The organism is Dongia sp., assembly GCF_041910485.1.
Lineage (GTDB): Bacteria > Pseudomonadota > Alphaproteobacteria > Dongiales > Dongiaceae > Dongia.
Genome location: NZ_JAYRQR010000054.1, coordinates 56,475 through 111,878 on the forward strand (window position 1 = coordinate 56,475; position 55,404 = coordinate 111,878).

Below are 55,404 nucleotides of genomic sequence, written 5' to 3' on the forward strand. Positions count from 1 at the left end.
GCCCCAACCCGATTTGGTGCCATGCCCCATGAGGGCGAGCGGCGCGCCTTCTTTCACGATATCGATGAGGTCGGATTCAGTCGCGGGCAGGAGCATCAGAATCGCGGCAGATCGGGATGTGGGAGGTTGCCGCCCTTCACATGCATGGCGCCGAGTTCGGCGCAGCGATGGAGGGTCGGAAATACCTTGCCCGGGTTGAGCAGATTGTTTTCATCAAAGGCGCATTTGACGCGGAGCTGCTGAGCAAGATCCGCTTCGTTGAACATCGTCGGCATGAGGTCGCGTTTCTCGACGCCCACGCCATGTTCGCCGGTCAACACACCGCCCACATCGACACACAGCCGCAAGATGTCGGCGCCGAAGGCCTCGGCCGCCTCAAGCTCGCCGGGTTTGTTGGCATCGTAGAGGATGAGCGGATGGAGATTGCCGTCGCCGGCATGAAAGACATTGGCGACGCGCAGCCCGTGCTCGGCGGAAAGCTGCGTCATGCGCTGCAGGACTTCGGGCAGGCGGCTGCGCGGGATGGTGCCGTCCATGCAGTAATAATCGGGCGAGATGCGCCCCACCGCCGGGAATGCTGCTTTACGACCGGCCCAGATGAGCAGGCGCTCGGCCTCACTCGCACTCACACGGAGACCGGTTGCACCGTGCGTTGTGGCGATGGCGCTGACGCGCGCGATGAGATCGTCGACCTCAACCTCGGGCCCATCAAGCTCGACGATGAGCAGCGCCTCGGCATCGAGCGGATAGCCGGCATGGACGAAATCCTCGGCGGCATGAATGGCGGGCTTGTCCATCATCTCCATGCCTGCCGGAATGATGCCGGCGCCGATGATGGCGGCAACAGCCGCACCGGCACTTTCGGAGGTGGTGAAACCGGCCAGCAAGGCGCGCGCCTTCTCCGGTTTCTTCAGGAGCTTCACCGTGACCTCGGTCACGACACCCAGCAACCCTTCCGAGCCCGTGAAGAGACCCATGAGATCGTAGAGGCCGGAATCAAGATGCTTGCCGCCGAGGCGAATGATCTCGCCATCCATCAGCACCACTTCGAGCCCCAGGAGATTGTTGGTGGTGAGACCGTATTTGAGACAATGCACGCCACCGGAATTCTCGGCAACATTGCCGCCGATCGAACAGGCGATCTGGCTCGAAGGATCGGGCGCGTAATAGAAACCGTCGGCGGCGACGGCATGCGAGATCGCCAGATTGGGAACGCCCGGCTGCACGACGGCACAGCGATTGTCGAGATCGACCTCGAGAATCTTGTTGAGCTTGCCGAGGCCCAGCAGCAATCCGTCGGCCAGGGGCAGCGCGCCACCCGAGAGCGAGGTGCCGGCGCCACGCGGCACCACCTTGATGTTGAAACGGTGCGCGATCTTGAGGGCCGCCGAGACTTCCGCCGTCGAACGCGGCAGCGCCACGGCGAGCGGCACCTGCCGGTAAGCCGTTAGCCCATCGCTTTCATAGGGACGCATCGCGCGCGGATCGGCGATGACATTGTCGTCACCCAGGGCCGCGCGCAGGGCAGCGACGAAATCCGGGGCAGCTTCCAGGGCTGCTTTGTCTGGCGGCGGCATCAGCATGGAGCGAATCTATAGCGCAAAAAGAAACCGCGCGGGGGAAAGTCCCACGCGCGGTTTCAATTCAGTCAGTCGGATCCAGCTCGATCAACGCGCTGGCCCGAAAAAATTCAGCCTGCGCAGCCCAATCCCACGGTGAGCGAGCTCAACCCTGGCGCGCCTTGAAGCGCGGATTGGTCTTGTTGATCACGTAGACCCGGCCCTTGCGACGCACGATACGGCAGTCCTTGTGCCGTGCCTTGGCCGACTTCAGCGAGTTAATCACCTTCATGGTCCGGTTCCTTAGGTCAACGAGTCTTGAAATGGTGGCGCAACATAGTGACCGGGCTGTCCCCTGTCAACCACGGCAGAGACACCCTCAAGTCCCTGAAATACCTGAGTTAACGGTCGATTACCAGTTCGACATGAGCTTGGTGCCACCCAGTTTGATGGCATAGTAGCGCATGACCTTGATATGACCGGCATCCATTGCCGCCACGCGCCTTGTCCACAACTGGACTTCTTTAACCACTTGATCCGGCAGGGCTTTTGCGTGCGCCGCCTTCTCGCCGCCAGCCTGTGTAAAATCGACCCAGCCTTCCATGACCATCTTGCGGTAGCGTTCGGTGATGTCTTCGTTGACCCGGAGGTCGAAATTGAGTTCGCGGAACCAGCGGACATATTCTTCCCCCGAGGCGAAGAAGGTTTGGTCCTCAGGGTGCAGGCCGAGCCCCTGCAGCTTCTGGTCGTTGACGTCGACATCCTCGTTGCGGACGAAATCGGTGATCGAAATCTGACCGCGGGGCTTCAGGGCCCGCTCGAAGTTCTTGAGGAGCTTCAACTTATCCTCAACCAGGTACATCGATTCCGACGAGAGAATGCAATCGACCGAGCCGACCTTCGGCTCAAAGCCTTCCGGCGCATAGCGGATGATATCCGCCTTTTTCTCAAGACCCGCCTTGACCGACAGTTCGCGCCCGGCCTTCGCCAAGTCGGCAGTCGGTTCAAGGCCGTTCACCCAGACGCCAAATTCATTGACCAGGGCGCGCGTGCCACCACCAAGGCCGGAGCCAAACTCCATCACGGTCAGAGAGGGGTTGAGGCCGAAGGGTTTGGCGAGCCCCAAGACGTGATCCTCGCCGCCGGGTTTGTAATAGCCTTCGCCCCAGACCTGTTCTTGAATCCGCGTTTCTTCGGTTTCCCAAGGCATCAACGGCGGAATGATGAGAGGCGGCGGTTCGAGTTTCGGTTCGGACACACCGCCAACGCCCTTGAAGCTGGGCATCGGGACGGAGACATCCTCACCCTCCCACCAGGCTTTCAGGCGCAGGCGCCAGGGTGCTTTGGTACCGGGTCCGGACGTCATTTCCCCCACAGCCCCATTGCCGATTCTCGGCAAATCAACTACTTAAGTCTACCGGTTGCATTCCTAATACGCAAGTTAAGGGCTTTTCCCCATCATGACACCCCAGGTTGAGCCGGTCGGCGACAACCCGGCGCCACCCCTCGCCGCCTCGCTTGCGCATCACATTAAACGGACAATATCCCTATCTATTCCCGTGATGCTGGCCCGGGCGGGCCTGGTCATCATGTTCACAATCAACGCCATTTTCTGTGGCTGGCAGGGGACGGGGGCGCTGGCCGACCTGGGCGCGGCAGCAATTCCTCAGGTCACGGCGACCGTCGTCGGCGTCGGTTTGCTGATCGGCACGATCATTTTGACCGCCCAGGCCAATGGGGCCGGCCGCCATGCCGATTGCGGGCGGGCGCTGCGCTGTGGGCTGACGATCGCCCTTGGTGCCGGACTTCTGTTCATGACGGTCCTGATGCCCGCCGAGAGCCTGCTCCGCTTTTTCGGGCAGCCACCTGAGACCTATGCCGGGGGCGGCCGGGCCCTGTTCATCTTCGGCCTGTCCCTGCCCGGCATCCTGATGTTCAGCGCCTGCTCGTTCTTCCTGGAAGGGATCAACCGGCCGCTTCCCGGAATGGTCATCACCCTCAGCGGCAACCTCATCAACCTGGCGCTCAACTGGGTTTTCGTCCCGGGCAATCTCGGCGCGCCGGAAATGGGGGCCGCCGGTTCGGCGCTGGCAACGACCATCACCCGCTGGTGCATGTTCGCAGCGATCGCGCTCTATATCCTGGCGATGCGCGACCGCAAGCGTTACGGCGCCTTGCCCTGGTTCGGCTTCGACCCGGCAACGTTGAAGCGCATGTTGATACTGGGACTGCCACTCGCCTTCGCCATCGGCACCGAGACCGCCTGCTTCAACATGATGATCTACATGGCGGGCTGGCTCGGCCGCACCGAGCTTGCAACCATGTATGCGACGATCAACGTCACCAGCTTCGTCTACATGCTGACGATGGGGCTTTCGACCGCCGCTTCGGTCCGGGTCGGCAATGCCATCGGCCGCGCCAATGCGGGGGATTTGAAACGCGCGGGCTGGACCGCCGTGGGGCTCGAGGCCACGATCATGTGCATCGTCGCGACCGCCACATATTTTCTGGCCCCCACCATCGCGCGGGCCTACAGCCAGGACCCGCTGGTCCTCGACATGCTGGGCGCCGCTCTTGCGCTTACCGCTTTGCTCTTCATCCTCGATGGCCTACAAGGCGTGCTGATGGGTGCCTTGCGTGGCGCGGCGGATACCTTGATCCCCACCATCGTCTATATCGTCAGTTTCGTGGTGGTGGGTCTGCCTATGGGTTACTTGATCGGATTCAAAGCGGGCGCCGGTGTACCGGCCCTGATCTGGTCGCTGATTGCCGCGCTGGTCGTGGCGGTGAGCGGCCTTGGCTGGCGTTTCCATCGCCTGAGCAGCCGCCCGGAAGGATTGTGGCGATGAGCAACAGCAGCGATTTCCTGGTCATCGGTGCCGGTGTTTCGGGTGCCGCGGTCGGTGCCGAACTGGCGGAGATCGGCAGCGTCACCTTGCTGGAGATGGAAGAACGGCCCGGCTATCACAGCTCCGGCCGGTCGGCGGCGCTCTACACACCCAATTACGGGCCTGCCGTGGTACGGGCTATCATCGGTGCCAGCGCCGAATTCTATCGCCAGCCGATGGAAGGCTTCACCGATCACGCGCTACTGACGCCGCGCCAGGCCATGTCCTTTGTGCCGGCGGGATCCGAAGCCAAGATCGACGAGTTCATCGCCGCCGCGACACCGGCGACACCCTTGCAGGAAATCTCGGTCGACCAGGCCTGCAAGCTGGCGCCCTTGCTGAAGCGCGAAGCAGTGGCGCGCGCGGTCCTTGACCCGCATGTCATGGATATGGACGCAGGTGCCATCCATCAAGGCTTCCTGAAACTGTTCAAGCATCGTGGCGGCCGCACCTTCACCGATCGCCGTGTGACGGCACTGGAACGCACCGCCGGCCGCTGGCATGCCGAGAGCAGCAGCGGTGAGCGGTTCGACGCGCGCATTGTCATCAATGCCGGCGGTGCCTGGGCCGATGAGATCGGGCAACTGGCCGGTCTGAAGCCGATCAACCTGACGCCGATGCGCCGCACAGCGATCATCATCGCCGGCGACCCGACATTGGCGCCGCCCAGCCTGCCGGCCGTCGATGACGGCGCCACCGAAGCCTATGTGAAGCCGGATGCGGGCCGCCTGATGGCCTCGCTCGGCGATGCGACACCGAGCGCGCCCTGCGACGCGCAGCCCGAAGACCTCGACATGGCGATGATCGTCGACTGGCTGGAACGCAACACGCATCTCACCGTGCGGCGCATCGAGCACAGCTGGGCTGGCCTCAGGAGCTTCGTCCCCGATCATTGCCCGGTGGTCGGATTCGACCGCGACGCCGAAGGCTTTTTCTGGCTGGCGGGACAAGGTGGCTATGGGATCATGCTGTCGGCCGCGCTGGGTCGCCTCAGCCGTGGCCTGATCGCCGACGGTTCGATGCCACCCGACCTGATTGCGCGCGGTGTCGACCTGGCGGCCCTGGCGCCGGAGCGCTGCCGGACCTGACGTTCCCGGGTAGGATCAAGGGCGTGGAATCCAGGCCGGGGCGCAAAAGTTGCAACGGCGTATACGATTTCTTCACCATATTGCCGCTTCAATGGCGTGGAGAGGCTTGGCGCCCTCGGGTTCTCGTGGCAGATTGCCCCCTCGAAACGAAGGGGCAGATTTCTGGCGCCTGGGCTTGTGGATCGGGGACATCCGGGGGGATGATACCGGTCAGGCAGCAAACCGGCTGAAGCGCGGCGCCAAACCAGCCCGAATTGGGCAGGAGCGAAGGGGATTGGAACGCATGATGAGCAACCTGCAGAACGACATGGATGAGCATGGCGATCGCCGCCGGTCACAGCGCTATGTCGTCAACCTGCCGACCGATGTCCTGATCAAGGGCGCCCGGGTGACGTGCCGCTTGGTCGATATCAGCGAGAACGGCGCCTTGATCGAAACCAGCGGCCCCGTTGCCGTCGGTGACAAGGTGTCGCTCGATCTGCCGAAGGTCGGTCCCACCATCGCCACCGTGGTCCGCGTGAGCCCGTCGCATATCGCGATGGCCTTTCCCGGCGCCATCATCATTTCCAGCATCGTCCGATAGATTTCCCGATTATCTGAGTTGGCCAAGGCCGCGCGTCCAGGACGGCGGCCTTTTTGCCGTCGATCATTGTGCCGGTCAGAACGGGTTATGCCTTGCGGTCGGCTTGGGCCAGCTTTTCGAGTATCTCGGCGACTTCGAATTCGCTGAGTTCCTGGCTCTTCGGGATTTCCAGATGGAGGCGGCCGGTGCCCAGATTGACCACCACGGCCTCACGCTTGCGGCGATAGCGTTCGGGCATCAGATACATGCGGTCGCCGGCCGAAAAGCCCTGCACATCCGGCGTCAGGATACAGGCGCCGCCCTGCGAGATGTTGCGGTAGTTGGTGATGGCGAGCGTGCGCCGCTGATTGGTGTCGTCGAAAACGACCAAGGCCGTCCCACCGAATTGATAGCGCGGATGCTTGCGGTGCTCGAGCGTGTCGTCCGTCATGGCGGCCACCTTGTCCCCTCAACCCGCGTTCAAGAATACGAAGGGGCGTGTGCCGCCGCAAACGATATTGCGCCCGCGCGCGGCGTGGTCGCCGGGTTTGTGCCCGCCTTTCCAGCGACCGCGCGCGTTATGCTTAACCAGGATTAAAAGCACCGTCAGCCGGCAAAGGCCGCACTGCGATGCACCTCCTTGCCGCCGAGCATGGTGAGATCGACTTCGGTGTCGCCAATCTCGTAAGGATCGACGCTGAAGACGTCGCGGTCGAGAAGGATGAAGTCGGCGAACTTGCCCGGCGTCAGCGAGCCTGTCTCGTCGCTGCGCCAGGCCGCGGCGGCGGCGAAGGTCGTATAGCCGCGCACCACCTGTTCGACCGTCATGCGCTCCTGCGCTTCGAAGATCGGGAAGTCCTTTGCCACATGGGCGGGCTGGCGCGTCACCGCCGTTTGCATGATGGGGAACGGGTTCAGGGTCGAGACGCCCCAATCGCTACTGACGGCATAAGGCGCGCCGCTGTCGACGATGGTGCGCCACGGATACATCCAGCGCCCGCGCTCCTTGCCCACGAAGGGCAGCGCCATCTCCGTCACCGACGGTTCGCAACGCGCCCAAAGCGGCTGCATGTTGGTGACGACCTTCAGGTCCCTGAGGCGCGGAATGTCATTGGGATGGATGAGCTGGACATGGGCCAGCTGGTGAAGGCTGGGCCATGCGCCGTTGGCATCGCGCGCCGCCTCGATGCAGTCGAGCGCCACGCGCGTCGCGCGGTCGCCGATGACATGGACATGCAGCTGGAAGCGCGCCGCGTCGAAGGCGATGAAGAGATCGCGCAGCAGCTCCTCGTCGAACATGATCGGCGCATTGCCGCCGGTGGCGTCGGAATAATCCTCGATCATCGCCGCGGTGCGATTTTCGACCACGCCGTCGAGGAAGAACTTGCCGGAATGAACGCTGACATTGTCGGTCTTGAAGTCGCGCCGCAGCGCCTCGACGCGGCCCAGCGCATCCTTGACGGTCTCGGTCGGGAAGACCTTGGCGGTCGCCTTGAGGCGCACGGTAAGCTCGCCCGCTTCGTCAAGCGCCTTGTAGACCTTCATGTGGCGCTCCCACACCATCGCGTCGAGCACGCCAGTGATGCCGTGGGTGTTGCAGAGCTTCTGCCCGTATTGAACGCCCTTGGTGTAGGTGTCGAGATTGGTTTTGGGCATGCGGGCGCGGATCCAGTCGATCGCATCCTCGTAGATGAGGCCGGTCGGCGTGCCGTCGGCTTCGCGCACGAAGGCGCCGCCCGACGGGTCGGCCACGGATTTATCAAGGCCCATGATCTCGCAAGCCTTGGTATTGACGGCGGCGTTGTGACCGTCGGCAGCGAAGATGAAGACCGGCCGATCGGGAACGGCCGCATCGAGCACCTGGCGATTGAGGTTCTGCGCGCCGAAGATGCCGGTATACCAGCCGGTGCCCTTGACCCAGAGATCGTTGGTCTTTTGCGAGAAGTCGCGCAGGCGCCGCTGCAATTCCTCAATCGTGCTGGCGCCTTCGAGATTGACACTGCTGGAGAAGCCGGTGCCGCTATCCTGCAGATGGATATGCGTATCCTGGAAGCCGGGCAGAACCAGGCGCCCACCGGCATCGACCGTGCGGGTGATACCGTTGGCCAGCGCCTTGATCTCGTCCGTGCGCCCCAGGGCCACGATACGGCCGTTCTTCACCGCCAGCGCCTCGACGCGTGGGATGAGGGGATCCATCGTCCGGATATTGCCGTTGACGAGGATGAGATCGGGTGCGGTCGCCATCGCCTGCCTGCCTTTTATGCATTTGTGAAACAGGCGCTGATGAAATCAGGTCGGCGGCGCAAAGGCAATCCGCTTCAGCGCGCCACCATCAGCGGCGAAACGACGCCAAGCCCGGCACAAACATCGCGCACCAGATCGGCCTGGTTGAGCGCATAGAAGTGGAAATGCCGGACACCGGCCTTGGCAAGGGCCTGGCATTGTTCGAGCGCCAAGTGCCGGGCGAGGTCGAGGCGTCCTGCCGCATCGTCGGCCAGCGCCGCGAACCGTTCGCGCATCGTTTGCGGGATCGACGTCCCGCACGCGGCCGCCATCGCCGCCACCTTCTCGAAATTGCGGATGGGGAGGATGCCGGGCACGATCGGCACGTTGATGCCGGCGCGCGCGGCGCGATCGACGAAGCGCTTGAAACAGTCGACGTCGAAGAAGAATTGCGTGATGGCACGCGTGGCGCCGGCATCGATCTTCCGCTTCAGATGATCGAGATCGGCGGCGGCACTCAAAGCCTGCGGATGCGTCTCAGGATAAGCGGCAACGCTGATATCGAAGGGATGGCGCGCGGCAAGGCCCGCCACCAGCGCGTCGGCATAAGCGTAGCCACCCGGATGCGGCTGATAGGCGCCGCCGATCCCTCCCGGCGGGTCGCCGCGCAGCGCCACCAGGCGGTGAATGCCGGCCTGCCAATAGGCATCGGCGATGGCGTCGATCTCGGCCCGGCTGGTACCGACGCAAGTGAGATGGGCGGCGGCAGGAACTTGGCAACGCGCCTGAATTTCGACCACCAGCTCACGGGTCTGGTCGCGGGTCGAGCCGCCGGCGCCGTAGGTCACGGAAACGAAGCGGGGAGCAAGGCTCGCCAGATCCTCGACCGACTGCCAGAAGCCCGGCAACAGGTCCGGCTGGCGCGGCGGGAAGAATTCGAAGCTGACGGCAAGGTCGGGCGCGCGGCCGCCACCCTCGCTGCCCAGCCAATCGGGTCCGCTTCGCAACGGCGGCACATGGCTCTCCATCATGTTCATCGCGTCCTCCCTGCCGGGTACGGCTCCTTCCCTGGGGCCGAATGACGCATAGGATAACAGATAAGAGATATAAGTATATCTTTATATCATTTGAACAAACGTATTATTCCGCAATCATTTCTACGTTACTTCAATGGGTTGGCTTATAGGCGACGAAAATCGTGACCGGCAGGGCCGCCCGCCAGGCGTCGAATCCGCCCAGCGGTTTCGCCTGGGAGACGGCAAGCCGGGTGAGCTCGCCGCCGATCTTTTCCTGCCAGGCGATGAGGTGCACCTCACTCTGGACGGTGACGGCATTGGCAACCAGACGCCCGCCGGGCTTCAAGGCCGCCCAGCAGGCCTCGATCTGGCCGGGCTCGGTCACACCGCCGCCGATGAAGATCGCATCCGGCGCCGGCAGGCCGGCGAGCGCTGCCGGTGCGGCCCCGGCGACGAGGTCGAGGCCCGGCACGCCCAGCGCCTCGGCATTGGCGCGGATGAGTTGCTGACGCCCGGCATCGGCCTCGATGGCGATGGCGCGGCAGGCGGGATGCGCCCGCATCCATTCGATCGAAATCGAGCCGCAACCGGCGCCGACATCCCACAGCAATTCGCCGGGGAGAGGGGCGAGACGCGCCAGCGTCACCGCGCGCACGTCGCGCTTGGTCAATTGGCCGTCATTCTGAAAGGCATCGTCAGGAAGGCCCGCAAGCGTCGAGAAGGCCCGCGCGCCCTCACCCGCAACACAGGTGATGCCGAGGAGATTGAGCGCCGCCGTTTCGCCTGCGTTCCAGCCTTCCGCGATACCGTCGATGCGCCGTTCCTTGGCACCGCCGAGATGTTCGAAGACAGTGATGCGGCTCGGCCCGAAGCCGCGCGCCTTTAGAAGCTGCGCCACATGGCCAGCGGAAAAGCCATCCTCGGAGAGGATGAGCAGGCGCGCACCCGGCCGCAACGCACGATGGAGCAGCGAGATCGGACGACCGTGTATGGTGATCACCTCGACATCGGCCAAGGCCCAGCCGAGACGCGCCGCCGCCAGCGACACGGACGAAGGCGCCGGCAGAACCAGCATCTCATCCGGCCCCAATTCGCGGCTGAGGCTCGCCCCCATCCCGTAGAACATCGGATCGCCGCTGGCGAGGATGACGGTCGGCGATCCGCGCAGGGCGCGGAGTTCATCGAAGGCGAGCGCAAAGGGCTGCGGCCAGGGGCGCCGCTCGGCCGAGACGTCCCCCTCCAGCATGGCGAGGTGCCGCTTGCCGCCGAAGATGATGCGGGCGCCGGCAAGGGCCGCACGCGCGGCCTCGCCAAGGCCGGTCACCCCATCCTCGCCGATCCCGATCACGGTGAGCCAAGCGGTCATGACGCCTCTATCCCGTTGGAAAAACATGTCCTTGGCCGCATCCAATAGGCCATCCCAGCCCGCCCATCAAGCGTGGGCGCGACCACAAAGCGCGGCAGAATCCGCTTTCGCGGGCCGGGTCGCTCCTATAGAACGGGCCCGTCATCGGTGCCCCTTTGGGGCCTAAAAGGGAACACGACGGGTCCTCTAAAGGGACCCTGGCGTGGCTGCCCCCGCAACTGTTGAGCGGCGAGCCGGTCGCAACGAGCCACTGGACCAGAAATCAGGTCCGGGAAGGCGGCGACAAGGCGAAGACCCGCCAAGCCAGGAGACCTGCCGGTGACGCAGGGTCGTGGTTGGATGCATCGATCGGGGCGTATCGGTGCTGTGGCGGTCGCAGGACCGACCGCCCATTCGCCGCGTCGGGTTTTGCCGGTGCCATCGTGAGCCAGAGTGATCGCCGTTTCGCCTGCCCGGGCCTCTACCGCATCGTGCCCTCGCTCGATGGCGGCATCTGCCGCATCAAACTGTCGCGCGGGCGCGTTGCCGCCGCCCAGATGCGGGCGCTTGCGGCCTTGGCAGAGGAATACGGGCACCCCGAGATCGAAGCCACCAACCGCGCCAACATCCAGATCCGCGGCGTGAAGCCGGGTGCCGAGGATGCTGTCATCGCCGGTCTCAAGGCCGCCGGCTTGGCACCCGAGAACAGCGGCGCCGACGATGTGCGCAACGTGATGGTGAGCCCCTATTGCGGCCTCGACGGCGACGCGCTCATCGATGTGAGCTCGCTGGCCGACAAGGTACTGGAGCGCCTCATGCGCGAGACCAGATACCACGCGCTGTCGCCCAAATTTTCGATTCAGATCGACGGTGGCGAAGCGGTCGCCATGACGGAACATCCCAACGATATCTGGCTGTCGGCGATGGACGGCGACCATTTCGCGTTCGGCTTCGCGAGCGTCCCGGGCGAACGACCAGCGGGCGCCGTCGCCGCCAGCGATGCTGAAACAGCCCTCTTTGCCTTGCTCGATACCTTCATCGCGGAAATCGGCCGCAGAAATGCCAAGGGCGACAAGATCGCGCGCATGCGGCATCTGCTGGTTGATCGCGACGGAAGTACCCTTGCCGCCGCCCTCCCCGTCACGGTCCATGCTGTCGGCGATTGGCAGCGCGAAGCGCCGATGCCGCTCGGCCATATCGGTGCGCGGGCACAAAAGGATGGGCGCGTCGCGATCGGCGCGGTGCCGCCACTGGGGCGGATTGGGCAAAAGATGATGCTGGGCCTTGCCGATCTCGCTGACCGCGTCTCCGGGGCTGAGATCCGCATGACGCCGTGGCAGAGTGTGCTGCTGCCGGGCATCGCCGAAGATGAAGCGGCGGAAGCCGCCGAAACGTTGGAAGAGCTTGGCTTCATCACCCGGCCCGACCGGACCTTGGCCGCCACCATCACCTGCGCCGGCAGCACGGGCTGCAAATCGGGCCTCGCCGATACCAAGGGCGATGCGTTGGCGCTCGCCCAGGAACTCGATGGCTGGGCGCATCCCGTGTTCGGAATCCATTTGACCGGCTGCGCCAAATCCTGCGCCGCCCCCCGCCCCGCCCCCTTCACCCTGGTGGCCCTCACGCCCGGTCATTACGACCTCTTTGCGGCGGGCGACAGGGAAAGGGCGGGTTTTGGCAAGCGGATCGGCGCGGACCTCACTATCGAACAGGCAGCCCAATTGTTGAGGCAAAGAGAACAGGCATGATCAATTACGAGCGCGATGGGCAGGAAATCTATCGCCAGTCCTTTTCCATCATCCGCCGGGAAGCGGATCTTTCCGGGATTCCCACCGATCTTGAGAAGCTCGCGGTGCGCGTGGCCCATGCCTCCGGCATGGTCGATACGGTGCGCGATTTGCGCTTTTCAATGGGTGCCGGCGATGCGGGGCGGAAGGCGCTGGCTCAAGGCGCGCCGATCCTCGCCGATTGCCGTATGGTGGCCGACGGCGTCACCCGTTCGCGCCTTCCCGCCAATAACGAGGTGATCTGCACGCTCAACGATCCGCGCGTGCCGCAATTGGCGCAGGAGCTCGGCAACACGCGTTCGGCCGCCGCCCTCGAATTCTGGCGCGACCGGATGGCGGGGGCCGTGGTGGCGATCGGCAATGCGCCGACCGTGCTGTTCCGCCTGCTGGAGATGCTGGATGAAGGCGCACCGAAGCCGGCGCTGATCCTGGGCTTTCCGGTCGGGTTCGTCGGCGCTGCTGAATCGAAGGACATGCTGGCGCAAGATAGCCGCGGCGTTCCCTTCGTCATCATCCGCGGTCGCCGCGGCGGCAGCGCCATGGCCGCCGCCGCCGTCAACGCCCTCGCTACGGAGAAAGAATAATGGCCAAAGGTCGGCTATTCGGTCTGGGCGTCGGTCCGGGCGATCCCGAACTCATGACGGTGAAGGCGGTGCGCCTCCTGCAGAGCGTGCCCATCGTCGCCTATCTCGCCGCCAAAGGTAAGAAGGGCAACGCGCTCACCATCGTCGAGACCTACCTCAAGCCCACGCAGCAAACTCTGCCGCTCATCTATCCGGTGACGACGGAAAAGCTCCCCGCCCATCTCAATTACGAAACGCTGGTGAGCGACTTCTACGACCAATCGGCCGAGGAAGTGGCGGCGCATCTCGATGCCGGGCGCGATGTCGCCGTGATCTGCGAAGGCGATCCGTTCTTCTACGGCTCGTTCATGTACATCCATGACCGCCTCGCCGCGCGCTACGAAACCGATGTCGTGCCGGGTGTCTGTTCGGTGCTGGGTGCGGCCTCGGTCCTCGGCGCCCCGCTCGTCTATCGCAACCAGAGCCTCGGCATTCTTTCCGGCGTGCTGCCGGAGGATGAGCTGAAGCGGCGCCTCGGCGATCTCGAAGCGGCCGCCATCATGAAGCTCGGCACCAATTTCGAGAAGGTGCGCAAGGTGGTGACGGAGCTCGGCCTCCTCGACCGCGCCCTCTATGTCGAGCGCGCGACGATGCAGAACCAGAAGATCGTGCCGCTGGCGGAGGTCGATCCCAAGAGCGCGCCCTATTTCTCGATCATCCTGGTGCCGGGCAAGAAGTGGCAATCGTGACCAAGCCGGCTGCCATCGTCATTCTGGGCGCACGGTCGCTGGAAACGGCGCGCCGCATCCAGGCCGCACTCGATGGCAGCGAGATTTATGGACTGGCGAGCCGCGTCGAAGGCGCCGATGTTCCCTTCGACGAATTCGGCGAGACCCTGCGCGGTCTTTACGAAAGCGATCGCCCGATCGTGGCGCTGTGCGCCGCCGGAATCGTCATCCGGTCGCTGGCCCCCTTGCTGCAGAACAAGCGCGCCGAGCCGCCGGTCCTTGCCGTCGCCGAAGACGGCAGCGCCGTGGTGCCGTTGCTGGGCGGCTTGAGCGGCGTCAATGTGCTGGCGCGCGAGATCGGCGCAGCACTCGATACCAGCCCCGCCATCACCACGACCGGCGAGATCCGCTTCGGCACCTGCCTCATCAACCCGCCGGCCGGTTACCATCTGCGCAATCCGGAGGATGGCAAGACCTTCATCGCCAATCTCCTGGCCGGTGCGAAGATGCGCGTCGAGGGCGAGGCACCCTGGTTCGCCGATGCCAAATTGCCGATCGACGAAGCCGGTCAACTTGCCGCCCGCATCACCCATGCGGATGTGGCGCCGGGCAAGGATGAGTTGCTGTTCCATCCGCGCAATATCGTCATCGGCATCGGCCGCAGCGCGCCGGATCTCGCTACGCACATTCGCGCGGCCCTTGGTCAGCTCAACCTCTCGCCCCATTCATTGGCGCTCATCCTGGCGCGCGAGGAAGACAGCGCTGACCCGGAGATTGCGGCGGCTGCCGGGACGCTCGGCGTGCCGCTGCGTTTTCTACCGGCCAGCAACGCCGAGGAACTGGTGCTCGCTGCCGTGCCGGCACCGATCCTGTCCGTCACCATCGAACAACTGGCGATTGCCGTTGCCGAGAAACCGGAAGACATTCAGCCTTTGGGGCGCAAGCGCGGGCGCCTTTCCGTCGTCGGCCTCGGCCCCGGCGAAGCGGCGCTGATGGTTCCGGCGGTGCGCCGCGCCATCGACGCGGCCGAAGATATTCTGGGCTATGAGACCTATGTGAAGATGGCGGGGCCGCTGCGTCCCGACCAGATCGTGCATGCGACCGACAATCGCGAAGAGCTGCAGCGCGCGCGCCATGCCTTTGAGCTTGCGTCGAGCGGTCGGTCGGTCGTGATGGTCTCGTCCGGCGATCCCGGCATCTTCGCCATGGCCGCCGCCGTGCTGGAAGCGCTGGATGAAGGTGGCGCGCCGGAATGGCATGGCGTCGAATTGGAGATGCTGCCCGGCGTGTCTGCAGCGATGGCGGCGGCTTCGCGGATCGGCGCGCCGCTAGGCCACGATTTCTGCGTCATTTCGCTTTCCGACAATCTGAAGCCGTGGGCGACCGTTCTTGAGCGTTTGCGCCACGCGGCCGAGGGCGATTTCGCGATGGCCTTCTACAATCCGATTTCGAAGGCGCGACCCTGGCAGCTCAGCGAGGCGCTCGACCTCATCCGCCGGTACCGGGCGCCGGAAACGCCCGTGGTCATCGGCCGCGATGTCGGCCGGCCGGCGGAGCGCGTGCTGCAGGTGAGTCTCGGCGACCTCACGATCGACATGGTCGACAGCCGAACGGTGCTCATCATCGGTTCGTCGCTGACCCGCACCATTGCCCGGCCGGACGGCAGCCACTGGGTCTATACGCCGCGCTGGTACGGCGAACGGAAAAACTAGAGCGCGCGCACCCAGGCGATCGCCGCATCGACATCGGCAACGCGGGACGTATCGGGTCGCGGGGGCCGGCGCTGCATCACGACCGTGACGCCGCGTTCACGCGCGGCCTGCAACTTGGCATCGGTGGCGCTGCCGCCACTGTTCTTGCAGACAAGGTGATCGATCGATCGCGATGTCAGCAGCGCGCGCTCGTCTTCGAGCTTGAACGGCCCGCGCGCCAGCACGATCTCCGCATCGGCAAAATGGAGCGCGGCATCCGGCGGTTCGACCGAGCGGATGACGAGATGGATACCGGTGAGATTCGCGAACGGCGCCAGTTCCTGCCGGCCAAGGGCCAGAAAGACCCGCCGCGCCCCGCGCTGCAGGATGGCCGCTGCCTGCGCCCAATCATCCACCTCCACCCAGCGGTCCCCCGCCACAGGCGACCAGGCGGGGCGTTCGAGACGCAGGAGCGGGAGGCCAACGAGGTTCGCCGCCTCGGCCGCATTCCACCCCATCCGGCGCGCGAAGGGATGCGTCGCATCCACAATGGCGGTGATGCCCTGGTCGCGAAGATAGGCGGCAAGGCCCGTCGCCCCGCCGAACCCGCCGATGCGCACTGCACCGGGCGGCAGCTTCGGGTTGGCGACGCGACCGGCGAGCGAGGAAACGATCTCCAAGCCCGGCAGATCAATGAGCGCTCGTGCGAGCGCCATCCCCTCGCCGGTCCCACCAAGGATCAGGATCTTTGTCAAAGCAGCCACGTCAGCCATTCATCCGGGGCGACCATGCCAGGAAAGGCGAAATCGGAAAAGGCGGTTTGCGCGATGTACTAGCGCTTCATATGGAACAGGATCGACTTGCCATCCCGCGTGCGCAGTTCCAACCGCTCGCCCTCGCGCAGCAGGCTTGCCACACGCGGCAGCAGGTCGAAATAGAGCTGTTCCATATTCATGACCTCTGGCGGCGCGCAAAACATCTTGGTCGAGAAGGGTGGTTCGAACGCAATGAGCGTTCCGTCCCGGTGATAGGCCGCACCATAGGTATTGCACCCACCCTTGCCGCCGGCGCGTCCCTGAAGGTCGAAGGTCAGCGTGATGTCGTCGCCGGTTGGTACCGGCGTGCCGCCGATATTCTCCGCGATCCAGATCGATCCCACGATTTCGGAATCAGCCGACGCGACATGGCTGCAGGCAGCCAGCAGCGGAAGAAAAAGGAACGCCAGCAAGTGACGGATATACACAGCCTGCCCTCCCCCAAGTACGACACTCAATCTAGGACCTTTGTCTTGGGGCGTCGAGCCGGAACCCCATGCCGGCACGGATATTTTCTCCGACAGCGCGGATCAAAGTCGTGCTTCATCGCGCAGCCTCTTGCTCTGGAACAAACTTCGCCCACGCGCTGTTACCTCGTTGAACAGCCGCGCGTTTGGCATGCCGTCCGTTGGAACCGCACAAGTCCGTCGACAACTCGATTGAGGACAGGAATGAGGAGGCAATCATGGCACACACGATCGGCTTGTATTTGGCAGGCGCTCTGGCTTCCGCCTATGCGCTTTTCCTGGTCGGCACGAACTGGCCGGCCCTCTGACGACGGAGCAGCATGATCTATCGCGTCCACATCAATGATCCGGAATTTCCGGAAGGCGAACGCTGGTTCGCCCGCCAGCTGGAAGGGCAATTTGCCAAGGTAACGACGGAGCCTCTGCCGCGGGAATGGCAGGAATTGATCGAGAAGATCAACGCCGCTTCAGAACGCCCTTCGTCGTAAAGGTCTGCATGCCGTGCTTGCGGCCCAGGCGCCGCCCTTCGCCACCATTGTTGCCCGTGCCGGCCGGCTGCCAATTGGGAACCAGATGGTGCTTGCCCGGACCGATGAGATCGGCACGCCCCATCCGCTTCAGCGCATCGCGCAGCAGCGGCCAGTTCTCGGCGTCGTGATAGCGCAGGAAGGCCTTGTGCAGGCGGCGCTGCTTCAACCCCTTCACCGTCTCGACCGCCTCGGACGCACCATGCCGGATGGGCCGCAGCGGATTGAAGCCCGAATGATACATGGCGGTTGAAAGAGCCATCGGCGACGGCAGGAAGGTCTGCACCTGGTCGGCACGGTATTTGTTGCGCTTCAGCCACAGCGCCAGGTTCATCATGTCCTCATCCGTCGTCCCCGGATGGGCGGCGATGAAATAGGGAATGAGGAAATACTCTTTCTTGGCCTCTTTCGCCGCCTTGTCGAACAGTTCCTTGAACTTGTCGTAGGTGCCGATGCCGGGCTTCATCATCTTGGAGAGCGGCCCTTCCTCGGTATGTTCGGGCGCGATCTTCAGATAGCCGCCGACATGGTGGGCGACCAGTTCCTTGATATAGGCCGGGCTTTTGACGGCAAGGTCATAGCGCACGCCGGATGCCACCATCACCTTCTTCACGCCCGGCAGTTCGCGCGACTTGCGATAGAGGTGGATAAGGGCTTCGTGGCTGGTGTTGAGGTTGGGGCAGACGTCCGGGAAGACGCAGGACGGCTTGCGGCACAGCTCCTCGGTCCGCTTGTCTTTGCAGGCCATGCGGTACATGTTGGCGGTCGGTCCGCCAATATCCGAGATGATGCCGGTGAAGCCCTTGGTCTTGTCGCGGATCTCGCCGATCTCGCGCAGGACCGATTCTTCCGAGCGGTTCTGGATGATGCGCCCTTCATGCTCGGTGATCGAGCAGAAGGAGCAGCCGCCGAAGCAGCCGCGCATGATGGTGACGGAAAAGCGGATCATGTCCCAGGCGGCGATCTTCGCATCGCCATAGGCGGGATGCGGCGCCCGCGCGTAAGGCAGCTCGAAGACACCGTCCATCTCCGGCGTCGTCAGCGGAATGGGCGGCGGCGTCACCCAAAGCTCGCGGTTGCCGTGGCGCTGAACCAGCGGCCGGGCATTGCCGGGATTGCTTTCGCGGTGAAGCACGCGCGAGGCGCGCGCATAGGCTTCCGGATCGCTTTCGACCTGCTCAAAGGACGGCATCCGCACGACGACGTCGCCCTCGGTCCGACGCGCACCCTCGGCAGCGTCGTCGAGATCGTTCGCCGGCGCCTCGGTCCAGCCGTCCGGCACCCGGTCCTTCAAGATGGCGATGCCGCGCAGGTCCGCCATGTCGGTGGGCTTCTGGCCTTTCGCCAGACGATGCGTCACCTCGACCACGGCGCGCTCGGCATTGCCATAGAGTAGGATGTCGCCCTTGGCATCAACCAGGATCGACCGGCGCACCTTGTCCGACCAATAGTCATAATGCGCGATGCGGCGCAGCGAGCTTTCGATGCCGCCGAGGACGATCGGCACATCCTTGTAGGCTTCCCGGCAGCGATGGGCATAGACGATGACCGCGCGGTCCGGCCGCTTGCCGCCCTCGTCATTCGGCGTGTAGCTGTCATTGTGGCGCAGGCGCCGGTCGGCCGTGTAGCGGTTGACCATGGAATCCATGTTGCCGCCGGTGATGCCGAAATAGAGATTGGGCTTGCCCAGCGCCTTGAAGGGCTCGGCCGATTGCCAGTCCGGCTGCGCGATGATGCCAACGCGGAACCCCTGCGCCTCGAGCAGCCGGCCGATCACCGCCATGCCGAAGCTCGGATGATCGATATAGGCGTCGCCCGTTACCAGGATGACGTCGCAGGAATCCCAGCCGAGTTCATCCATCTCGGCGCGCGACATGGGCAGGAAGGGCGCCGTTCCGAAACGATGCGCCCAGAACTTGCGATGGGAAAAAAGCTGTTTCGCCGGTTCCATGATAAAATCCATCTGAGCATCCGGCCCCGAGTTCTTTCGACACGGGCCGGAGCAACTGGCGGCCGGTCCACCTTGCCAGCAGGTCCACCTAGCCACCGGGGCGCCGCGCGCAATCGGCGCAGCAGCGGCCACCTTCAAAACTTTGCGCGCTGAGTAACACTCAACACGCTGATAAGTCAACGATCCGAGCTATACTTATGTTTGTCACGCGAAATCCTGCAACGGCAAAATAGCCGTTCAATCCTCGCGCCAGCAGTTTCAGAAGAGCTCCCCTCTGCCTATCAATTCACGTTCGGAGTTACTGGAAAGCGCAACTTAATCGCATCTCGGATACATGGATTTATTTCTTGGTAATATTCATCAAGCTACAATTTTCCTAGATTTGCAATTTCGATAGGACCGGATCAACCGGTGTGAGCGTGCCGGTAACGGCGAGAGTGGCTGAAAGCGTTTCGTGGGAAGTGCGCGATCAGGAAAATCGGGGGGAAGGTGTGACTGGGGGCCTGGAAGACGTTCTCGCCTACATGCCTGAAGCGGTGGTCGCGGTCGATGACGACCAGCATATCGCCTATGTAAATGCCAGTGCCGAACGCTGCTTCGGCTATCGCGCCGACGATCTGGTCGGCCAGCGGCTCGACATCCTCATACCCCGCCCGCTGCGCACGGAACATCGCGCCGTGGTGAAGAATTTCGAACATAACGGACCGCGCGCTGCGTTCATGCATGGCCGCCGCGCCGTGTCGGCCCAGCGCGCCGACGGCACCATCTTCCCGGCCGAAGCCACCATCGTGCGCGGCAAGTGGCAGGACCGCAACGTCACCATCGCCATCCTGCGCGACGTCACCGAACAGCGCATGCACCAGGCCGCGGTCGCCGCCTCGGAAAAGAAATATCGTGCCATTCTCGAAGGCTCGTCCGAGCCGATCCTCATCGCCGACCCGGAAACCGGGCGCCTTACCGAAGTGAACGCCGCCGCCGCCCGCCTCTTCGCATGCAACGTCGACGATCTCATCGGCAAGCACCAAGCGGAACTACATCCGGAGGAGCTGCGCGACAAATTCCGCGCTACCTTCCGCGAGCATATCGAAAAAGGCCGCGTCCTCGTTCCCGATGCCGTCATCCAGAAGGCCAACGGCGAGATTGCGATGGTCGAAATCTCCGCCTCGCCGATTTCCTATGACGGGACCCAGCGGCTGGTCGGTTTCTTCCGTGATGTCACCGAGCGCACGCGCCAGCAGAAAGAACTGCGCGAGGCGTTGCAGGCCGCCACCGCCGCGGTCGAGGCCAAGCGCATGTTCCTTGCCAATATGAGCCACGAACTGCGCACACCGCTCAATGCCATCATCGGCTTTGCCGACCTTATCCGGCACGAAATCCACGGCCAGCACGTGCATGCCAACTACAAGGAATATGGCGAGGTCATCCACAAGAGCGGCCACCATCTGCTTGATATCGTCAACGACATCCTCGACCTCTCGCGCATCGAAGCCGGCAAATACACGCTGGAGCGCGAGGAAGTGACGCTCAGCGAGGTGATCGACGAAGTCCTGCAGATGCTCTCGACCCTCATCGTCGAGGCGCGGCTGGAGGTCAGCCGCCACGTCAGCGCCAATATCCGCCTTTACGCCGACCGGCGGGCCCTGAAGCAAATGCTGATCAACCTGCTGTCGAACGCGATCAAGTTTTCCGACCATTTCGGCCATATCGAAATTTCCGCCGCGCTGACCGATTCGGGCGATGTCGTCATCGCCGTGCGCGATACGGGGATCGGCATCCCCAAGGAAAAGCTCACCCGCATCCTCGAACCTTTCGCCAGCGACAACAACATCTACGCCAAGGGGAAAGGCGGGGCGGGAATCGGCCTCTCCATTACCAAGCGCCTGGTCGGCCTGCACGGGGGCGAACTGGGGATCGTCAGCGAGCCCGGCAAGGGCTCGACCTTTTCGCTGACCTTCCCCATCGCGGAACGAAACGCCGCCTGATGCCCACCAAAGGCGGGTCAGTCGGAGTCGCTGCCGGGAATTTTGCGCTAAGTCCTTGGAAGGAAATGGCGCACCCGGAAGGACTCGAACCTCCAACCTTCTGATTCGTAGTCAGATGCTCTATCCAATTGAGCTACGGGTGCGTCTGTTCGCGGTGGGTGAGAGCAAAACGTGTTGCAATCAGCCGAGTTGGATGTCTCGGCCCCCGAACGGTGGCGGAAACTAGCCAAAGCCGATGGGCATTGCAAGATATTTGGCGCAGCTTGTTTAATCTTTTCGTCGCAGATCCTATCCAGCTGGTTTTGCTTGGAAAATTGGCCGAGAAGCCGGATTGGCGCGCATTCGAATCGCGGATCGCTGTGGCGTCGGCGCCACCCTGTGACACCAACGTCACGCTGAAGCCGCCCGGACCCGACTTGGGCTGTTGATTCTTGTCCTGAAAGCTGCGAAGAACTGTTTTTGGGTAATAGGTTGAGCAGGGCGAAGGGGGTTTGGGCTTTGCTTTTGTTCGCTGTCTTTCGGGGTTCGGCAAGCATGAAGAAACATGTCTGGCTCGCGGCTGTGGCCGCCGCGCCGCTTATCTTGGGCGGCTGCGAGTTCTTCAACAACGCGTTGGCACCTTCGGTGTCGGGCGCACCGATCGGCGCCAGTGTCGCCAGCAGCACGACCGTGCCGCCGGGCAAGCCGACCGGCACGCTGGTCGGTACGCGCGTGATCGAGATCCGCAGCGATCTCAATCGCCTGCAGCAGGCGGTGCAGCAGCAGACCCTGAAGCATCAGGAACTGCGCTCCAGCGCCGAGCGCAACGCCGCCGGTTATCAAACGACCGTTGGCGCCATCAACGGCAAGCTGCAGATGGGCACGACCCCGGGCAACCCGGCGGTTACGACCGCCTGGCAGCAGGCGCAGAACCAACTCGATCAGATCGGCTCCGATCTCGACCAGATGAACCGGCTGCAGAACGACGTGGCGAACAATGCCGCCTTCTCCAGCTACCTCCTCGATTCGATCCGGGCCTCCTACACGGTGTCGGGCGCGGTCGATGAGGATCATCGCCAGCTGCGCGTCCTTGAGGACCAGACCAACCAGACCACGGTCTCGATCGACCGGCTGCTGAACCAGCTCTCGGAGGATGTGTCGCGCCAGACCAACTTCCTCTCGACCGAGCGGTCGAACCTGACGACCCTCGCTGCCGGCGTGAATACCGGCCAGGTCTACGGCACGACGCTCGCCAGCCGATCCTACGCGCCGCCGGCCCAGCCGGCCCTGCCGCCGATGGCCGGCATGACCAGCGGTCGCCCGCTGGTGGTGATCCGCTTCGACCGGCCGAATGTCAGCTACGAGCAGGCGCTCTATCAGGCGACCTCCAAGGCCCTGGAACTGCGTCCGAACGCGGCCTTCGACGTGGTCGGCGTGGCGCCCGCGATGGGCCAGCCGGCCCAGGTGGCGCTCAACAGCGACATCGCCCGTACCAATGCGAACAAGGTGTCGCGGTCGCTCCTCAACATGGGCCTGCCGCCCGACCGTGTCGGCATCGCTCAGGTGACCGACCCCAACGCGCAGGTCAACGAAGTCCACGTTTACGTGCGCTGACAACAGCTTAGTCCTCTGCACACAAACCTCGAACCGGAAACCGGCGCCCCCTAAAGGAGCGCCGGTTTTCATTTGCACCCGATCCAGTCAGGCAGAACCGTCGTATCATCCAGCACCCACTGACCTGGGAGGTTCTGATGCGCCGCTTGCTGCTCGCCCTCTTTTGCCTGCTGACCCTTGGCGCTGCACCGGCCAGGGCCGAGACCAGCGACTCTGACGCGGCCCAGTTCCAGGCAATTATCAGTGACCAAATGGCGGCCTTCCGCGCTGGGGATGCCGCTGCCGCCTTCAGCTTTGCCTCCCCCGCTCTTCAGGCAAATTCGGCAGTGCCGCCATTTTCATGGACATGGTCCGGGAGGGTTATCAGCCGGTCTACCGGCCCAAAAAGGTCGATTTCGGTGATGTCGTCGACCTGCCCGAGGGGCCGGAGCAGCAGGTTTTCGTCATCGGCCCCGATGGCAGGCGCTATTTGGCACACTATATGATGGAGCGGCAGCCCGATGCATCCTGGCGCATCAGCGGCTGCTATCTTGAGCCGGTCCAGGACGAAAGCGTTTGAATGCGCGTGCTGCTCTGGACCATTGCGGCCCTCTTCATCGTCCCCTTGGGTTTCAGCATCGCCCGCGGCATGGCCTATGACGGGTCCTGGCGCGATGCCCCGCGCCATTCCGCCGGCCTGGCCCCGAACCCGGCGACGCACCCGGAGGCGATCGTGCAGATCTACGCCGCCCGCGCCTTCAATTGGCGCGGCTATGTGGCGACGCATCCCTGGATCATCGTCAAGCGCAGCGGCGCCACAACCTTCACCCGCTATGAAGTGGTCGGCTGGGGTGGCGGCGACGCGCTCAAGGTCAATTATGCGCTGCCCGACGGATTGTGGTTCGGTGCCATGCCGGAAATCATGGCCGACTATCGAGGCCCTGGGGTTGACCGGTTGATCGACCGGATCGAATCGGCCATCGGGACCTATCCGTTCAAGGACCAGTACCGCAGCTGGCCCGGCCCCAACAGCAACACGTTCCTGGCCCATGTCGCCCGCGAAGTGCCGGAACTGCGCCTCGACATTCCCGCCAATGCCATCGGCAAGGATTACCGTGCCTGGAACGCACCCGTCGCCCTCGCCCCCAGCGGTACCGGCGTGCAGCTGTCGTTGCTGGGGCTCGCCGGCGTAACATTGGGTGCCGAGGAAGGCGTTGAGGTCAATGTGTTGGGTCTCAACCTTGGCATCGACATCCTGCGGCCCGCACTGCGCGTCCCGGGCCTCGGTCGCATCGGTCTTCCGGAAGACGTCGAGCGGCAGCCGGAGGTTGCCCTCGATTAGAGATCGAGGCCGAGTTCCGCCTTTTGGGCCTTGGTCAGCTTCAGCGCCACCAGGCGATAGGCAGTCTCGATATAAGCCTTCAGATCCTTGTCGCTGAGCGCCCGCGCAGCATCGACCTGGACCCATTTGGCGCGGGCGAGATACGGCGCCGGCACGATGCCCTTTTGCTGGCGCAGCAGGTCATAGGACATCTCGCTGCATTTGAAGCTGAACTTCAGATCGTCGCCCGGTCCCCAATTGTTGCTGACGGCGAAGATCTTGCCACCAATCTTCCAGACCGAGGCACCACCCCACTGCACAACATGCGTGGTCCTAGGGAGCGCGCGGCAGAATTTGTCGAATTCCGCGCGCGTCATCGCCGCTAGATCTCGGTGCGGGCGCCGAGCTCAATGATGCGTCCGACCGGAATCCGGAAGTAGTCCGAAGCCGAGATCTCCGTGTCGGAAAGCAGGATGAAGAGCCAGCGCCGCCAGCCGGACATCGCCGATTTGGCGCGCGGCACGATGCGCTCGCGGCCGATGAAATAGGAAACGCTTTCCGGATCGAGGTCGAGGCCGCTCTTCGCCGCAATGCGCATCGCCGCCGGCAGGTTCGGCTCGTCGGCAAAGCCATAGCGCACGATGAGGCGCCAGAAACCGCGACCGAGTTCCTTCACTTGCACGCGCTCGGCATCGGGGACGAAGGGGCGCGCTTCGGTGATCAACGTCGTCATGACGATGCGTTCATGCAGGATGCGATTGTGCCGCATGTTGTGGAGCAGCGCGAACGGCACGCGGTCGAGCTGGGCGGTGAGGAAAAGACCGGTTCCCGGCACGCGGCTGAGGTGCCGCTCGGAAAGGGCGCCGAGGAATTCGTCCTCGGTGAGCGAGCCGGCGCCGTGGCGCTTGGCCAGCAGCCCGCGCCCATCCATCCAGGTCGACAGGATGAAGATAATGATGGCGCCGATGAGCAGCGGGAACCAGCCGCCGTCGAGCACCTTGAGCAGGCTGGCGCTGAGCAGCGAAGCTTCGACCAGCAGAATGAAGCCGCACACGATCAGCGTCCGCTGCATGCTCCAGTTCCACAGCGAGCGGAAGACGAAGAAGGCGATGATCGTGTCGATGATCATCGTGCCGGTGACGGCGATGCCATAGGCATTGGCGAGGCCGCTCGACGATTTGAAGCCGATGACCAGCAGCAGCACGCAGATCATCAGCAGCCAGTTGATCTGCGGCACATAAATCTGCCCCTGGTGATGGGCCGACGTATGCGTGATGAGAAGGCGCGGACAGACGCCCATGCGCATGGCCTGCCAGGACAGCGAGAACGCGCCGGAAATGACCGCCTGTGAAGCGATGATGGTGGCCGCCGTCGCCAGGCCGATCAGCGGATAGAGGAACCAGTCCGGCGCCAGCAGATAGAACGGGTTGGCGACCGCTTCCGGCTGCGCCAGCACCAGCGCGCCTTGCCCGAAATAATTCAGCGTCAGGCAGGGGAGGACGAAGACGAACCAGGACGCCTGAATGGGCTTGCGGCCGAAATGGCCGAGATCGGCATAAAGCGCCTCGGCGCCCGTCACCGCCAGCAGAACGGCACCCATGACCGGAAAGGCGATGCCGATATTGTGGAAAAGGAACGAGATCGCGTAGTGCGGCGAAAGGGCGAGCAGGATTTCGGGGTGCGAGAAAATCTGCACCAAGCCGAGGACACCGAGCGTCGCAAACCACAACAGCATGACCGGGCCGAAAAAGGCGCCAACCGCACCAGTGCCGCGGCTTTGGATCGCGAAGAGGCCGATAACGATGACGATCGTGATGAGAACGATCCAATCCTTGTCGAGCGTCGGCTGGGCGATCTTCAGACCTTCGACCGCGGAAAGAATCGAAATGGCCGGCGTGATCATGCCGTCACCGTAAAAGAGCGCGGCGCCGACGATGCCGAGGGCCAGGAATTTTTCGCGCCGGCCCGGCTTGGTCGCCGAGCGGATGGCCAGACCGATCAGCGCCAGCAGACCGCCCTGCCCCTGGTTATCGGCACGCAGGATCAACAGCGCATATTTGAAGCTGACGATGATCGTCACCGTCCAGAAGATCAGCGACAGGATACCGAACACATGGGTCGGGTTGGCCGAGACCTCACCGGCGCCATGGAAGGCTTCGCGGAAGGTATAAAGGGGCGACGTACCGATATCGCCGAAGACGACGCCAAGCGCGCCCAGCGCCAACGGCGCCAATGCGCCGTGGGGGGTATGGTCGCCGCCTGCGTGCTCACCACCTGGAACCGAGCCCGATCCCTGGCTATCTGTTGTCTCTGCTGATGTGCTCACGGTGTTGGTGGCATCCTGAATCTAGCCGGCATCCTCTCGGACACATTCGTGCAACTGCCCTGTCCAAGGCCAGCGCCGACTCAAGATGATAATCCATCCCTTGCTGATCTGGGCCCATCCCGGCCCCTCGAAAGCGGCGCATCCTGTCATCGGCTTGTCCCCTGCGCAATAGGGTTTTTGCACTGCAATAATAGCTCTTGACTTGGCCGTCGACTCGCTCGTAGTGCCACACTGAGATTCCCCAATTGCTGCCCTTTCCGCCATCAGCTAATGGTCAAAACGAACGACCGGGCGCCGCGTTCCGGTCAGTCCCAAAGTCCGAGGAAGTCGACCATGTCCGATCCGCAAAAGACCTTTCCCGTCTCTTGGGAAGAACTGCATCGCAACGCCAAGGCGCTGGCCTGGCGGCTGATCGAACAGGGACCGTTTGCCGGCATCGTCGCGGTGACGCGCGGTGGCCTGGTGCCGGCCGCGATCATCGCCCGCGAACTTGACGTTCGCCTCATCGATACCGTTTGCATGCAGAGCTATTCGGACGATCACGCGCAAGGGCAGATCAAGGTCCTGAAGGAAGTGCCGGGCGATGGCGAGGGCTGGCTCATCATCGACGACCTGGTCGATACCGGCCGTACCGCGCGCGTCGTGCGCGACATGCTGCCCAAGGCCCATTTCGCCACGATCTATGCCAAGCCGTCCGGCCGCCCGCTGGTCGATACCTTCGTCACTGAAGTATCGCAGGACACGTGGATCTTCTTCCCGTGGGACATCGAGCTGCAATTTGCGCAGCCGATCGCCAAACAAAAGCGCGGCTAAAGCACCGGCCAATTGTCGATGAGGCGCGTGCGGCCGATACGGGCGGCAGCGAAAATCCGGCTGCCCGGCCGTGCCGCCGCCAACGGCTCCAGCGACATGCCGTCGCACAGCGCGATGTAATCGACGCTGCCGAACCCGGCAGCAATCAACCGGCCCTCGATATCGGTGAGGAGCGGCGCCGCGGCGCGGCCGTCCGCCAGCAGCTGCGCCGCCTCCGCCAGCGCCCGCGGCAACAGGCCGGCGATCTGCCGCTCGGCTGCCGACAGATAGCGGTTGCGCGACGACAAGGCGAGACCGTCGGCCTCCCGCACCGTCGGCACGCCGCAGATTTCGACCGGCATGTCGAGATCGCGCGCCAACCGCTTGATGACCTGCAGCTGCTGATAATCCTTCTCGCCGAAATAGGCACGGTCCGGCAAAGCCTGCAGCAGCAGCTTGGCAACGATCGTTGCGACACCCCCGAAATGGCCGGGCCGCGCTATCCCGTCGAGATGATCCGTGATGCCGGCGACACTGACCGATGTCGCGAAACCCGCCGGGTACATCTCGCTCACATCGGGCGCGAAGAGGAGATCGCAACCGACGCTTTCCAGCTTGGCCGCATCGCCCGCTTCGTCGCGCGGATAGGCACTGAGATCTTCGTTGGGACCGAACTGGGTCGGATTGACGAAGATGGTGGCGACGGCGCGGACATTGTCGTCCTTGGCGCGGCGTACCAGCGACAGATGGCCGTCATGCAACGCGCCCATTGTCGGGACAAGCCCGACGCTTTCCCCACGGCCACGCCAGCCCGAGACATGGGCGCGCAAATCCGCAACGCGACGAACGATGATCATGCGGGTCATGGGAAGGAACTGGTTTCGGTCAGCCGTGCTTCTTGATGGCGCCGAAGACATTGTCCGGGCCGGGGAAGGATCGCGCCCGCACTTCGCGCGCATAGCGTTCGGCCGCTTCCTCGATATCGTTGCCGAGCTCGGCATAGCGCTTGACGAAGCGCGGCTTGAACGCGCTGAAGAGGCCCAGAATATCCTCGGCCACCAGCACCTGTCCGTCGCAGGCGGCGGATGCGCCGATGCCGATCACCGGCACGGAGACGCGCGCGGTCACTGCCTGGGCGATCTGCTCCATGACGCCTTCGAGCACGACCGAGAAAGCGCCCGCTTCGGCGATGGCGATCGCATCGGCCATGATGCCGGCCGCTTCCTGATCGCCCCGGCCGCGCGCGCGATAGCCGCCCAGCGTGTTGACCGATTGCGGTGTCAGGCCGACATGGCCCATCACCGGAATGCCGCGGCGGACCAGGAACGAAACGGTCTCGGCCATTTCGCGGCCGCCTTCAAGCTTCACGGCCTGGCAGCCGGTTTCCTTCATGATGCGTGCGGCCGAGCGGAAGGCCTGTTCGGGACTTTCCTGGTAGGCGCCGAACGGCATGTCGACGACGACCATCGCCGTCTTCGATCCACGACACACGGCGGCGCCGTGCTGGATCATCATGTCCAAGGTGACAGGCAGGGTCGTGTCGAAGCCATAGAGCACCATGCCGAGGGAATCGCCCACCATCAGCAGATCGACATGACCATCGAGGCGCTGCGCCATCGGGAAGGTATAGGCGGTCAAACAGACCAGCGGCTCCTGACCCTTGCGCGCACTGAATTCCGGAATTGAGAGGCGCTTCAGAACCGCGCCTTCACCGCTCGCGCCCGCACCCGTACCGGCGCCGGTCCCGCTCACATGGACGCTCATTCTCCGCCTCCCTCGTGCCTGGCGATCTGGGGCCCCGACCCCCGCGTCGCCGGTTCGCTTTCTGCTGTTTCAGGCGCGACATTCTGTCCGATCCTGCTGCACCGCACAACCGCATTCCAGACATGGGTTGGGCGCTTGGCGCGAATGGAACGGCGATTTCGGCAACCCTGGCCGGCTAATGGCGCGGGCGGCCGCCCCAATATTGTGCCATGACGAAATAGGTAAAGGAGGCGCTCCAGGCGATGAGAACCAGCCCGGCGAGGGCCTCGATACCGGCCAGAAGGCGCATGTTCGGTGTCAATAGCTCGGCATCCCCGAACCCAAGCGAAGTATATGATTCAGCTGAGAAATTCAGATAATCGAGAAAAGTCCTACGAATCTCGTCGGAAAAGCCCATATCCAGGGGCGTAAAGTGCAGCAGCCAGTAGGCGACGGCGAACCCCCAGATCTCGATCGTATGGGCCAGCATGCAGGCAATGACGCCGACGATGACATGGGCCCGGCGCGAAACGATCTGCATGCGCGGCAACAGGTACGCCGCCACCATGCGCAAACACTCGTAATGGATGCCAATCGACATCAGAACCAGAACGGAACCGAAAACCAGGGTAACAAAGAACATGCGAACAGCTTCCGCTTCCCACGCAAAACGGCTAAACCCTATTATCTGACCGGCAGGAAATAGCAAAGCGTTGCCAGCGCTCAGCCAAAGGCAAATCAGCCACCTACCAGAGACTATTTGCCCTCGAGCCTAGATGTACAAAGATAACAGCCTCATTCCCTCCGAAGCGATCCGCCTCGCCGCCCTCGGCCTGTTGTGGCAGGGCGAGCGCAGCTATGCCGATCTGGCGCGGGAAATCCGCCATTTCGTCGGGCGCATCGTCGGCCCGTCCCTGGAACTGCTGGGACCGTCGCTGGAACTCTTCAAGATCGAGGGGCTGATCGAGGCCATCGATCCGAAACAGCCGGCGGATTCGCAGGTGATGCGGCTGACCGAGGACGGAAGGGCTGAGCTCCGCCGCCTGATGACGACCCGCCTGCGCGGCCCGATGGGCGAGGTCAACAAGCTGATCATCGCTTTCAAGATGCATTTTTTCGGCGCCCTCGCGCCCGACGACCAGCGCCAGCAGCTCGACCTCATGATCGAGGCCTGCGACAAGGAACTGGCCCGGCTCGGCGATTTGCGCGCCTACCCGCCCGTTTCCGCGGGCAATGGCCATCTTCCCTCGTGGCTGGACCTCGAAATTGCCGAGATCGGCGCCCGACGCGCTTGGTTTGAGAGCCTCAAACGCCAGATTCCAGGCTGAATCACTGATTTTTTGGTCTTAGCCAGTTGCAGGGGCACCCTTTCGGCACCAATTCCAGCCAGATGCAGCCCGTCACCCGCTTCGCGCCCAGCCCCACCGGATATCTTCACCTGGGCCACGCCTTCTCGGCGCTGGATGCCTGGTCGCGCGCCCGGAGCGCCGGGGGCCGCTTCCTGCTGCGGATCGAAGACATCGACCGGACCCGCTGTCGCCCGGAATTCGATACCGGCATCATCGAGGATCTGACCTGGCTCGGCCTCGACTGGGACGGGGAGGTCCGGCGCCAATCGGCCCATTTCGCGGATTATCAGGCAGCGATTGAGAAACTCCAGGCGCTGGGCGTCATCTACCCCTGCTTCTGCACCCGCAAGGACATCGCCGGTGCCCAATCGGCACCGCATGGCCCGGATGGGCCGCTCTATCCGGGGACCTGCCGCACACTCCCCGCCGACATTGCCGTCGCCCGGATGGCGACGGGCAGCCCCTATGCCCTGCGCCTCGACACGGGCCGAGCCACGGCGCTCGCCGGCAATCTCTCTTTCCGTGAAGAATCGCTGGGAACGGTCGCGGCTGCCCCGGAACAATTGGGCGATGTCGTGCTGGCGCGCCGCGAGATCCCCTGCAGCTATCATCTGTGCGTGACGGTCGACGATGCGCTGCAAGGCGTGACTTTGGTCACCCGGGCCATCGATTTGCTGCCGGCCACGCACATCCACCGCCTGCTGCAGGCCCTCCTCGGCCTGCCCACCCCGGACTACGCACATCACCCCCTGCTGACCGACGAGGCCGGCGCCAGATTGGCAAAACGGGCTGGCGCACCCACGTTGCGAAGCATTCGCGAGGCGGGTGGGACTGCTGAAAATACAAGGAAAATGGCCGGCTTTCCCCGCTAGCCGCCGGCCTCCACATCGCTTATAGAACTCCCACACCAACGATGCAGTGAGATCATGGACTTAACCTTCCTCGGCCCCGAGCTTGCCGCCTTCGCCCAGGTCATCCTGATCGATCTGGTTCTGGCCGGCGACAATGCCATCGTCGTTGGTCTGGCAGCGGCCGGACTGCCCTCGCAGCAGCGCAACAAGGTCATCCTGATCGGTATCGCTGCGGCGACGGTGCTGCGCATCTTGTTCGCCCTGGGCACGAGTTACCTGCTGGCCGTCATCGGCCTGACCTTCGCCGGCGGCATCCTGCTGCTGTGGGTCTGCTGGAAGTTCTGGCGCGAACTCGAGCATCAGCGGCGCGAGAACAAGCTGGCCAAGATGCGCCAAGGCGAGGCACTGAGTGCCGAAGAGACCAAGGAACTCGCGGAAGGGGAAACCGCCCTTCCCGGCACGGCGCCCGCCAAGACGATGATGCAGGCGACGATGCAGATCATCGTGGCCGACGTCTCCATGTCGCTCGACAATGTGCTTGCCGTCGCCGGTGCCGCTCACGAACATCCGCGCGTCCTGATTTTCGGCCTCATCCTGTCGGTGGCACTGATGGGCATCGCCGCTTCGTTCATCGCCAAGCTGCTGAAGCGGTTCCACTGGATCGCCTATATCGGTCTTGCCGTCATCTTCTACGTGGCGGCCGATATGATCTGGCGCGGGTGGGCCGAGCTTGAGCCGTTGATCAACGGGGCTTGATCAGCGAAGTCAGGGCTGGCGCGAGAGTGCCAGTGCGATCTCGCTATAGTCCGCTCGGTCCGGGGTCAGATAGGCATGCCGGATCAGGAAATCGATGATGACCAGGCCGACGTTGAACTTGAAATCGTCGGTCTCGGCGAGCAGCCGCTCGACTTCGTGCAGCGGCAACAGGCGGAAATCCGCAATCTCGCCATCATGGTTCTTCGGCACGAAATCGGCCGGCAATTCCAGATCGTAGACGAACAGCGTGTCGTCCCGCAGGCAACCGTCCAGTTCCATCCGATAGCGCAATGCGCCGCAGGGCCGCGCCCGGCGCGCCAGCTCCTTGGGGATCGACGCCTCCTCCGACGCTTCCTTCAGCAGATTGTCGAAGGGTTTGACGCCGGACGGCAGGCCGCCCGCCACGAGATGGTCGAGCTTCCCCGGTTCGATCGGGCGGTTGGCGGCGCGCTTGCCGACCCACAGCCAGATCTCCCCGTCACGGCGCACATAGCCGTTGAGATGGACGCCATAGGCTTTGACGCCGAACAGCGGCACACCGGCCCGTTCCAGATCGAACAGCGGCTCGGCCCCGTAATCGCTGGCGACGGTAAACAGTTCATCCCGCCAGCCCCGGATATAGCCTTCCTGCCGCAACTCGCGCATGACGGAATCGATGGCCGCCGTCCGATAGTCGAAACTGTCGAGATGTTCGGCGATGCTGACACTGCCTTTCTCGACACGGAACACGCTGGGAAAGCGGCGCAACTCTTGCGCCAGATCGTTGCGCATATGCCCGACCTGGCGGCCGCCGACCGCAAAGGGAAGGAAGCGCGACAGATTGTGACGGTGGCAATGGGCGATCCGCTGCAACAGGCTCATGCTGGGACTCGCTGGAACGGAATGGGGCGGCGCAGGCCGGCGATGAGCGGCAGGTAATCCGGTTCTTCAGGCCCGATGAAGCCGTGCCGAATGAGGAAATCGATCAACACGAGCGCGATATCATACATGAACTCGTCGGCAGACCGCAGGCGGTGCATGAGTTCCGAGACGGGAATCAGTTCGAAACCGGCCACCTCGCCGTCCTGATTGAGCGGGCGAAATGACACCGGCAGTTCCAGATCGAAGTTGAATTGCTGGCCGACGCGCAAGCCCTCGCCCGCTTCGATCAGCAAGGTGATCAAGCCGACCGGCTCGGCCCGCGCGGCAATCTCCGTCGGGATGCCCGCTTCCTCGTGGCATTCCTTGAGCAGGTTTTCGGCGGGCGACAGACCCAGTGGCTGGCCACCGCCGACAATGAGGTCGAGCATGTTGGGATCGACCGATTTCGTGGGCGCGCGGCGCGCAACCCACACCTTCATTTCCCAGCCGCGGCCGACAAAGCCATTGAGATTGACGCCGTAGGCGAGAACCCCGAAGAGCGGCGCCGCCGCGCGCTCCATGACGAGGAGCGGCGTTTCGCCGAAGGCTTGATTGACCGGATAGAGCTCGTCGCGCCAACCCGGCACGCGTCCCTCGGCGCGGAGCCGTGCCAATGTACGCGCCATCGCGGCACTGCGTGCTTCTGGCGTTACCAGATCGGGATGCATCGTCACGCGGTCAGCAGTGACGACGAAGGCGGCCGGATCTTTTGCCAGCGTCGCCGCGACTTCCGGCTTCACCCAGCCGACATGATGCCCTTCGACGATGAAGGGCAGATAGCGGGTGAGGTCAGGTGCCGCATAGCGACGATATTGGCGCAGGAAACTCATCGTCGGTCAGTTCGCTCTCACCCACTCGATCAAGCGGCGCAAGAAGGCATCGCCGGCCACGAGCTGTTCCTTGTCGATGAATTCGTCTGGCTGGTGTGCCTGGGCGATGAAGCCCGGACCGCAGACGATCGCCGACATGCCGGTCTGCTGAAACTGTCCCGCCTCGGTGGCGTAAGGGAGGCTCACCGTATCGTTGGCGCCAGTCAGATGCTTGAGCAGCGCCTCGGCAGCACCGTCATGCTCCTCGACCAGGGCCGGCGACGAAACGCGCGGTGTGATGACGATATCGGCCTCGGGCCGGATCGCACGCAGCTCGGGCAGACGGCGCTCGATGAAGGCCTGCAGCGGCTTCAGGATCTGATCCGGATGGCCGCCGGGGATGGCGCGGAAATCCCACAGGAATCGGCATTCGCGGGCGATGATGTTGACCGCCGTGCCACCTTCGACGCTGCCGATGTTGAACGAGGAATGCGGCGGATCGAAGCTGCGGTCGAAGGGGCCATGCTGCTGGATGCCGGCATAGATTCGCATCATCTCGTTCATCAGTTCGGCGGCCACGCCGATGGCATTGAGGCCGCGATGCGGCTGGCTGGAATGCCCGTCCTTGCCGGTGACCCGCGTCTCGAACGAATAGACGCCCTTGTGGCGCACGCCGAGCTTCATGCCGGTCGGCTCGCCGATGATGGCGATGCGCGGGCGCGGCAGATTCTCGCCGATGGCTTTGAGGAGATGCGGCGCACCGAGGCAGCCCAGTTCCTCGTCATAGGAAAAGGCAAAATGCAGCGGCGTCTTCAGCGGGCGCGCCACCATCTCCGGCACCAGGGCCAGGCACAGGGCAATGAAGCCCTTCATGTCGCTGGTGCCGCGACCGACGAAGCGCGTCTCGGTCTCGACCAGCTTGAAAGGGTCGCTGGTCCAGGGCTGACCATCGACGGGCACCACATCGGTATGGCCGGAAAGAACGATGCCGCCATCGCCCTTCGGCCCGATCGTCGCCCACAGATTGGCCTTCGGTTGGCCGTCCGGCGCCGGGACGATATCGACGGCAACGCCATGATCCCGCAGGTAGTCGCCGATCCAGTTGATGAGCGAAAGATTGGAGCGGGCGGAAACGGTGTCGAAGCCGATGAGCCGTTCGAGAATGCCGACGAAACTGCCGTTCATGAGGTGATCCGGATTTTAGGAGCTGGAGCCGATCGTTGCCGGCGGCAATCCGATGAAGGCCAGGAACTCGCGGCGCGTCGATGCGTCGTTGCGGAAGGCGCCCAGCATGCGGCTCGTCACCATCGAGGTGCCAGCCTTGTGCACGCCGCGCGTCGTCATGCATTGATGGCTGGCATCGATCACCACCGCGACACCGCGCGGCTGCAATTCGTCATTCAGCGTGTTGGCGATTTGCGCCGTGAGCTTTTCCTGAATCTGCAGGCGCTTGGCATAGCATTCCAGCAGGCGCGCGAGCTTTGAAATGCCTACGACGCGCTTGCGCGGCAGATAGGCGATGTGCGCGCGGCCGATGATCGGCGCCATGTGGTGTTCGCAATGGCTTTCGAAACGAATGTCCTTGAGGACGATCATCTCGTCATAGCCGTCCGTCTCGGAAAAGGTCCGCGACAGGATCTCGGTCGGATTCTGCGCATAACCGCTGAAGAATTCGCGATAGGATTTGGCGACCCGCCGCGGCGTGTCCAACAGCCCTTCGCGCGTCGGGTCGTCGCCCGCCCAGCGAATGAGGGTGCGCACGGCCTCCTCGGCCTCTTCCTGGGTCGGCATGCCGCCGGGATTGTTAGGTGAATTGCTGGGGGCCTTGGTCAAGGGCCGGGTCCTTTCGAAAGTCGGCGATCTCGGCGCGGCGCGGATCGGGCGCGCCTAGTTGAGACGCTTGGGCTGATAGGGGCTGTCGAGCGAGAAGGCCGGAATACCGATGTCGAACATCTCGCCGGTCTCGCTTTCCATTTCATAGGTGCCGACCATGATGCCCGACGGGGTCTTCAAGGGCGTACCGCTGGTATATTCATAGGCCTCGCCCGGGTGCAGCACCGGCTGCTCGCCGACGACGCCGGCGCCCCGCACCTCTTGCACGCGCCCCAGCGAATCGGTGATCCGCCAATAGCGGTTGCGCAATTGCACGGTGAGGTCGCCCTGGTTCTCGATCCGCACATGGTACTTCCAGACGAAATGCGCCTCGTCCGGCGCGGACTGATCGTCGAGATAGGTCGGTTCGACACGAACCAGAATGGAACGGGTGGTCTGCTGATACATGAACGATGCCTTGGCTTCATGGATTGAAGCTGTCGGGCGCAGTTTAGATCGGATCGCCGGCCAAATCCAACATCGGCAAGACCCTGTACAAATTAGGCTTTTGGCCTCCGCACCCTGTTACGCAGCCAGGCCAGATCAGGTCGCTTTGCCGGCATTCTTCGAACGCGCGGGAATATCTGCAAAAGAAAACGGCGCCGGGGATGCCCCGGCGCCGTTCCGCAAGACTTGCGGTCTTGAGGTCGCGATTACTGAACGATGATCTCGGCGCGGCGGTTAGCCTGCTCCTTGACACCGTCAGCGGTCGGGACCGCGTTCTCCGACTCACCCTTCCAGGCGGTCGTGATCGCTTCGGCCGGGACACCGGCGGCGATCAGAGCTTCACGCACTGCGTCGGCGCGGCGCTCCGAGAGCTTCTCGTTGTAGGCATCCGAACCCGAGCGGTCGGTATGGCCGGTCACCGAGATGGCCGTCGACTTGTTGGCCGCGAAGTCAGCAACGACCTGGTTGACCACGGCCTGGGCCGCGTCGTTGATGTTCGACTTGTCGAAGTCGAACAGCACCAGGTAGACGTTCGGCGCCGGAGCCGGAGCTTCGGCCGGAGCCGGAGCAGCTTCAAGCTCGGCGAGGGCCGCGAGGAGTTCGTCCTTGCAGGCGCTGATATGGTCGTACTGGAAGTTCTCTTCCTGCTGCTCGAGCCAGCAATCGAAGCGGGCCTGGGCGCGGGCGGCGAGAGCCGCCTTGTTGTCGCGAGCGCCGCCGTCGAGGGCAGCCAGCAGGCGGCCACGGACGTCGGTGATCTCGCCGAGCGAATCAGCCGGCAGGTCGCGGTTGGCCGGATCTTCCGGCTGGACAACTTCGCCACCGGCAGCAGCCAGGCCGCGGCGGGCGTAGTAGCCGGCATCACGCCAATCGAACATCTCGTCGGCTTCGAAAACGGCCAAGTCACGATATTCGGTGGTCAGGGCCTGGGTGAACGGCGTGCCGCCGCTCGCTTCGGTGGTGCGGATACGGTCGAGATCGGTCGAGCAGGCTGCCAGAAAACCGACTGCCCCCAAAACCGCCAGAAGTCGCAATGCTTTCATTTTTGTCTCCTCGCTCTTGTACAGCGCCGTCCCCAGGTTCCGATGCGTCGCCCTCAGACGCTTCGCAACATCCCCGACTTCGGCATATGCCTTAAAACTCGGCTGAGTCCCAAATCCGGTCCAAACGAATGAAAATCCCCCGGCGAAGCCAGTCCGAGTACTGACATCCGTGGCACTATAGGTAAACGTCCCAGCGATGTCAAAACTCCGAACATCTGAAATGGTTCCTCGGAACGTTCAATTTTTGTTGATTCTGGAGGCATTTCTCATACGCCGCGCTCGGCAGGTTTTGCCGCTGGCGGACCCTTGTCGAGGTGAATTGTTAACCCTCCGGCGGCGGCCGAATCAGCCGGATCGTGGCTGACCAGCAACACCGGCAGGTTGCGTTCGGCAGCTTTGGCAAAGACAAATCCCCGGAATCTTTCGCGCAGGGCGACATCGAGCTTTGCAAAGGGTTCGTCCAGTAGCAGGGCCTTGGGTTCCGCCAGCAGGGTGCGCATCAACGCGATCCGCGCGCGCTCGCCGCCGGAGAGCCCTGCCGGGTCGCGCGCGCCGTGGCCCGGCAGTTCCGCTTCCGCCAGCGCGGCCTGGATCAAACCCTCCTTCGCCGCCCGCCCCATCCCGCCCGGCAGGGCGAATGCCAGATTCTCGGCTACCGTGAGGTGGGGAAAGAGGAGATCGTCCTGGAACAGAATTCCTAACCGGCGCCGGTGGGGCGGCAGATCGGTGATGTCGTCGCCGTCCAGCAATATTCTGCCCCGCGCAGTGAGGCCGGGCGGCAGGCTGCCGACCATCCAGTTGAGCAAGGTCGATTTGCCGCTGCCGGATGGTCCCATCAGGGTCAGCGGCCACCCGGCCTTGACGGCGCAATCGATGGGCCCCAGGAGCGGCGCCTCGTGCAGATCGATCTCCACCCCGCTGATGCATAACTCCCGCGTCACCGGACCGCCCTCCATCTTGACCGCGCCGCCAGCAACCCCAGGGACAGGCAGAGGGCCGTGGCGACGGCCTGCAGCACGCCATAGATTCCGGCAAGGCGCCGGTCGCCGCCGCTTCCCAGTGTCACCGCCTCGGTCGCCAGCGTGGTGATGCGCCCTTCCCCACCCTGGAGTGTCGGCAGATAGAGCGACAGGGAAACCGCGCAGCCAATGGCGGCCGACCAGGCGAGAGCGCCCCGCAACATCGGCAATTTGATGCGCCAGAAAACGCGGGACGGCGCCGCCCCGAGTGTCAGCCCGATGCGCTCGAAACGCGGATCCAGCGCGCGCCAAGGTTCCTTCAGCGACAGGAAGACATAGGGAAAGACGAAAAGGAGTTGCAGCCACGCCACCGCCAGCCACGTGCCATTGAGACCGATCACTAGCAGCAGGACCTGCAGCCCGACGAGAAAGCTGATTTCCGGCACCAGCAACGGCAGATAGAGCCAGCGTTCCGCCGCGGCGACGATCTCCGGCGTCAGGCGCCGCTCATGTTCGAGACAAGCGACAGCCAGGGCAAGGGCTGCAACCGTGACGGCGGCGGCAAGAGCAAGGCTCGTGACGAGCGGCGTTCCGATCTCACCGAGCGCACGTTCCCAGAAGGCGAAACTGGCTTGTTGCGGCAGCAACGCCGGAAAGCGCCAGGCGAACGCCACCGACCAGACCGGCAAGGTGAGCAGAGAGAGGAAGCTCAACGCCAGGCACAGCCACACCCAGCCGCGCGCCAATGGACCCAGCACGAGAACGAGCATGGGCGGCAGATGTCGCCGGCCGTTGCAGATCCAGCCTCGCAGAAAAAGTGTCGCCAGCCGCTCCAGCGCCAGCCACAAAACCAGCGCACCGACGACGAGTGCCACTTGCAGCAAGCTGGCCGCCGCCGCCACGAAACGCTGATCAAGGTCGGGATCATTGTTCCAATGCAGGATAAGGATCGGGAGCGTCGGCGGCGTGGTCGGCCCGAGGAGCAGCGACATATCCACGACGGAATGACTGTAGGCAAGCACCGCCAATATCGGAAAACGTACCAGGGGATAAAGCTGCGGCAGGACGATCTTGATCCACGCCATCGGCGCCGAATAGCCCATCGCCCCGGCGACCGTCAGTTGCCGCTGCGGGGCGAGGTGGCTTTGCGCCGCCATCATCGCCAGGAACAGGAACGGCGTTTCCTTGAGATAGAGCCCCAGTGCCAGCAGCAGTCCCTGTTTCGCCGAAACAAATTCGGCGCCGGCAGAGATATCAAGTCCCGTGGCACCCACAATCAACCGCACCAGCCAGCCGGTGGGCGCCAGCAAGAACGCAAGCCCCAAGCCCAGTGCGGCGTGCGGGACAGCCATGAAGGCCACCGCCCAGCGCTGTTGCCGTGCGGTCGACGCAGCATCTCGTATGCTCGCGCGCGCCACCAGGAAGAACGCGGTGATCGATGCGCCCAGCGTGGCCGCAAAGCCGGCCAGCACGGTCTCGCCAACCGAGGACAGCAGTCGCGCATCGGCGAGCAGCGCGTGCAATGGCGCAAGCGTCGGCTTGGCGGCATTGAGGGCCGGCAGATAGCCGATCGCCATGAGGCCGACCAGCAGCAGGCCGATGGCGATGGACCCGACCAGCAGAACCAGCGCCATAAAGGGTGCCAGTTGCCCCCACGCGCCGCGCCTTATGAGGCTTCCCCTCACGATTCCTCAATGACCGTAGAGCTGTTGCCAACGCGCCTCGATCGCCACCATCCAACTGGGATGCGGCTCGGGCAGGATGGGGCCGAGCTCCTGCGGCGCCAAGGTGGCGACACCGCGCGGCAGTGTCTCGAAACGCTGGCGCGCTTCGGCCGGCAGCAATTTCATCTCGAGCACGGTCGGATCGCCCCACTGGGCGGGGTCCTCCTTGCGCAGCTGCGCCTCCGGCGACAGCAGGAAATCGGCGACGACCAGCGCCCCCGCTTTGGCATTGGCGTTGAAGGGGATCGCCACGAAATGCGTGTTGCCGATGCTGCCGCCGTCGAAGACGAAGCTGCGCACCGTCTCCGGCAGCAGGCCTTGGGCGATCGCCGACGAGGCATCGCCCGGATTGAAAGCCATCGAGATATCGACCGCACCGTCATTGAGCAGTTGGCGCAAGGCGGCACTGCCCGCGGGGTAGCTCTCGCCGCCGCGCCACAGATGCGGTTTGATTGCCGCAAGATAGTCCCAGAGCGGCGCCGTCGCGGCCCCGAATTGCGCCGGATCGAGCGGGTGCCCGAACACCGCGCGATCAGTGGCGAGCGACAGCAACATTTGCTTCAAGAATGTGGAGCCGATGAAATCGGGCGGCGCCGGATAGGTGAAGCGACCCGGATGCGCGCGGGCAAAATCGAGAAGGGCTGTGGGGTTCGCGGGCGGCACCTGGAGCCGCGCCGTATCATAGAAGAAGACGAACTGCGCCATGCCCCAGGGCGATTCATAGCCATCCGTCGGCACGGTGAAATCCGACAGGATCGTCGGCTTGGTCAGCGGGTCGACATATTTCATGTTGGGCAGCAAATGCAGGATGGGACCGAAGAGAAGGTCCTGCTGCTTCATCGCGGCGAAATTTTCGCCATTGATCCAGATGAGATCGATGCCGCCGCCATCGATCTCTCCGGCGATCATCCCGGCGAGGACCCGCGTCACCGCCTCGGCCGTGTCGGCCAGTTTGACATGTTCCAACGTCACCCCGAACCGGCCGGCAACTTCCTTGCCCACCCAGCCGATGAAATCGTTGATGCGCGAATCGCCGCCCCAGGCATTGAAATAGACCGTCTGCCCGCGCGCGGCCGCCAGGGCGGCCTCGAAGCTCTCCGGCGCGGCGTCGGCAAGGCTCGCCCGCCCCGGAAACACCGCCGCCAAGGCCAGGGCGGCTGCGCTTTCGACCAAGCGGCGCCGGGTCAGATTGATGCCCATAAGAACTCCCCTATTTGACCGTTCCAGCCACTATACGGGCGCATCTTGGCGATTGTTGCAGATTTCCGGGTGAATCCGGCCCGGCTTGAACAGTCCCAGCCGATCTTCTATATATCGGGCCACCGGCCGCGCGCCGCGGGTGTAGCTCAATGGTAGAGCAGAAGCTTCCCAAGCTTACGACGGGGGTTCGATTCCCCTCACCCGCTCCAATTTTCTCGTCGATCTTCTCAGTCACGGCAGCCTGCCGGCCGGCACACTTATCCGTCGGATGGCAGGAGCGCTATAGGCTGCCCGGCATCGGTCTTCGGCTGCGCCGCACGCGCGCAGATGGGGCGCGCTATTTCGCGCACGGCCTTGGGCAGCAAGCGGTCATTGTCCTTCCGCCAATGCAGGAAGTAATCGAGTTCCGGCATCATCAAATCGGGCTCGGTCGGCAGAATGCGCAATTCGCCCGTCGTGACGAGCCGTTCGACAAAAGGCCTTGCCAGCAGCGAGATACCCAAGCCGGCGACGGTCAGTGCGGCCACCGCTTCCGGGCTGTTGGAAGCAACGATTTCCTTGAACTTCAGACCGTTTGCCGTGGCCCAACTGTTCATGAGATTCGTCGAAGCCGCCCGCGCCGACATCGAAATCACCGGATAGCGCTGCAGCGCTTCGGCATTGATGGTCTTGATCAGCGGGAAAAGCTGCGGCGAGCAGACCCAGGACAGTTCGATCCGGGTCAGATATTCCGAGGTCAGGGCCGGATCGAGCGACGTGCCGGGTGCCAGCGCAAAATCCGTCTCGCCGCGCAGGACATCTTCGATGAGGTCCAGGGCATCGACCCGCGGCTCCAGCACGATATCGGGATAGAGGCGCCGCACGGTCCCGACGATTTCCTGCAATGACGTGATCGCCATCAATTGGGTGATGCCGAAACGGCAAACGCCGCGCAGAGCCTGCGCGCCACGCCCGGCAATCAGGATCTCGTCGCAGAGATTGAGCATCGCTGCCGCTTTCGAGATGATCCGCTCACCGACCTCCGTCACCCGGGCACGCGATCCGGAACGATCGAACAGAGGTGCGCCGATCTCGCTTTCAAGCTCCAGGATGCGTTTCGACAGCGCCGATTGGGTCATCGCCAATCTGTCGGCAGCGAGCGCAAAGGATCCCAGCGTCGCCGACCAGTACAGCGCTTCCAGCTGCTTCAGGGTGATGTTGGCGCGGTTGCCCATTCCGTCGTCTTCCGATGATGATCACGTCGCCCGAGACGACACAGGCGACAGAATGCTCCCGTCGCACGCGCGTATCTTCAGTTGCCAGTCCCGGCGGCGCAAGGGCTGTCTTGCCCTGAAGCCGATCCGCACGCTTTGGCCCAAAAGAATCAGCCCCGGGCAAACGACCCGGGGCTGACAATCTGCGTCTTCTGAACCGTCAGGCGGCTTTGAACTGATCGACGTACTGGCTGCGGATTTCGGAAAGCCAGGTGGGTTCGGCCGGCCAGTGCCAGACATTCTTCAGCGCATCGCCGGGATAGGCTTCCTGGAAGTTCTTCTTGAAAGCGTCCGAGGTCAGCGCGTCCGCACCGGTGACGACCGGGTTGTAGCCCGATCCTTCCGCCAGCTGCGCCGAGACTTCCGGCGTCATCAGATAGTTGATGAACTCGTAGGCCTGATCGAGATTCTTTGCGGCCTTGATCAAGCCAAGTCCGTCCAGCCAGACGATGGCACCTTCCTTCGGCGACGTGTAATTGACCGGCTTGCCTTCCTTCTTCAGCGACAGCGGCGGCCCGTCCCAGGTCTGGCCGATCCAGACATCGTTCTCCATCAGGCCGGTCTTCGTGTTGTCGGCCGAGTCCCAGAACTGCTTCACCCAGGATTTGTGCTCCATCGCGAAGGCCAGGATCGGGTCCCAGATCTTCTTGAACGACGCCTCATCCTTATAGGCATCGAGCATGCGGTTGGACGGCAACTTGCCGATCGCATCCCACCACAGGCCGATGCCCAGCAGGAAGGAATGACCGCGCCCCTGCGTGTGGCCCTTGACGTCATCCTGCCAGAGCGAGCCATAGCTGAGATTGGCAAGGTCGCCCTTGTAGATATCCGTCCGGTACGAAATCGCCTCCGACCCCCAGAGATGCGGCAGGTGATAGAGCCCGTCATCCCAGGTCCACAGGCTGGTCGAACTTTCCAGCATCGACGGCATCAGCGCCGACGCATTCTTCACGCGATTGAGATCGAATGGCGCCAGCACCTGGATTTCCTGGAACTGCGGCGCGCGGTTGCGCGTCGGCTGGCACAGGTCGAAACCCTCGCCGCCGGTCGCCTGCAACTTGTTGACCTGCTCATCATTCTGCGAAAAGGGCGTCTTGTTGACCAGAATGCCGGTCGCCTTCTCGAAATTCGGGATGACCGGATCCGGAAACTCGTCGGACCACATCAGCAGATTGAGATCGCCTGACGATGAAAACGCATTGCGCGAAATCATCGGTGCCGTCAGCCCAACGGCACCGATCGCCATCGCCGACCGCAGGAATGCGCGCCGCGACAGCAAGGCGGCGCGCATCGTCTGCTGCGCCGAACTGAGTGTTCCCTTTTTCATCTCCGATACCTTCCCTGAAACTGACTGAAAGCTTCCCAAACCCGCATTATCGATTGATGGCATTTGCGCTTGTGGCGGCACTGTCTGCGCATGGCTTGTCGCCTTGTTGCATCGGCGGGGATGTTATGTGCGTCGCAATCGCGGGCGTAGCGAATATTTTCGAAGGCGTTTGTGTCGTGAAATGATCGGCGCGCCCGCGCCACAACTTTTCCGCCACTCGTCCCACAAACTAAATTCGCTACGCCACCCCGGCACAGAACCTTAGGATCGCCGGCGCGCGGCAGATCATCATGTTTTGGAGACCCAGATGGGGTTTGAGCCACCTTCGGCTGGCAGAGTTGCCGGGAAAGTCGCCTTGATAACGGGTGCGGCGTCGGGAATCGGCCGGCAGATCGCCTTGCGCCTGTCGCAACAAGGTGCCGCCGTGATGCTCGCCGATATCCACGGTGCCGGCCTCAGGGAAACAGCTGCCATGCTGCCGGGCGAACATGACACGGTCGAATTTGACGTCCGGGACGAGGCCGGATGGCAGGCGGCCATTGCGCGCATCAGCGAACGCTTTGGCGCTTTCGATATCCTCGCCAATTGTGCCGGCGTCGCCCTTGTCGACGACGACATCCTGGCCTGCACGTCCCAGACCTGGGAGCAGACCATGGGCATCAACGTGACCGGCGTCTTTCTCGGCTGCCGTTATGGCCTCCCCGCCATGCGCCGTGGCGGCTCGATCATCAATCTGGGCTCGATGCGTTCGTTTGCCGGGGCGGCGGATCGTCTCGCCTATTCCACCAGCAAATCCGCACTTCTCGGCCTTACGCGTTCAGTGGCCCTCTATTGCGCGCAGGCCGGCAGCGACATTCGCGCCAATATCATCTGCCCGGGCGGCATCAACACGCAACTCGGCACCAGCCTGCTTGCGGCCGTACCGGACCGGGCCAAAGCGGAGGCGCGCGAAATTGCCGGCTACCCCATGAGGCGCCTGGGCGAGCCCGACGAAGTCGCCTGGCTCGCGGTCTATCTGGCCAGCGATGAGTCACGTTTCATGACCGGTGCGTCGCTGGTGGTCGACGGCGGCTTTACAGCGCAATAGCGAAATACCATGCCGGCATGGCTCCCGGCATGAGCCACTTCACCAGTCGATCATCGAATTCTGGCCCTGTTCCCCCGTACCAAAGCCGATATATGAATGGGCTGTCGCTCAACGGGGAGAATTCGGGATCATGGTGTCGTCGTTCCATCTGATTGAGGCCGGCATCGCCGACATTCGCGCCGCCTTGGCGGCTGGCACGATCACCAGCGTCGAATTGGTTGCGGCCTATCTCAACCGCATCGCCCATTACGATCGGCAGGGGCTCCGGCTCAATGCGGTGCCGGTGTTCAATCCGCAGATGTTCGAAGATGCCCTGGCATCGGACAAGCGCCGCGCCGAGGGGCGGTTGCTGGGACCGCTCGATGGCATCCCCTACACCGCCAAGGACAGTTACAAGGCAAAAGGCCTCACCGTGGCCGCTGGCTCGCCCGCCTTCGAACGGCTGGTGGCGAATGAAGACGCCTTTACCATTGCGCGCCTGCGCGCGGCGGGTGCCGTCCTCATCGGCCTCACCAACATGCCGCCGATGGCAAATGGCGGCATGGAACGCGGCGTCTATGGCCGCGCAGAGAGCCCCTATAACGGCGCCTATCTGACGGCCGCCTTCTTTTCCGGCTCGTCGAACGGATCCGGTACGGCGACGGCGGCAAGCTTCGCTGCCTTCGGCCTCGGCGAAGAAACCTGGTCGTCGGGCCGGGCGCCGGCTTCGCTCAACGGACTTGTCGCCTACACGCCGTCCCGCGGAATCATCTCGATGCGCGGCAACTGGCCGCTGGTGCCGACGATGGATGTCGTCGTGCCGCACGCCCGAACCGTTGCAGACATGCTGGAAGTGCTTGATGTGATCGTCGCCGACGATCCGAACCCGCGCGGCGATTTCTGGCGCATGCAGCATTGGGTCAATCTGCCCGCCGCTTCGGCGCATCGCCCGGCGAGCTACGCCAAGCTGGCCGACGGTGCAACCCTCAAGGGCCGGCGTCTCGGCATCCCGCGCATGTACATCAATGGCGAGAGCGACCTGCCGGAACCGGTTGCCACCCGCGCCAGCGTCATCGACCTGTGGCGCAAAGCGAAGCGGGATCTCGAAGCCTTGGGCGCTGAGGTGGTCGAAGTCGATTTTCCGGCCGTCTCCAACTATGAACGCACCGGCATCGACGGCAGCGCCATGATCGCGCGCGGCATCGTGCCGGCGGGCTATCTCCAGGACGAACTTTGGGATCTCAGCATTTTCGCCTGGGACGATTTCCTCGCCGCCAATGCCGATCCGGCGCTCCATCGCCTGGAAGATGTCGACGGCAAGATGATCTTCCCGCTGCCCAAGGGCGCGCTGCCCGACCGCATGAAGCAGCGCAATTTCGACGTCGACCTTGCCGAATATCCGCGCCGCGCCAAGGCCGGCGTGCTGTCATTGGACCAGATCGCGACACTGCCGGACGGCCTGCGCGGATTGGAACAAGCCCGCAAGACGGATCTCGAAGATTGGCTCGACGCCCAGGGCCTTGATGCCATCGCCTTCCCGGCGGTGGCCGACGTGGCACCGGCCGATGCCGATATCAACCAGGCTTCATCCGATATCGCCTGGCGCAACGGAACCTGGGTCGCCAACGGCAATCTGGTGATCCGGCATCTCGGCATTCCCACCGTGACGGTGCCGATGGGGATCATGGCCGATACCGGCATGCCGGTCGGCCTCACCTTCGCCGGCAAGGCCTATGACGATCTCAACCTGCTGCGCTTGGCCTATGCGTTCGAGCAATCCGGCGCGAGGCGCATGGCGCCACCACGCACACCACCCCTCCCCAGCGATACGTTCGGCGAGCAACGCGGGAAATTCAGCGCTGGGTTTACAACACTTTCGTTGCAAGCGCGGCTCGAAGAAGAGACGGCGGACCAAGGCAGCATCGTCATCGACGGCGAGACCGATGCCGGAAAGATCGATCTCTATATCGATGGCGTGGCGGTCGCGCAGCAACGCACGGGACGGCAGTTTACCTGCCGCGCCGCTGTGGCGCTGGACAAATACCGCGTCCTCCACAGCGAATGGCGCAAGCCCTATGGCTCGATCGTGCTGGCCGTTGCCCACAAAGATGGCGCGTTGCCGGTGGCCTGTTACCGGGTGGTGGGCGGCATCGGCTAGCCCCCTTGTTGCACCCGGGCAGCGCTCATATTAGGTTCCGCTGCGATGGATTGATCCTCATGCAAGGGCGGAAATGATGGCTGGCGCACAAGTGATGCTTCTCGATGGCGGCATGGGCCGCGAACTCAATCGTATGGGGGCACCCTTCCGACAGCCGGAATGGTCGGCTCTCGCCTTGCTCGAAGGTCCGGACTTCGTCCGCCGCGCGCACCTTGCCTTCATCAATGCCGGCGCCGAGATCATCACCACCAATTCCTATGCCGTGGTGCCCTTTCATATCGGCGAGGAACGGTTCGCCGCGCGCGGCCAGGAACTGGCCGACCTCGCCGGTCGCATGGCGCGCCAAGCCGTCACCGAATCCGGCCGTAAGGTCCAGGTCGCGGGATCGCTGCCGCCGCTCTTCGGTTCCTACCGGCCCGACCTCTTCCAGCCGTCTGAGGCGCAGAAACTGCTGCGGCCGCTCGTTGCCGGCTTGACGCCCCATGTCGATCTGTGGCTCGCAGAAACGCAGTCCGCCATCGCCGAGGCGCGCGAGGTGAAGAAGGCCCTGGCCGGTGATACGCGGCCGCTCTGGTTCTCGTTCACGCTCCACGACGATCATCCGGACCCCGCCAATCCGCGCTTGCGCTCGGGCGAAAGCGTCGTTGAGGCCGCGCGCTTTGCGGCCGAGGCCGGCGCCGCGGCCCTCCTCTTCAACTGCAGCCAGCCGGAAGTGATGGGCAGCGCCATCGATGCCGCGCGCGCCGAGCTGAAGCGGCTCGGCGCCGACATCAAGGTCGGCTGCTACGCCAATGCCTTCCCGCCGCAGACCGAGGATGCCGAGGCGAACGGTTCCTTGAGCGACATCCGCGCCGATCTAGACCCCAAGGGCTATCTGGCCTTCGCCCGCGACTGGCAGAAGCGGGGGGCGGCGATCATCGGTGGGTGCTGCGGTATCGGGCCGGAGCATATCGCCGCCATCAAATCGACGCTCGCCTGAGCGCTGCATGAATGCGCGTTGCCCGCCTGAACAACAGGTCGGGCAACGCGATTTTTGGCGCAAACCCTTGCAATTCGCGCGAACCGGCACCAGATCCGGTTGATCGGGATCGCCGCCGGATCAATTCCGGCAATAGTCGATATCTTCTCAATCCATTGGGATCGATCGCATCCCTGTCCCATATCACCTCGCATGGCGCGGATAGCGCGCAGTGATTCCGAGATCGCCCCCGGCGGTCAGGAGGTGAGTATGAGTACCGAAGACAATTACCTGGAACGCACCAGATACCATCTGGGCATTGTGGACATGGCCGTGCTGCTGTCGATGGCGGTGATCGGCTATCTCGCCAGCGCGAAGCTGGGCGAGCCGGCACCGGCCTTTGCCGCACCCGCGACCTCGAACGACAGCCAAGTGCAGCAGATCTGCAGCGATGAAGAATTGCGCCAGATGCGCGGCACGATCGAGACCTGTTTCGTTCCGGCAACGCCGGACAAGCACGAGTTCAGGTCCGAGCGCAGCAGCGGCGGCGCCTATCACTCATCGTCGCGGTAGGGAATCGTCCATTCCTCGCCGCGCGCAGTGGTGACATATTCCGGCCAGCGATATTGGTGCGGCACCTTGAAATCCTTGGGCAACAGCGGCGCCATCCAATTGGCGCCGCCGACGCCACCACCGGTGCGTTCGACGAATTCGTCCTTGGCCGCCTTCAGCAGATCAGGCCTGGTGAAAAGATCGAGCAAGGTGGCACCGATCGTCTTGCCCGCGCATTGCACCATCGGATCGATTGTCGCGGCGATGCCGCCCAGCGCATTCGCCACCCAATCCGGATAGGTGTAACCCTGCGGCGCTGACAGCATCGGCCGGGCGATGATCAATCGTACCGTCGGGCAGTGCCACGTATAGTCGGGATAGTCGTCCGAGGTCAGATACTTCTGCCAGGACGGCATTTGCTTGCGCATCTCGCGCTCGCAATCCTGCGGTGAGATGAGGCTTTCCGTCGCGGGCAGGAACGGCTTCGCCATCGATTCGAGGCCCAGATTGCGCTGGATCTCCTGCGCCACGGCAATGGCGTCCGCGCCCCATTGCGGCGCGCCCACCAGGGCTAAATTGTCGTAGGTCGCCTGCGCCATGATGTGATTGGCAAGGCCCGGTCGGCTCTTCGCCACCCAGGTCTTCTTCCATTTGCAGAAGGTGGCTTTCGCCGCCGCCTCGGCATTGTTGTCCATTACATTGGAAATGATATCCGCCTGCTCGATCGAATCCGTGCGCAGCATGTAGTCGATTTGCGCGATCTGCGGCGTCAGATTGTCGGCGGTCGCCTGGCCGGCGCAGAGAATGGCTTCGTTGAAGCTCCACAAGCCGGTGAAAGGCAACATGGAGCGACGCAGGCTTTCATTCAGCGAATAGAAATGAATGAGCGCATCATTGGCACCGGGCGCCCGCGCCGCCAGATGATTCTGCGGGATCGGCGAATATTTGTCCGAGGCGATCCAATCCTGCGGCGCATCGCAGGTGAAGGTATAGATGTAATTGTAGCCGACGCCGCAATGCGTGTCCCAGATGGTTGTGTTGCACATGGGCAGCATGTAGGCCGGATGGAAACTGACCGCCGCATCGAGATCGTCGTAATAACCCTTGGCAGCATGGATGGGTTTCGAGGCGCGCACCTTCTCGGCCGGCTCACCGAACACCTTTAGCGTGCCGCCGATACCGAACTTTTGCATCGCCGCCTTGGTGGCGAGCGCACCGGCAAAGGCGCTCATGCCCAGCGCGGAATGCGGGTCGGTATGACCCGGCGCATATTTGGAGAGACCCTTGCGCGGCTCCTGCCTCGTGCTCGCCGCCTGGCAATTGCCGGGGACGGCATCATATTCGACATAGGTGGCGATCGTCGGGCCGACGCCGTTCTTCCACGTCGCCATGAAGGCGGTCGGCATGCCACCGGAACCGGCTTCGACCTCGAACCCTTCCGCGCGCAGCTTCTCGACATACCAGGCTGAGGATTTGTATTCGCGGAACGCCGGCTCAGCGAAATGCCAGATGGTCTGGTGCCAGTCCGACAATTCCTTGGCGTGGGATTCCACCCAATCGAGAATGAATTGCTTTTGTTCGTTGCCCGCACGCATTGGTTTCCCCTGAACCCGAGTCTGAAATCGGCGCGATGCTAACGCAGCGCGGCACGCGGGGCCATCGTCTATTGGATCAATCTTTATTGTGGCGGAAAGGCGGCGCGCAGGAACGCAAGAACATGATCCATATTCTTCTGGGCGCCCGCCGGATTCTTGTCGGCACGCAATGTCGAGGCACCGTGGATGCCCAGGTTTCCTGGCTTGTAATGCTCTTTCTTGGTGGAGGCCGCCGCATCGAAGATGCTCGTCACATCGCCTTCCTCACCAGCCCCTTCGGTCAAGTAGACCGGCACGGTCACTTTCGCGATCGCGTTGTGTACCGCGTGGCGGTCGCTGAGATATTCTCCGGGTGAGAAGGAAAGAACGCCTTGGATTTCATCCGGATGTTTGGCTGCCAGCAGGAAGACAAGGGCCGCGGAATAGCTTGAGCCCATCGCAATCACGGGGGCGCCGCCGGCTTCTTTCCTCGCCCAGGCGAGAGCTGCCTCCAGGTCACCCATCGCGACCTCATAGGTGCCCGACGCGCCCAGCGATGTGACCGTTTCGTTGACGCCGTAGAGGCTGCCGCCGGAACGCTGATCGATCGCCAGCACGGAATAGCCCGCTTGGACGAAGGCCGGCGCCAGGGGATCGTATTCCCCATGACTGGAACCGGCCTGGTGAAAGGCGAGGATCCACGGTGCTCCCGCTTTTGCGCGCCATGCCGCGCCATAAACGGTCACGCCGTCGGGGGCGGTGAGGCTGACGCGCTCCTCAGCCTCCGCCCGCGATTGAACGGGCGCCATGAGAGCCAACAGGAGACATGCAGCACTTAGAGATTTTCGCAGGAGCATTCGCATGCGTACCTCCGCCTCACGGTCCTATTTGCCGTAGAGATAAGTTGCCAACAGCACCCAGCGTCGCGCACTTGCCACCTTACCCGGTTTGGCCTGCAGCGGCGTCGTATAGTGCCAGAACGGCAGGCGATAGATGGTGAGAAAGCCGAGCCCGCTCACCTGCACCATCTCGGTGAAATGGCCCGCTTTCGCATAGACCAGATATTGGTGATCGACTTCCTTCGACGCCAGCGACAGATGGACGTCGACATAGCCCTTGGCCGCGCGGCTGTTCTCCGGATGGTGATCATTGTGCGGCCCGGCATAATCGCCGGGGCCATAACAAAGGATCTGCTGCCCGCTTTTCCGGTCGAGGCGCTGGCCGGCGATCTTCTCGGCGAAGGCCGCCAGGCTTTCCGATTTGAGGAGATCGACGAGGCCCAATTCGGCCGCGCGCAGATAGGCCTTTTCCTTCTTCTTTTCGAGATAGGCAGTGCTCACGCGCACGGTCTTTGGCAGCCATTCCTCGTAATCGTGCTTCATTTCCCAGATGGTTTCCGGCGGGATCGGATCGCTCATCGGTGTCAGCAGATCGCGCAAATCCGCCTCCAGCACGCGGCGGATGCCTTCCGCGCGCGATTTGACGACGAACCCGTCGGCGGCGAGAAAGCGCTGCCGTGGATTGGCGAGAAACCCGCAGAGATCCGACCGGCCGCCAAGCACCTTGCGGCCGGCCGGTGTCAGCAGATCTTCGAACTCAGTGGGAACGACGGCCTTTCGGCTCACATCGCCTCCAGCTGGTCGATGAAGCCCGAAACAACACCCAGGCCCTTCGACCAGAAGGCGGGATCCGCCGCATCGAGCCCGAACGGCGCCAGCAATTCCTTGTGCCGCTTGGTGCCGCCGGCCTTCAGCATGTCGAGATACTTCTCGGCAAAGCCCGCATTGGCCCCTTGGTAGACGGCATAGAGCGAATTCACCAGGCAGTCGCCAAAGGCATAGGCGTAGACATAGAAGGGCACGTGGATGAAATGCGGGATGTAGGACCAGAACGAGCCATAGGCACTGTCCTTGTCGAGCTTGATCCCCGGCCCCAGCGCCTCACGCTGAGTCTCAAGCCAGATTTCGGCCAGCCGTTCCGGCATCAATTCGCCCTGGCGGCGTTCGTCATGCACCACGGTCTCGAAATTGTGCATGGCGATCTGGCGCACGACCGTGTTGAGCATGTCCTCAACCTTGCCGGCCAGAAGGATCCGGCGCTTGGCGGGATCGGTTTCGCGGGCAAGAAGCGACTGGAAGGTCAGCATCTCGCCGAACACCGACGCCGTCTCGGCCAATGTGAGCGGCGTGTCGGCCAGCAAGGCGCCTTGCGGACCGGCAAGAACCTGATGGACGCCGTGGCCCAGTTCGTGTGCGAGCGTCATCACGTCCCGCGTGCGGCCATGATAGTTGAGGAGCAGATAAGGATGGGCCGACGGCACCGTCGGATGCGCAAAGGCACCCGGATCCTTGCCCGGCCGCGACGGCGCGTCGATCCAGTTCTTGTCAAAGAACTGGCGCCCCACGTCGGCCAGCGCCGGTGAGAAGGCATGATAGGCATCGAGCACGGTCTTCGTCGCCTCGGCCCAGGGAATCAGGCGATCATCGTCGCGCGGCAGCGGCGCGTTGCGATCCCAGAAATCGAGCGCCTCGACGCCCATCCATTTGGCCTTCAGCTTGTAATAGCGGTGGCTGAGCTTGGGATAGCTCTGCTTCACCGCCTTCACCAGCGCGTCGACGACTTCGTCTTCAACCTGGTTGGCGAGATTGCGCGACGAGACCGGGCGCTTGTACTGGCGCCACTTGTCCTCGATCTCCTTGTCCTTGGCGAGCGTGTTGGTCACCAGGGCAAAGATGCGCTGATTGTCCTTCAGGCCCTTGGCAAGACCCATCGCCGCCGATTTGCGCTTGGCGCCATCCTTGTCGGTAAGAAGGTTGAGCACTTCGTTGCTGGTGAGTTTCTCGCCGCCGACCTCGAAGCGCAGCTCGGCCATCGTCTCGTCGAACATGCGGTTCCAGGCCTGCCGGCCGGATATCGACTTTTCATGCAGCAGCCGCTCGGCCTCGTCCGACAGCTGGTGCGGGCGGAAGGCGCGCACGGCGTCGAGCCACGGCGCGTAGCGTTGCAGCGGCGCGTGTTGCAGCTGTTTCGCCAGGACGGCATCGTCGATCTTGTTGAGCTCCAGGGTGAAGAACAGAGTCTCGACCGAGATGAGATTGAGCCGTTCGGAAATGTTCTGCTGAAAGCGCGCCAGTTCCGGGTCGGTCATATTGCCGGCATAGGCGAGCTGCGCATAGGACCCGACGCGCCCGGCGAGATCCTGCATCTTCTCATAATCGAGCAAGGCTGCGACGAGTTCGGCCCCGCTCAGTGCCGCAAGCTTTCCCTCATAGCGGCGCTTAAATTCGCCGGATTGGGCGGCCAGGGATTGGAGGTCCCGTTCGATCGCCGGATCGGCGGTCGAGGCATAGAGGTCAGCGAGATTCCAGTTCGGCAAATGCCCCAATTCGGGCGGGGTCGCGGGTTTCGCGGGTGCAACACTCATCTTGTCACGCTCTTGAACTTGATTGCGTCATGGTCACCTTATATGGGGTTTCCAAGCGGGTCGCCAAGCACCCGCAAGGCCGGGGGAGCGGCCGAATCATGGATTACGATCGCATACCGAGCCTCACCCACCTCTTTTTCGACCAGGCCAACGCCCTGGCCGGGAAAAACCTCACTTATTGGCGCAGTAACGGCAGTTGGGTCCCCGCGACCTGGGCCGAAACGGCAGCCCAGATCCGCGCCCTGGCCACCTTTCTGATATCCCAGGGCGTCGCCCCCGGCGACCGTATCGGCCTGGTCGCCGAAAACCGGCCGGAATGGCTGATCGCCGATCTCGCCATCATGGCGGCGGGGGCCATCACCGTGCCGGCCTTTTCGACCAATACCAGCGAGGATCACCGGCATATCCTGACCCATAGTGGGGCGAAGGGCGTCATCCATTCCGGCGGCGCGATCGGCGCGCGCCTGATGCCGGCGGCGCTGCAGGCGCCCGAGCTTAAATTCACCATTGCCATCGACGCGCAGGACAAGACCGCCCAGATGCCTTTCCGGCAGATCGCCTGGCACGAGGCGGTCGGCACGGCGATTGACGAGACGGCGCTCGCCGAGCGGCTGCTGGCGCAGAAGCGCGGCGACACGTGCTGCATCATCTATACGTCGGGAACCGGCGGCACGCCCAAGGGCGTCATGCTCAGTCATGGTTCGATCCTCTGCAACATCAAGGGCGCCTACCGCCTGTTGCTCGATGTCGGCCTCGGCGACGATCGCTTCCTTTCCTTCCTGCCGCTTTCGCATTCCTATGAACATACGGCCGGCCAGTTCCTGCCCATCTCGATCGGTGCCGAGATCTGGTATGCCGAGAGCGTCGAGAAACTGGTCGACAACATGGCCGAGGCACGCCCGACCATCATGACCGCGGTGCCGCGCCTCTATGAGGCGATGCATACGAAGATCCTGCGCGGCCTGACCAAGGCACCGCCGTTGCGCCAGAAGCTGTTCTGGCTTGCCTACAGGCTTGGGCGCAAGGCCTACGAAAATCCGGGATCGCTCGGCCTCGGCGAAACGCTCCTCAACAAATTGTGCGACATACTGGTGCGCAAGAAGGTGCGCGGCCGTTTCGGCGGGCACCTCAAGGCGTTCGTCTCCGGCGGTGCCGCGCTCAATTACGAGATCGGCATCTTCTTCCTGGCGCTCGGCGTGCGCCTGCTGCAGGGCTATGGCCAGACCGAGGCTTCGCCCGTCATCAGCGCCAACATGCCGAGCAAGATCAAGATCGACACGGTCGGCCCGATCTTCGACGGCCTCACCGCCCGCATCGCCGAGGATGGCGAGATCCTGGTCAAGGGCGAGGCCGTGATGAACGGCTATTGGCGCGACCCGGATGCGAGCGCCAAGGCTGTTGTCGACGGCTGGCTGCATACCGGCGATATCGGCGAGTTCGACAGCGACGGCTATCTGAAGATCACCGACCGCAAAAAGGACATCATCGTTCTCTCCGGCGGCGACAATGTCTCGCCGGCCCGGGTCGAAGGTTTCCTGGTGCTGCAGACGGAGATCGCGCAGGCCATGGTGCATGGCGACAAGCATCCGCACCTCGTGGCACTGATCGTGCCGGACGAAGAGTTCGCGCGCGACTGGGCGGCGAAAAATGGCGGCGGCGACCTGGCGACGCTTGCCGACAATCCCGCTTTTCACAAGGCGCTCGGTCCGGTCATCGACCGCGTCAACAGCAGCCTTTCGCCGATCGAGAAGATTCGCCGCTATACGCTGCTGCCGGAAGGTTTCACCATCGACAACGGCATGCTGACGCCGAGCCTGAAGATCAAGCGGCACAAGATCCGCGATCGATGGGGCGCATCGATCGCGAAGATGTATGAGCGCGGGTAACGGGCGTCCTCCACCCGTCACTTGCGCCCCCCACCCCCGCACTCGGCTTGCGCCGACACCCCCACCCTGACCCTCCCCCTGAAGGGAGAGGGGACCAGAGCGAGTTCGCGGAAACGCGCGCGCGAACTCGGCACCAAAGCCCTCTCCCTTCAGGGGGAGGGTTGGGTGGGGGTGGGACTGAAAGCTCTCGCCAAATTCGTTCGATGATCCACGTCTCCCCATCCGGACCCGCTCGGGCAGCTATGGCAGCCGTGACGTTGCCGGCTGTGACGTGGATGGCTTCCTGCCATCCAGGAGGGGAACCCGGTCACCGCATCGGGTCCGGCGGGGGCTGGCTTAACCGCCGCAAC

Annotated in this window: 51 protein-coding genes, 2 tRNA genes, 1 pseudogene and 1 riboswitch (1 of these 55 cut by a window edge); of the genes and pseudogenes, 22 read left to right on the forward strand and 32 right to left on the reverse strand. The window is 63.5% G+C overall.

Annotated elements, in window-relative coordinates; genetic code table 11:
* From ACE3PP_RS18345 to ACE3PP_RS18360, 4 genes are all read right to left on the reverse strand, one after another.
* Positions 1-96, reverse strand: partial view of an FAD-binding protein gene (locus ACE3PP_RS18345; RefSeq protein WP_374384720.1) — the 5' end (the start) only. The gene continues 1,047 nt to the left of window position 1, outside the view; 96 of the gene's 1,143 nt are visible here — the first part of the coding sequence; it begins with the start codon at positions 94-96; its stop codon lies beyond the left edge, outside the window.
* Positions 96-1,583, reverse strand: a complete 1,488-nt coding sequence (locus ACE3PP_RS18350) for an FAD-linked oxidase C-terminal domain-containing protein (RefSeq protein ID WP_374384721.1) — start codon at positions 1,581-1,583, stop codon at positions 96-98. Before ACE3PP_RS18350 ends, ACE3PP_RS18345 begins: the two co-directional genes overlap by 1 nt.
* A 142-nt stretch (positions 1,584-1,725) precedes the next feature.
* Positions 1,726-1,851, reverse strand: coding sequence for a type B 50S ribosomal protein L36 (ykgO, locus tag ACE3PP_RS18355; RefSeq protein WP_374384722.1), 126 nt, complete (start codon positions 1,849-1,851; stop codon positions 1,726-1,728).
* Positions 1,852-1,971: 120 nt separating this feature from the next.
* On the reverse strand, positions 1,972-2,925 hold the full coding sequence (locus ACE3PP_RS18360; protein WP_374384723.1) for a class I SAM-dependent methyltransferase: 954 nt from the start codon (positions 2,923-2,925) through the stop codon (positions 1,972-1,974).
* 94 nt (positions 2,926-3,019) lie between these two features.
* Between ACE3PP_RS18360 and ACE3PP_RS18365 the strand changes: the two genes are divergently transcribed.
* From ACE3PP_RS18365 to ACE3PP_RS18375, 3 genes are all read left to right on the forward strand, one after another.
* Positions 3,020-4,408 (forward strand): MATE family efflux transporter, encoded by a 1,389-nt coding sequence (locus ACE3PP_RS18365; RefSeq protein ID WP_374384724.1) that lies wholly within the window; start codon positions 3,020-3,022, stop codon positions 4,406-4,408.
* The gene (locus tag ACE3PP_RS18370) at positions 4,405-5,535 is read left to right on the forward strand and encodes an NAD(P)/FAD-dependent oxidoreductase (protein ID WP_374384725.1); all 1,131 of its coding nucleotides are present in this window, start codon (positions 4,405-4,407) and stop codon (positions 5,533-5,535) included. Before ACE3PP_RS18365 ends, ACE3PP_RS18370 begins: the two co-directional genes overlap by 4 nt.
* Before the next feature lie 283 nt (positions 5,536-5,818).
* On the forward strand, positions 5,819-6,118 hold the full coding sequence (locus ACE3PP_RS18375; RefSeq protein WP_374384726.1) for a PilZ domain-containing protein: 300 nt from the start codon (positions 5,819-5,821) through the stop codon (positions 6,116-6,118).
* Between the two features lie 85 nt (positions 6,119-6,203).
* Here the strand turns inward: ACE3PP_RS18375 and ACE3PP_RS18380 are convergent, their stop codons facing one another.
* From ACE3PP_RS18380 to cbiE, 4 genes are all read right to left on the reverse strand, one after another.
* Positions 6,204-6,548, reverse strand: a complete 345-nt coding sequence (locus ACE3PP_RS18380; RefSeq protein ID WP_374384727.1) for a PilZ domain-containing protein — start codon at positions 6,546-6,548, stop codon at positions 6,204-6,206.
* A 155-nt stretch (positions 6,549-6,703) separates the two neighbouring features.
* The gene (locus ACE3PP_RS18385) at positions 6,704-8,341 is read right to left on the reverse strand and encodes an amidohydrolase (protein ID WP_374384728.1); all 1,638 of its coding nucleotides are present in this window, start codon (positions 8,339-8,341) and stop codon (positions 6,704-6,706) included.
* Between the two features lie 74 nt (positions 8,342-8,415).
* Positions 8,416-9,357, reverse strand: a complete 942-nt coding sequence (gene metF / locus ACE3PP_RS18390; protein WP_374384729.1) for a methylenetetrahydrofolate reductase [NAD(P)H] — start codon at positions 9,355-9,357, stop codon at positions 8,416-8,418.
* A gap of 130 nt (positions 9,358-9,487) precedes the next feature.
* Positions 9,488-10,702 (reverse strand): precorrin-6y C5,15-methyltransferase (decarboxylating) subunit CbiE, encoded by a 1,215-nt coding sequence (gene cbiE, locus ACE3PP_RS18395; protein ID WP_374384730.1) that lies wholly within the window; start codon positions 10,700-10,702, stop codon positions 9,488-9,490.
* Between the two features lie 128 nt (positions 10,703-10,830).
* Positions 10,831-11,037: riboswitch (cobalamin riboswitch) on the forward strand.
* A gap of 87 nt (positions 11,038-11,124) precedes the next feature.
* Between cbiE and cobG the strand changes: the two genes are divergently transcribed.
* Genes cobG through cobJ form a run of 4 tightly spaced genes read left to right on the forward strand, consistent with a single transcriptional unit; the run spans position 11,125 to position 15,471 of the window.
* The gene (gene cobG, locus ACE3PP_RS18400) at positions 11,125-12,429 is read left to right on the forward strand and encodes a precorrin-3B synthase (RefSeq protein WP_374384731.1); all 1,305 of its coding nucleotides are present in this window, start codon (positions 11,125-11,127) and stop codon (positions 12,427-12,429) included.
* Complete coding sequence (locus ACE3PP_RS18405) at positions 12,426-13,052, forward strand: precorrin-8X methylmutase (RefSeq protein WP_374384732.1); 627 nt, start codon at positions 12,426-12,428, stop codon at positions 13,050-13,052. Before cobG ends, ACE3PP_RS18405 begins: the two co-directional genes overlap by 4 nt.
* Entirely contained in the window at positions 13,052-13,780 is a 729-nt protein-coding gene (locus tag ACE3PP_RS18410) for a precorrin-2 C(20)-methyltransferase (protein WP_374384733.1), read from the forward strand. Before ACE3PP_RS18405 ends, ACE3PP_RS18410 begins: the two co-directional genes overlap by 1 nt.
* Positions 13,777-15,471: a precorrin-3B C(17)-methyltransferase gene (cobJ, locus tag ACE3PP_RS18415; RefSeq protein ID WP_374384734.1), complete on the forward strand. Its 1,695-nt coding sequence runs from the start codon at positions 13,777-13,779 to the stop codon at positions 15,469-15,471. The genes ACE3PP_RS18410 and cobJ overlap by 4 nt, the downstream gene beginning before the upstream one ends.
* Here cobJ and ACE3PP_RS18420 read toward each other — a convergent pair.
* Together ACE3PP_RS18420 and ACE3PP_RS18425 are read right to left on the reverse strand one after the other, a co-directional pair.
* Positions 15,468-16,214, reverse strand: coding sequence for a cobalt-precorrin-6A reductase (locus ACE3PP_RS18420; protein ID WP_374384735.1), 747 nt, complete (start codon positions 16,212-16,214; stop codon positions 15,468-15,470). The two genes, cobJ and ACE3PP_RS18420, sit on opposite strands and share 4 nt — an antisense overlap.
* 68 nt (positions 16,215-16,282) lie before the next feature.
* Positions 16,283-16,693, reverse strand: a complete 411-nt coding sequence (locus tag ACE3PP_RS18425) for an META domain-containing protein (RefSeq protein ID WP_374384736.1) — start codon at positions 16,691-16,693, stop codon at positions 16,283-16,285.
* Positions 16,694-17,052: 359 nt separating this feature from the next.
* Here ACE3PP_RS18425 and ACE3PP_RS18430 point away from each other — a divergent pair, with 359 nt between their 5' ends.
* Positions 17,053-17,220: a hypothetical protein gene (locus tag ACE3PP_RS18430; protein ID WP_374384737.1), complete on the forward strand. Its 168-nt coding sequence runs from the start codon at positions 17,053-17,055 to the stop codon at positions 17,218-17,220.
* Here the strand turns inward: ACE3PP_RS18430 and ACE3PP_RS18435 are convergent.
* Positions 17,189-19,210, reverse strand: a complete 2,022-nt coding sequence (locus ACE3PP_RS18435; RefSeq protein WP_374384772.1) for a YgiQ family radical SAM protein — start codon at positions 19,208-19,210, stop codon at positions 17,189-17,191. The two genes, ACE3PP_RS18430 and ACE3PP_RS18435, sit on opposite strands and share 32 nt — an antisense overlap.
* 491 nt (positions 19,211-19,701) lie before the next feature.
* Between ACE3PP_RS18435 and ACE3PP_RS18440 the strand changes: the two genes are divergently transcribed.
* On the forward strand, positions 19,702-21,192 hold the full coding sequence (locus tag ACE3PP_RS18440; protein WP_374384739.1) for a PAS domain S-box protein: 1,491 nt from the start codon (positions 19,702-19,704) through the stop codon (positions 21,190-21,192).
* A 66-nt stretch (positions 21,193-21,258) separates the two neighbouring features.
* Here the strand turns inward: ACE3PP_RS18440 and ACE3PP_RS18445 are convergent.
* A tRNA-Arg gene (locus tag ACE3PP_RS18445) sits at positions 21,259-21,335 on the reverse strand.
* Positions 21,336-21,726: 391 nt separating this feature from the next.
* Between ACE3PP_RS18445 and ACE3PP_RS18450 the strand changes: the two genes are divergently transcribed.
* The 3 genes and pseudogenes from ACE3PP_RS18450 (at position 21,727) to ACE3PP_RS18460 (ending at position 24,106) form a co-directional block, all read left to right on the forward strand.
* On the forward strand, positions 21,727-22,785 hold the full coding sequence (locus tag ACE3PP_RS18450; protein WP_374384740.1) for a hypothetical protein: 1,059 nt from the start codon (positions 21,727-21,729) through the stop codon (positions 22,783-22,785).
* Between the two features lie 313 nt (positions 22,786-23,098).
* Positions 23,099-23,344, forward strand: a pseudogene (locus tag ACE3PP_RS18455) (DUF4864 domain-containing protein); the annotation flags it as partial.
* Positions 23,345-24,106 (forward strand): DUF3750 domain-containing protein, encoded by a 762-nt coding sequence (locus ACE3PP_RS18460; protein ID WP_374384741.1) that lies wholly within the window; start codon positions 23,345-23,347, stop codon positions 24,104-24,106. It abuts the pseudogene before it with no gap.
* On the opposite strand, the gene ACE3PP_RS18465 is transcribed toward ACE3PP_RS18460, so the two are convergent.
* Both ACE3PP_RS18465 and ACE3PP_RS18470 read right to left on the reverse strand, forming a co-directional pair.
* Positions 24,103-24,462: an MmcQ/YjbR family DNA-binding protein gene (locus ACE3PP_RS18465; protein ID WP_374384742.1), complete on the reverse strand. Its 360-nt coding sequence runs from the start codon at positions 24,460-24,462 to the stop codon at positions 24,103-24,105. The two genes, ACE3PP_RS18460 and ACE3PP_RS18465, sit on opposite strands and share 4 nt — an antisense overlap.
* Before the next feature lie 5 nt (positions 24,463-24,467).
* Positions 24,468-26,411: a potassium transporter Kup gene (locus tag ACE3PP_RS18470; RefSeq protein WP_374384743.1), complete on the reverse strand. Its 1,944-nt coding sequence runs from the start codon at positions 26,409-26,411 to the stop codon at positions 24,468-24,470.
* 333 nt (positions 26,412-26,744) lie between these two features.
* On the opposite strand from ACE3PP_RS18470, the gene gpt reads away from it, so the two are divergent.
* Positions 26,745-27,224 carry a xanthine phosphoribosyltransferase gene (gene gpt, locus ACE3PP_RS18475; RefSeq protein ID WP_374384744.1) on the forward strand — a complete coding sequence of 160 codons (480 nt, stop codon included), beginning with the start codon at positions 26,745-26,747 and terminating at the stop codon, positions 27,222-27,224.
* On the opposite strand, the gene panC is transcribed toward gpt, so the two are convergent.
* The 3 genes from panC to ACE3PP_RS18490 all read right to left on the reverse strand — a co-directional run bounded on the left by panC (position 27,221) and on the right by ACE3PP_RS18490 (position 29,589).
* Positions 27,221-28,069: a pantoate--beta-alanine ligase gene (gene panC, locus ACE3PP_RS18480; RefSeq protein WP_374384745.1), complete on the reverse strand. Its 849-nt coding sequence runs from the start codon at positions 28,067-28,069 to the stop codon at positions 27,221-27,223. The genes gpt and panC overlap by 4 nt on opposite strands.
* A 19-nt stretch (positions 28,070-28,088) precedes the next feature.
* The gene (gene panB, locus ACE3PP_RS18485; protein WP_374384746.1) at positions 28,089-28,967 is read right to left on the reverse strand and encodes a 3-methyl-2-oxobutanoate hydroxymethyltransferase; all 879 of its coding nucleotides are present in this window, start codon (positions 28,965-28,967) and stop codon (positions 28,089-28,091) included.
* A 175-nt stretch (positions 28,968-29,142) separates the two neighbouring features.
* Positions 29,143-29,589: an ion channel gene (locus tag ACE3PP_RS18490; RefSeq protein WP_374384747.1), complete on the reverse strand. Its 447-nt coding sequence runs from the start codon at positions 29,587-29,589 to the stop codon at positions 29,143-29,145.
* A gap of 133 nt (positions 29,590-29,722) precedes the next feature.
* Here ACE3PP_RS18490 and ACE3PP_RS18495 point away from each other — a divergent pair, with 133 nt between their 5' ends.
* The 3 genes from ACE3PP_RS18495 (at position 29,723) to ACE3PP_RS18505 (ending at position 31,902) form a co-directional block, all read left to right on the forward strand.
* The gene (locus ACE3PP_RS18495; RefSeq protein ID WP_374384748.1) at positions 29,723-30,274 is read left to right on the forward strand and encodes a hypothetical protein; all 552 of its coding nucleotides are present in this window, start codon (positions 29,723-29,725) and stop codon (positions 30,272-30,274) included.
* A gap of 62 nt (positions 30,275-30,336) precedes the next feature.
* Positions 30,337-31,167, forward strand: coding sequence for a tRNA glutamyl-Q(34) synthetase GluQRS (gluQRS, locus tag ACE3PP_RS18500; protein ID WP_374384749.1), 831 nt, complete (start codon positions 30,337-30,339; stop codon positions 31,165-31,167).
* A gap of 54 nt (positions 31,168-31,221) precedes the next feature.
* Positions 31,222-31,902 carry a TerC family protein gene (locus ACE3PP_RS18505; RefSeq protein WP_374384750.1) on the forward strand — a complete coding sequence of 227 codons (681 nt, stop codon included), beginning with the start codon at positions 31,222-31,224 and terminating at the stop codon, positions 31,900-31,902.
* 9 nt (positions 31,903-31,911) lie between these two features.
* Here ACE3PP_RS18505 and ACE3PP_RS18510 read toward each other — a convergent pair whose 3' ends face one another.
* The 9 genes from ACE3PP_RS18510 to ACE3PP_RS18550 all read right to left on the reverse strand — a co-directional run bounded on the left by ACE3PP_RS18510 (position 31,912) and on the right by ACE3PP_RS18550 (position 40,856).
* Positions 31,912-32,763, reverse strand: a complete 852-nt coding sequence (locus ACE3PP_RS18510) for a DUF4743 domain-containing protein (RefSeq protein ID WP_374384751.1) — start codon at positions 32,761-32,763, stop codon at positions 31,912-31,914.
* Complete coding sequence (locus ACE3PP_RS18515; RefSeq protein ID WP_374384752.1) at positions 32,760-33,632, reverse strand: DUF4743 domain-containing protein; 873 nt, start codon at positions 33,630-33,632, stop codon at positions 32,760-32,762. Before ACE3PP_RS18515 ends, ACE3PP_RS18510 begins: the two co-directional genes overlap by 4 nt.
* A gap of 6 nt (positions 33,633-33,638) precedes the next feature.
* Complete coding sequence (gene argE, locus ACE3PP_RS18520; protein ID WP_374384753.1) at positions 33,639-34,796, reverse strand: acetylornithine deacetylase; 1,158 nt, start codon at positions 34,794-34,796, stop codon at positions 33,639-33,641.
* A gap of 15 nt (positions 34,797-34,811) precedes the next feature.
* Positions 34,812-35,402, reverse strand: coding sequence for a GTP cyclohydrolase I FolE (gene folE / locus ACE3PP_RS18525; RefSeq protein ID WP_374384773.1), 591 nt, complete (start codon positions 35,400-35,402; stop codon positions 34,812-34,814).
* Positions 35,403-35,498: 96 nt separating this feature from the next.
* A complete protein-coding gene (gene apaG, locus ACE3PP_RS18530; RefSeq protein WP_374384754.1) occupies positions 35,499-35,891 on the reverse strand; it encodes a Co2+/Mg2+ efflux protein ApaG in 393 nt (130 codons plus the stop codon).
* 245 nt (positions 35,892-36,136) lie between these two features.
* Positions 36,137-36,973, reverse strand: coding sequence for an OmpA family protein (locus tag ACE3PP_RS18535; RefSeq protein ID WP_374384755.1), 837 nt, complete (start codon positions 36,971-36,973; stop codon positions 36,137-36,139).
* A 266-nt stretch (positions 36,974-37,239) separates the two neighbouring features.
* On the reverse strand, positions 37,240-37,914 hold the full coding sequence (locus tag ACE3PP_RS18540) for an ATP-binding cassette domain-containing protein (RefSeq protein ID WP_374384756.1): 675 nt from the start codon (positions 37,912-37,914) through the stop codon (positions 37,240-37,242).
* Positions 37,911-39,566, reverse strand: coding sequence for an ABC transporter permease (locus ACE3PP_RS18545; protein WP_374384757.1), 1,656 nt, complete (start codon positions 39,564-39,566; stop codon positions 37,911-37,913). The genes ACE3PP_RS18540 and ACE3PP_RS18545 overlap by 4 nt, the downstream gene beginning before the upstream one ends.
* 57 nt (positions 39,567-39,623) lie before the next feature.
* Positions 39,624-40,856 (reverse strand): ABC transporter substrate-binding protein, encoded by a 1,233-nt coding sequence (locus tag ACE3PP_RS18550; RefSeq protein ID WP_374384758.1) that lies wholly within the window; start codon positions 40,854-40,856, stop codon positions 39,624-39,626.
* Between the two features lie 135 nt (positions 40,857-40,991).
* On the opposite strand from ACE3PP_RS18550, the gene ACE3PP_RS18555 reads away from it, so the two are divergent.
* Positions 40,992-41,065 (forward strand) — tRNA-Gly (locus ACE3PP_RS18555).
* 48 nt (positions 41,066-41,113) lie between these two features.
* Here ACE3PP_RS18555 and ACE3PP_RS18560 read toward each other — a convergent pair.
* Positions 41,114-42,070 carry a LysR family transcriptional regulator gene (locus ACE3PP_RS18560; protein ID WP_374384760.1) on the reverse strand — a complete coding sequence of 319 codons (957 nt, stop codon included), beginning with the start codon at positions 42,068-42,070 and terminating at the stop codon, positions 41,114-41,116.
* 199 nt (positions 42,071-42,269) lie between these two features.
* The gene (locus ACE3PP_RS18565; RefSeq protein ID WP_374384761.1) at positions 42,270-43,436 is read right to left on the reverse strand and encodes an extracellular solute-binding protein; all 1,167 of its coding nucleotides are present in this window, start codon (positions 43,434-43,436) and stop codon (positions 42,270-42,272) included.
* A 355-nt stretch (positions 43,437-43,791) separates the two neighbouring features.
* Here ACE3PP_RS18565 and ACE3PP_RS18570 point away from each other — a divergent pair, with 355 nt between their 5' ends.
* From ACE3PP_RS18570 to ACE3PP_RS18585, 4 genes are all read left to right on the forward strand, one after another.
* Positions 43,792-44,523, forward strand: coding sequence for an SDR family NAD(P)-dependent oxidoreductase (locus ACE3PP_RS18570; RefSeq protein WP_374384762.1), 732 nt, complete (start codon positions 43,792-43,794; stop codon positions 44,521-44,523).
* 130 nt (positions 44,524-44,653) lie between these two features.
* Complete coding sequence (locus ACE3PP_RS18575) at positions 44,654-46,660, forward strand: amidase (RefSeq protein WP_374384763.1); 2,007 nt, start codon at positions 44,654-44,656, stop codon at positions 46,658-46,660.
* A gap of 73 nt (positions 46,661-46,733) precedes the next feature.
* A complete protein-coding gene (locus ACE3PP_RS18580; RefSeq protein WP_374384764.1) occupies positions 46,734-47,639 on the forward strand; it encodes a homocysteine S-methyltransferase family protein in 906 nt (301 codons plus the stop codon).
* Positions 47,640-47,888: 249 nt separating this feature from the next.
* A complete protein-coding gene (locus ACE3PP_RS18585; RefSeq protein WP_374384765.1) occupies positions 47,889-48,191 on the forward strand; it encodes a hypothetical protein in 303 nt (100 codons plus the stop codon).
* On the opposite strand, the gene ACE3PP_RS18590 is transcribed toward ACE3PP_RS18585, so the two are convergent.
* The 4 genes from ACE3PP_RS18590 to ACE3PP_RS18605 form a co-directional block, all read right to left on the reverse strand.
* Positions 48,173-49,765, reverse strand: coding sequence for an amidohydrolase (locus ACE3PP_RS18590; RefSeq protein ID WP_374384766.1), 1,593 nt, complete (start codon positions 49,763-49,765; stop codon positions 48,173-48,175). The two genes, ACE3PP_RS18585 and ACE3PP_RS18590, sit on opposite strands and share 19 nt — an antisense overlap.
* Before the next feature lie 83 nt (positions 49,766-49,848).
* Positions 49,849-50,553 carry an alpha/beta hydrolase gene (locus ACE3PP_RS18595; protein ID WP_374384767.1) on the reverse strand — a complete coding sequence of 235 codons (705 nt, stop codon included), beginning with the start codon at positions 50,551-50,553 and terminating at the stop codon, positions 49,849-49,851.
* 75 nt (positions 50,554-50,628) lie between these two features.
* The gene (locus ACE3PP_RS18600; protein ID WP_374384768.1) at positions 50,629-51,369 is read right to left on the reverse strand and encodes a hypothetical protein; all 741 of its coding nucleotides are present in this window, start codon (positions 51,367-51,369) and stop codon (positions 50,629-50,631) included.
* Positions 51,366-53,168 (reverse strand): M3 family oligoendopeptidase, encoded by a 1,803-nt coding sequence (locus ACE3PP_RS18605; protein ID WP_374384769.1) that lies wholly within the window; start codon positions 53,166-53,168, stop codon positions 51,366-51,368. The genes ACE3PP_RS18600 and ACE3PP_RS18605 overlap by 4 nt, the downstream gene beginning before the upstream one ends.
* Positions 53,169-53,266: 98 nt before the next feature.
* Between ACE3PP_RS18605 and ACE3PP_RS18610 the strand changes: the two genes are divergently transcribed.
* Positions 53,267-55,054, forward strand: coding sequence for a long-chain fatty acid--CoA ligase (locus tag ACE3PP_RS18610; protein ID WP_374384770.1), 1,788 nt, complete (start codon positions 53,267-53,269; stop codon positions 55,052-55,054).
* Positions 55,055-55,404 lie beyond the last annotated feature (350 nt).

Excerpts from the sequence above, each read along its gene's own strand:
- ACE3PP_RS18375 (WP_374384726.1), top strand. The coding sequence starts at position 5,819 with ATGATGAGCAACCTGCAGAACGACATGGATGAGCATGGCGATCGCCGC.
- gluQRS (WP_374384749.1), top strand. The coding sequence starts at position 30,337 with ATGCAGCCCGTCACCCGCTTCGCGCCCAGCCCCACCGGATATCTTCAC.
- ACE3PP_RS18595 (WP_374384767.1), bottom strand. The coding sequence starts at position 50,553 with ATGGCGCCCGTTCAATCGCGGGCGGAGGCTGAGGAGCGCGTCAGCCTC.
- ACE3PP_RS18575 (WP_374384763.1), top strand. The coding sequence starts at position 44,654 with ATGGTGTCGTCGTTCCATCTGATTGAGGCCGGCATCGCCGACATTCGC.
- ACE3PP_RS18435 (WP_374384772.1), bottom strand. The coding sequence starts at position 19,210 with ATGGAACCGGCGAAACAGCTTTTTTCCCATCGCAAGTTCTGGGCGCAT.
- ACE3PP_RS18510 (WP_374384751.1), bottom strand. The coding sequence starts at position 32,763 with ATGAGCCTGTTGCAGCGGATCGCCCATTGCCACCGTCACAATCTGTCG.
- ACE3PP_RS18350 (WP_374384721.1), bottom strand. The coding sequence starts at position 1,583 with ATGCTGATGCCGCCGCCAGACAAAGCAGCCCTGGAAGCTGCCCCGGAT.
- ACE3PP_RS18410 (WP_374384733.1), top strand. The coding sequence starts at position 13,052 with ATGGCCAAAGGTCGGCTATTCGGTCTGGGCGTCGGTCCGGGCGATCCC.
- ACE3PP_RS18560 (WP_374384760.1), bottom strand. The coding sequence starts at position 42,070 with ATGGGCAACCGCGCCAACATCACCCTGAAGCAGCTGGAAGCGCTGTAC.
- ACE3PP_RS18430 (WP_374384737.1), top strand. The coding sequence starts at position 17,053 with ATGATCTATCGCGTCCACATCAATGATCCGGAATTTCCGGAAGGCGAA.
- ACE3PP_RS18370 (WP_374384725.1), top strand. The coding sequence starts at position 4,405 with ATGAGCAACAGCAGCGATTTCCTGGTCATCGGTGCCGGTGTTTCGGGT.
- ACE3PP_RS18550 (WP_374384758.1), bottom strand. The coding sequence starts at position 40,856 with ATGGGCATCAATCTGACCCGGCGCCGCTTGGTCGAAAGCGCAGCCGCC.
- ACE3PP_RS18515 (WP_374384752.1), bottom strand. The coding sequence starts at position 33,632 with ATGAGTTTCCTGCGCCAATATCGTCGCTATGCGGCACCTGACCTCACC.
- ACE3PP_RS18405 (WP_374384732.1), top strand. The coding sequence starts at position 12,426 with ATGATCAATTACGAGCGCGATGGGCAGGAAATCTATCGCCAGTCCTTT.
- ACE3PP_RS18545 (WP_374384757.1), bottom strand. The coding sequence starts at position 39,566 with ATGGCGCTGGTTCTGCTGGTCGGGTCCATCGCCATCGGCCTGCTGCTG.
- ACE3PP_RS18580 (WP_374384764.1), top strand. The coding sequence starts at position 46,734 with ATGATGGCTGGCGCACAAGTGATGCTTCTCGATGGCGGCATGGGCCGC.
- ACE3PP_RS18465 (WP_374384742.1), bottom strand. The coding sequence starts at position 24,462 with ATGACGCGCGCGGAATTCGACAAATTCTGCCGCGCGCTCCCTAGGACC.
- ACE3PP_RS18360 (WP_374384723.1), bottom strand. The coding sequence starts at position 2,925 with ATGACGTCCGGACCCGGTACCAAAGCACCCTGGCGCCTGCGCCTGAAA.
- ykgO (WP_374384722.1), bottom strand. The coding sequence starts at position 1,851 with ATGAAGGTGATTAACTCGCTGAAGTCGGCCAAGGCACGGCACAAGGAC.
- panC (WP_374384745.1), bottom strand. The coding sequence starts at position 28,069 with ATGACCCGCATGATCATCGTTCGTCGCGTTGCGGATTTGCGCGCCCAT.
- ACE3PP_RS18565 (WP_374384761.1), bottom strand. The coding sequence starts at position 43,436 with ATGAAAAAGGGAACACTCAGTTCGGCGCAGCAGACGATGCGCGCCGCC.
- argE (WP_374384753.1), bottom strand. The coding sequence starts at position 34,796 with ATGAACGGCAGTTTCGTCGGCATTCTCGAACGGCTCATCGGCTTCGAC.
- ACE3PP_RS18605 (WP_374384769.1), bottom strand. The coding sequence starts at position 53,168 with ATGAGTGTTGCACCCGCGAAACCCGCGACCCCGCCCGAATTGGGGCAT.
- metF (WP_374384729.1), bottom strand. The coding sequence starts at position 9,357 with ATGAACATGATGGAGAGCCATGTGCCGCCGTTGCGAAGCGGACCCGAT.
- ACE3PP_RS18590 (WP_374384766.1), bottom strand. The coding sequence starts at position 49,765 with ATGCGTGCGGGCAACGAACAAAAGCAATTCATTCTCGATTGGGTGGAA.
- ACE3PP_RS18490 (WP_374384747.1), bottom strand. The coding sequence starts at position 29,589 with ATGTTCTTTGTTACCCTGGTTTTCGGTTCCGTTCTGGTTCTGATGTCG.
- ACE3PP_RS18585 (WP_374384765.1), top strand. The coding sequence starts at position 47,889 with ATGAGTACCGAAGACAATTACCTGGAACGCACCAGATACCATCTGGGC.
- panB (WP_374384746.1), bottom strand. The coding sequence starts at position 28,967 with ATGAGCGTCCATGTGAGCGGGACCGGCGCCGGTACGGGTGCGGGCGCG.
- ACE3PP_RS18450 (WP_374384740.1), top strand. The coding sequence starts at position 21,727 with ATGAAGAAACATGTCTGGCTCGCGGCTGTGGCCGCCGCGCCGCTTATC.
- ACE3PP_RS18610 (WP_374384770.1), top strand. The coding sequence starts at position 53,267 with ATGGATTACGATCGCATACCGAGCCTCACCCACCTCTTTTTCGACCAG.
- ACE3PP_RS18505 (WP_374384750.1), top strand. The coding sequence starts at position 31,222 with ATGGACTTAACCTTCCTCGGCCCCGAGCTTGCCGCCTTCGCCCAGGTC.
- ACE3PP_RS18365 (WP_374384724.1), top strand. The coding sequence starts at position 3,020 with ATGACACCCCAGGTTGAGCCGGTCGGCGACAACCCGGCGCCACCCCTC.
- gpt (WP_374384744.1), top strand. The coding sequence starts at position 26,745 with ATGTCCGATCCGCAAAAGACCTTTCCCGTCTCTTGGGAAGAACTGCAT.
- cbiE (WP_374384730.1), bottom strand. The coding sequence starts at position 10,702 with ATGACCGCTTGGCTCACCGTGATCGGGATCGGCGAGGATGGGGTGACC.
- ACE3PP_RS18495 (WP_374384748.1), top strand. The coding sequence starts at position 29,723 with ATGTACAAAGATAACAGCCTCATTCCCTCCGAAGCGATCCGCCTCGCC.
- ACE3PP_RS18460 (WP_374384741.1), top strand. The coding sequence starts at position 23,345 with ATGCGCGTGCTGCTCTGGACCATTGCGGCCCTCTTCATCGTCCCCTTG.
- ACE3PP_RS18535 (WP_374384755.1), bottom strand. The coding sequence starts at position 36,973 with ATGAAAGCATTGCGACTTCTGGCGGTTTTGGGGGCAGTCGGTTTTCTG.
- ACE3PP_RS18385 (WP_374384728.1), bottom strand. The coding sequence starts at position 8,341 with ATGGCGACCGCACCCGATCTCATCCTCGTCAACGGCAATATCCGGACG.
- apaG (WP_374384754.1), bottom strand. The coding sequence starts at position 35,891 with ATGTATCAGCAGACCACCCGTTCCATTCTGGTTCGTGTCGAACCGACC.
- ACE3PP_RS18380 (WP_374384727.1), bottom strand. The coding sequence starts at position 6,548 with ATGACGGACGACACGCTCGAGCACCGCAAGCATCCGCGCTATCAATTC.
- folE (WP_374384773.1), bottom strand. The coding sequence starts at position 35,402 with ATGCCGACCCAGGAAGAGGCCGAGGAGGCCGTGCGCACCCTCATTCGC.